This window comes from Massilia sp. LXY-6, assembly GCF_051233485.1.
Lineage (GTDB): Bacteria > Pseudomonadota > Gammaproteobacteria > Burkholderiales > Burkholderiaceae_D > Telluria.
Genome location: NZ_JBKFGF010000002.1, coordinates 1 through 57,671, shown reverse-complemented (window position 1 = coordinate 57,671; position 57,671 = coordinate 1). Strand labels below are relative to the sequence as shown.

46 protein-coding genes and 1 tRNA gene (1 of these 47 running past the window's edge) are annotated in these 57,671 nt (G+C 64.6%); 30 read left to right on the top strand and 17 right to left on the bottom strand.

Going from position 1 to position 57,671, the window contains the following annotated elements:
* On the bottom strand, positions 1 to 86 hold the 5' portion of the coding sequence (locus ACI48D_RS01255; RefSeq protein ID WP_435569392.1) for a ShlB/FhaC/HecB family hemolysin secretion/activation protein. The gene continues 1,564 nt to the left of window position 1, outside the view; only the first 86 of its 1,650 coding nucleotides appear in the window; the start codon lies at positions 84 to 86; its stop codon lies off the left edge, out of view.
* Between the two features lie 25 nt (positions 87 to 111).
* Entirely contained in the window at positions 112 to 8,190 is an 8,079-nt protein-coding gene (locus ACI48D_RS01250; RefSeq protein WP_435569391.1) for a YDG domain-containing protein, read from the bottom strand.
* A gap of 302 nt (positions 8,191 to 8,492) precedes the next feature.
* On the opposite strand from ACI48D_RS01250, the gene ACI48D_RS01245 reads away from it, so the two are divergent.
* Both ACI48D_RS01245 and ACI48D_RS01240 read left to right on the top strand, forming a co-directional pair.
* On the top strand, positions 8,493 to 9,692 hold the full coding sequence (locus tag ACI48D_RS01245) for an MFS transporter (RefSeq protein WP_435569390.1): 1,200 nt from the start codon (positions 8,493 to 8,495) through the stop codon (positions 9,690 to 9,692).
* Between the two features lie 65 nt (positions 9,693 to 9,757).
* Positions 9,758 to 10,492, top strand: coding sequence for an ABC transporter substrate-binding protein (locus ACI48D_RS01240; RefSeq protein ID WP_435569389.1), 735 nt, complete (start codon positions 9,758 to 9,760; stop codon positions 10,490 to 10,492).
* 35 nt (positions 10,493 to 10,527) lie between these two features.
* Here the strand turns inward: ACI48D_RS01240 and ACI48D_RS01235 are convergent, their stop codons facing one another.
* The gene (locus ACI48D_RS01235) at positions 10,528 to 10,785 is read right to left on the bottom strand and encodes a hypothetical protein (RefSeq protein ID WP_435569388.1); all 258 of its coding nucleotides are present in this window, start codon (positions 10,783 to 10,785) and stop codon (positions 10,528 to 10,530) included.
* A gap of 129 nt (positions 10,786 to 10,914) precedes the next feature.
* Positions 10,915 to 11,427 carry a MarR family winged helix-turn-helix transcriptional regulator gene (locus ACI48D_RS01230; protein WP_435569387.1) on the bottom strand — a complete coding sequence of 171 codons (513 nt, stop codon included), beginning with the start codon at positions 11,425 to 11,427 and terminating at the stop codon, positions 10,915 to 10,917.
* 194 nt (positions 11,428 to 11,621) lie between these two features.
* Between ACI48D_RS01230 and badH the strand changes: the two genes are divergently transcribed.
* From badH to ACI48D_RS01170, 12 genes are all read left to right on the top strand, one after another.
* The gene (badH, locus tag ACI48D_RS01225; protein WP_435569386.1) at positions 11,622 to 12,389 is read left to right on the top strand and encodes a 2-hydroxycyclohexanecarboxyl-CoA dehydrogenase; all 768 of its coding nucleotides are present in this window, start codon (positions 11,622 to 11,624) and stop codon (positions 12,387 to 12,389) included.
* Between the two features lie 47 nt (positions 12,390 to 12,436).
* Positions 12,437 to 13,219: a 2-ketocyclohexanecarboxyl-CoA hydrolase gene (gene badI / locus ACI48D_RS01220; protein ID WP_435569385.1), complete on the top strand. Its 783-nt coding sequence runs from the start codon at positions 12,437 to 12,439 to the stop codon at positions 13,217 to 13,219.
* A gap of 56 nt (positions 13,220 to 13,275) precedes the next feature.
* Positions 13,276 to 14,427 carry a cyclohexanecarboxyl-CoA dehydrogenase gene (gene aliB / locus ACI48D_RS01215; protein WP_435569384.1) on the top strand — a complete coding sequence of 384 codons (1,152 nt, stop codon included), beginning with the start codon at positions 13,276 to 13,278 and terminating at the stop codon, positions 14,425 to 14,427.
* Positions 14,428 to 14,480: 53 nt separating this feature from the next.
* Positions 14,481 to 16,124: a cyclohexanecarboxylate-CoA ligase gene (gene aliA, locus ACI48D_RS01210; RefSeq protein ID WP_435569383.1), complete on the top strand. Its 1,644-nt coding sequence runs from the start codon at positions 14,481 to 14,483 to the stop codon at positions 16,122 to 16,124.
* Between the two features lie 46 nt (positions 16,125 to 16,170).
* Positions 16,171 to 16,947 carry an enoyl-CoA hydratase gene (locus tag ACI48D_RS01205; RefSeq protein WP_435569382.1) on the top strand — a complete coding sequence of 259 codons (777 nt, stop codon included), beginning with the start codon at positions 16,171 to 16,173 and terminating at the stop codon, positions 16,945 to 16,947.
* A 33-nt stretch (positions 16,948 to 16,980) separates the two neighbouring features.
* Positions 16,981 to 18,141, top strand: a complete 1,161-nt coding sequence (locus tag ACI48D_RS01200; protein ID WP_435569381.1) for an acyl-CoA dehydrogenase family protein — start codon at positions 16,981 to 16,983, stop codon at positions 18,139 to 18,141.
* A gap of 32 nt (positions 18,142 to 18,173) precedes the next feature.
* The gene (locus tag ACI48D_RS01195; RefSeq protein WP_435569380.1) at positions 18,174 to 19,361 is read left to right on the top strand and encodes an acyl-CoA dehydrogenase; all 1,188 of its coding nucleotides are present in this window, start codon (positions 18,174 to 18,176) and stop codon (positions 19,359 to 19,361) included.
* A gap of 42 nt (positions 19,362 to 19,403) precedes the next feature.
* On the top strand, positions 19,404 to 20,441 hold the full coding sequence (locus tag ACI48D_RS01190; protein ID WP_435569379.1) for a zinc-binding dehydrogenase: 1,038 nt from the start codon (positions 19,404 to 19,406) through the stop codon (positions 20,439 to 20,441).
* A 43-nt stretch (positions 20,442 to 20,484) separates the two neighbouring features.
* Positions 20,485 to 21,234 (top strand): electron transfer flavoprotein subunit beta/FixA family protein, encoded by a 750-nt coding sequence (locus tag ACI48D_RS01185; protein WP_435569378.1) that lies wholly within the window; start codon positions 20,485 to 20,487, stop codon positions 21,232 to 21,234.
* A gap of 12 nt (positions 21,235 to 21,246) precedes the next feature.
* On the top strand, positions 21,247 to 22,179 hold the full coding sequence (locus tag ACI48D_RS01180; protein ID WP_435569377.1) for an electron transfer flavoprotein subunit alpha/FixB family protein: 933 nt from the start codon (positions 21,247 to 21,249) through the stop codon (positions 22,177 to 22,179).
* Positions 22,180 to 22,380: 201 nt separating this feature from the next.
* A complete protein-coding gene (locus ACI48D_RS01175; protein WP_435569376.1) occupies positions 22,381 to 23,637 on the top strand; it encodes an ABC transporter substrate-binding protein in 1,257 nt (418 codons plus the stop codon).
* Between the two features lie 99 nt (positions 23,638 to 23,736).
* The gene (locus ACI48D_RS01170; RefSeq protein WP_435569375.1) at positions 23,737 to 24,612 is read left to right on the top strand and encodes a MaoC/PaaZ C-terminal domain-containing protein; all 876 of its coding nucleotides are present in this window, start codon (positions 23,737 to 23,739) and stop codon (positions 24,610 to 24,612) included.
* 67 nt (positions 24,613 to 24,679) lie between these two features.
* Here the strand turns inward: ACI48D_RS01170 and ACI48D_RS01165 are convergent, their stop codons facing one another.
* A complete protein-coding gene (locus ACI48D_RS01165; RefSeq protein ID WP_435569374.1) occupies positions 24,680 to 26,035 on the bottom strand; it encodes a porin in 1,356 nt (451 codons plus the stop codon).
* A gap of 529 nt (positions 26,036 to 26,564) precedes the next feature.
* Here ACI48D_RS01165 and ACI48D_RS01160 point away from each other — a divergent pair.
* The 7 genes from ACI48D_RS01160 (at position 26,565) to ACI48D_RS01130 (ending at position 34,377) form a co-directional block, all read left to right on the top strand.
* Positions 26,565 to 27,335 (top strand): ABC transporter ATP-binding protein, encoded by a 771-nt coding sequence (locus ACI48D_RS01160; protein WP_435569455.1) that lies wholly within the window; start codon positions 26,565 to 26,567, stop codon positions 27,333 to 27,335.
* Positions 27,335 to 28,042, top strand: a complete 708-nt coding sequence (locus tag ACI48D_RS01155; RefSeq protein ID WP_435569373.1) for an ABC transporter ATP-binding protein — start codon at positions 27,335 to 27,337, stop codon at positions 28,040 to 28,042. Before ACI48D_RS01160 ends, ACI48D_RS01155 begins: the two co-directional genes overlap by 1 nt.
* 132 nt (positions 28,043 to 28,174) lie before the next feature.
* Positions 28,175 to 29,059, top strand: a complete 885-nt coding sequence (locus ACI48D_RS01150; RefSeq protein ID WP_435569372.1) for a branched-chain amino acid ABC transporter permease — start codon at positions 28,175 to 28,177, stop codon at positions 29,057 to 29,059.
* A 20-nt stretch (positions 29,060 to 29,079) separates the two neighbouring features.
* Positions 29,080 to 30,072: a branched-chain amino acid ABC transporter permease gene (locus ACI48D_RS01145; RefSeq protein WP_435569371.1), complete on the top strand. Its 993-nt coding sequence runs from the start codon at positions 29,080 to 29,082 to the stop codon at positions 30,070 to 30,072.
* A gap of 112 nt (positions 30,073 to 30,184) precedes the next feature.
* Positions 30,185 to 30,973: a substrate-binding domain-containing protein gene (locus ACI48D_RS01140; protein ID WP_435569370.1), complete on the top strand. Its 789-nt coding sequence runs from the start codon at positions 30,185 to 30,187 to the stop codon at positions 30,971 to 30,973.
* A gap of 257 nt (positions 30,974 to 31,230) precedes the next feature.
* A complete protein-coding gene (locus ACI48D_RS01135; RefSeq protein WP_435569369.1) occupies positions 31,231 to 33,243 on the top strand; it encodes a DUF4214 domain-containing protein in 2,013 nt (670 codons plus the stop codon).
* Between the two features lie 465 nt (positions 33,244 to 33,708).
* Positions 33,709 to 34,377, top strand: coding sequence for an aspartate/glutamate racemase family protein (locus ACI48D_RS01130; protein WP_435569368.1), 669 nt, complete (start codon positions 33,709 to 33,711; stop codon positions 34,375 to 34,377).
* Between the two features lie 93 nt (positions 34,378 to 34,470).
* On the opposite strand, the gene ACI48D_RS01125 is transcribed toward ACI48D_RS01130, so the two are convergent.
* The 10 genes from ACI48D_RS01125 to ACI48D_RS01080 form a co-directional block, all read right to left on the bottom strand.
* On the bottom strand, positions 34,471 to 36,171 hold the full coding sequence (locus ACI48D_RS01125; RefSeq protein ID WP_435569367.1) for a methyl-accepting chemotaxis protein: 1,701 nt from the start codon (positions 36,169 to 36,171) through the stop codon (positions 34,471 to 34,473).
* 277 nt (positions 36,172 to 36,448) lie between these two features.
* Positions 36,449 to 36,775: a hypothetical protein gene (locus ACI48D_RS01120; RefSeq protein ID WP_435569366.1), complete on the bottom strand. Its 327-nt coding sequence runs from the start codon at positions 36,773 to 36,775 to the stop codon at positions 36,449 to 36,451.
* Between the two features lie 266 nt (positions 36,776 to 37,041).
* Positions 37,042 to 37,118 (bottom strand) — tRNA-Pro (locus ACI48D_RS01115).
* 48 nt (positions 37,119 to 37,166) lie between these two features.
* Entirely contained in the window at positions 37,167 to 39,062 is a 1,896-nt protein-coding gene (locus ACI48D_RS01110; protein ID WP_435569365.1) for an MFS transporter, read from the bottom strand.
* Positions 39,063 to 39,125: 63 nt separating this feature from the next.
* On the bottom strand, positions 39,126 to 40,178 hold the full coding sequence (locus tag ACI48D_RS01105) for an AbrB family transcriptional regulator (protein ID WP_435569364.1): 1,053 nt from the start codon (positions 40,176 to 40,178) through the stop codon (positions 39,126 to 39,128).
* On the bottom strand, positions 40,166 to 41,242 hold the full coding sequence (locus ACI48D_RS01100; protein ID WP_435569363.1) for an ABC transporter ATP-binding protein: 1,077 nt from the start codon (positions 41,240 to 41,242) through the stop codon (positions 40,166 to 40,168). The genes ACI48D_RS01105 and ACI48D_RS01100 overlap by 13 nt, the downstream gene beginning before the upstream one ends.
* Positions 41,243 to 41,284: 42 nt before the next feature.
* On the bottom strand, positions 41,285 to 43,099 hold the full coding sequence (locus ACI48D_RS01095) for an ABC transporter permease (protein ID WP_435569362.1): 1,815 nt from the start codon (positions 43,097 to 43,099) through the stop codon (positions 41,285 to 41,287).
* A 90-nt stretch (positions 43,100 to 43,189) separates the two neighbouring features.
* Positions 43,190 to 44,290, bottom strand: a complete 1,101-nt coding sequence (locus tag ACI48D_RS01090; protein ID WP_435569361.1) for an ABC transporter substrate-binding protein — start codon at positions 44,288 to 44,290, stop codon at positions 43,190 to 43,192.
* Positions 44,291 to 44,316: 26 nt separating this feature from the next.
* Positions 44,317 to 45,288: a tripartite tricarboxylate transporter substrate binding protein gene (locus tag ACI48D_RS01085; protein WP_435569360.1), complete on the bottom strand. Its 972-nt coding sequence runs from the start codon at positions 45,286 to 45,288 to the stop codon at positions 44,317 to 44,319.
* A 36-nt stretch (positions 45,289 to 45,324) separates the two neighbouring features.
* Positions 45,325 to 46,386 carry a porin gene (locus ACI48D_RS01080; RefSeq protein WP_435569359.1) on the bottom strand — a complete coding sequence of 354 codons (1,062 nt, stop codon included), beginning with the start codon at positions 46,384 to 46,386 and terminating at the stop codon, positions 45,325 to 45,327.
* 169 nt (positions 46,387 to 46,555) lie between these two features.
* On the opposite strand from ACI48D_RS01080, the gene ACI48D_RS01075 reads away from it, so the two are divergent.
* From ACI48D_RS01075 to ACI48D_RS01065, 3 genes are all read left to right on the top strand, one after another.
* The gene (locus ACI48D_RS01075; RefSeq protein ID WP_435569358.1) at positions 46,556 to 47,287 is read left to right on the top strand and encodes a response regulator; all 732 of its coding nucleotides are present in this window, start codon (positions 46,556 to 46,558) and stop codon (positions 47,285 to 47,287) included.
* Positions 47,288 to 47,289: 2 nt separating this feature from the next.
* Positions 47,290 to 48,840, top strand: a complete 1,551-nt coding sequence (locus ACI48D_RS01070; RefSeq protein ID WP_435569357.1) for a sensor histidine kinase N-terminal domain-containing protein — start codon at positions 47,290 to 47,292, stop codon at positions 48,838 to 48,840.
* 194 nt (positions 48,841 to 49,034) lie between these two features.
* Positions 49,035 to 49,265, top strand: a complete 231-nt coding sequence (locus tag ACI48D_RS01065) for a hypothetical protein (RefSeq protein ID WP_435569356.1) — start codon at positions 49,035 to 49,037, stop codon at positions 49,263 to 49,265.
* Between the two features lie 31 nt (positions 49,266 to 49,296).
* On the opposite strand, the gene ACI48D_RS01060 is transcribed toward ACI48D_RS01065, so the two are convergent.
* Both ACI48D_RS01060 and ACI48D_RS01055 read right to left on the bottom strand, forming a co-directional pair.
* A complete protein-coding gene (locus ACI48D_RS01060) occupies positions 49,297 to 50,616 on the bottom strand; it encodes a homoserine dehydrogenase (protein ID WP_435569355.1) in 1,320 nt (439 codons plus the stop codon).
* A 24-nt stretch (positions 50,617 to 50,640) separates the two neighbouring features.
* A complete protein-coding gene (locus ACI48D_RS01055) occupies positions 50,641 to 51,867 on the bottom strand; it encodes a pyridoxal phosphate-dependent aminotransferase (RefSeq protein WP_435569354.1) in 1,227 nt (408 codons plus the stop codon).
* Between the two features lie 169 nt (positions 51,868 to 52,036).
* Here ACI48D_RS01055 and ACI48D_RS01050 point away from each other — a divergent pair, with 169 nt between their 5' ends.
* From ACI48D_RS01050 to ACI48D_RS01025, 6 genes are all read left to right on the top strand, one after another.
* Positions 52,037 to 52,408 (top strand): Mth938-like domain-containing protein, encoded by a 372-nt coding sequence (locus ACI48D_RS01050; protein WP_435569353.1) that lies wholly within the window; start codon positions 52,037 to 52,039, stop codon positions 52,406 to 52,408.
* A complete protein-coding gene (locus tag ACI48D_RS01045; RefSeq protein WP_435569352.1) occupies positions 52,405 to 54,072 on the top strand; it encodes a glycosyltransferase family 39 protein in 1,668 nt (555 codons plus the stop codon). Before ACI48D_RS01050 ends, ACI48D_RS01045 begins: the two co-directional genes overlap by 4 nt.
* Before the next feature lie 3 nt (positions 54,073 to 54,075).
* Entirely contained in the window at positions 54,076 to 54,450 is a 375-nt protein-coding gene (locus ACI48D_RS01040) for an EamA family transporter (protein WP_435569351.1), read from the top strand.
* A gap of 85 nt (positions 54,451 to 54,535) precedes the next feature.
* Positions 54,536 to 55,690 (top strand): DegT/DnrJ/EryC1/StrS family aminotransferase, encoded by a 1,155-nt coding sequence (locus ACI48D_RS01035; protein WP_435569350.1) that lies wholly within the window; start codon positions 54,536 to 54,538, stop codon positions 55,688 to 55,690.
* A gap of 11 nt (positions 55,691 to 55,701) precedes the next feature.
* Positions 55,702 to 56,685, top strand: coding sequence for a glycosyltransferase (locus tag ACI48D_RS01030; RefSeq protein ID WP_435569454.1), 984 nt, complete (start codon positions 55,702 to 55,704; stop codon positions 56,683 to 56,685).
* A gap of 48 nt (positions 56,686 to 56,733) precedes the next feature.
* Entirely contained in the window at positions 56,734 to 57,654 is a 921-nt protein-coding gene (locus ACI48D_RS01025) for a formyltransferase (RefSeq protein ID WP_435569349.1), read from the top strand.
* Positions 57,655 to 57,671 lie beyond the last annotated feature (17 nt).

Genomic DNA, 57,671 nt, shown 5'->3' with positions numbered 1-57,671 from the left:
CCGCTGTCGGGCAGCTGCTGGGCCAGGACCGGCAGGCAGGCCGATACGCACAGGGCCATCGGCAGGAGGGAAAAATGTCGTTTCATGCTTCGCTTCATATTCGTTGGTGGCTTATTGCTCGCCAGCGTCCTTGCCCGCGGCCGGCATCCGGATGCCGCCGGAGACCACCAGCACATCGAGGAATTTCACATCGCGGCCGGCGCCCGGTGCCTGGGTCGACGACTGGCGGCGCTCGGTCGCGCTGACGCCAGTGGTCGGCTCCGCGGCGGGGGCGGCACCCTGCTCGGGGACCGCCAGGTAGCTCATGCCGCCCATCGCCGGCGCCTGCAGGACCGAGACGATGCCCTGGTTCTGAGGAGGAGCGATGGCGGCGGCGACGGCCGACGAGGTGGCCGCTGCCGGTGCCGGCGCCGGGACAGGCGCCGGAGTCGGAGTCGGCACCGGCGTCGGGGTCACGATTGACGCCGGGCGAATCGTGCCGCTGGCCGCCGCCATGCCCGGGAAGGCGTAATTGCCGGCATCGGTGCCGGACAGCGCCAGTCCGCTGACGTTCACGGCGATGCCCGTGCCGGGCGCCGCCTGGACGAACTGGGCGCTGGCGGTGCTGCCGTTCAGGCCGACGTTGTCGCTGACGAGGACGCCGACCAGGATACCCGGCGCGCTCAGGGTTGCGCCGGTGGTGCCGTCGGCGGTCTTGTCGGCGACCGTCGTGCCGCTCACCGCCAGCGCCTTGGGCGTGATGGTGGCGGTGGCGCTGCCCTGCCCCGCGATCGCATAGTTGGCGGCATCGCGGCCGGCATAGCTGCTGCTCAGGGCCACGGTCTTGCCGCTGCCGGCATTCTTGTCCGCGAAGCTGCCGCTGGCGCTGACGCGCACGTCGTCGCCTTGCACGAGGCCTTGCAGGCTCGCGCCGGCGGTCGATACGGCCGCCGTGGTGGAGCCGTCATAGATCTTGTCAAGGGCCGTGATGCCGGACACGCTCATGGCCTTCGGCTTGATGGAAGCGGTGGTGCTGGCCTGGCCGGTGATGCTGTAGTTGGCCGCGTCGGCACCGCCGACGCTGCTGTGCAGGGCCACGGTCTTGCCGCTGCCGGCGTTCTTGTCGGCGAAGGTGCCGGTCGCGCTCACGCGCACGTCATCGCCTTGCACGAGGCCTTGCAGGCTCGCGCCCGATGCCGACACGCTGGCCGAGGTGCTGCCGTCGTAGACCTTGTCCGCAGCGGCAATGCCCGACACGGTCAGGGCCTTCTGGCCGATCGAGCCAATCACACTGGCCGGCAGGGTCAGGCTGTAGTTGGACGCCAGGCCGCTGCCGTTGGACAGCGCGCCGCCGCTGACGGTCACGGTCTTGCCGGTGCCTGCGTTCTTGTCGGCGAAACTGCCGCTCAAGCCGCCGAGGGTCAGGGTTTCGTCGCCGACCAGGCCGGTCAGCGTGCCGCCCGTCAGCGTGGCCGCGGTGCTGCCGTCATAGGTCTTCGAAGCGGCGCCCAGGCCGGTGACGCTCAAGGCCTTCGGCGTGATGGAAGCGGTCGCGCTGGCCTGGCCCGTGATGGCGTAGTTGGGCGCATCGAGGCCGCCGAAGCTGCTGTTCAGCGTCACGGTCTTGCCCTTGCCCGCGTTCTGGTCGGCGAAGGCGCCGGTCGCGCTCACGCGCACGTCGTCGCCTTGCACGAGTCCTTGCAGGCTCGCGCCCGACGCCGACACGCTGGCCGAGGTGCTGCCGTCGTAGACCCTGTCCGCAGCGGTGATGCCCGATACAGTCAAGGCTTTCTGGCCGATCGACGCCACCACGCTCCCCGGCAGGGTCAGGCTGTAGTTCGAGGCCAGGCCGCTGCCGTTGGACAGCGTGCCGCCGCTGACGGCCACCGCCTTGTCGGTGCCCACGTTCTTGTCGGCGAAGGTACCGCTCAAGCCGCCGAGGGTCAGCGTTTCGTCGCCGACCAGGCCGGCGAGCGTACCGCCCGTCAGCGTGGCCGCGGTGCTGCCGTCATAGGTCTTCGATGCCGCGCCCAGGCCGCTAATGCTCAAGGCCTTCGGCGTGATGCCGGCGTTGGTGCCGGCCTGGCCCGTGATGGCATAGTTGGCCGCATCGAGGCCGCCGAAGCGGCTGCTCAGCGTCACGGTCTTGCCCTTGCCCGCGTTCTGGTCGGCGAAGGCGCCGCTGACGCTCACGCTCACGTCGTCGCCCGCGACCAGGCCATTGAGGACGGCCTTGGCCGCGTTCACGGTCGCTGCCGTCGTGCCGTCGTAGACCTTGTCGGAGGCCGTGATGCCGGACACACCCAAGGCCTTCGGCATGATGGCGCCGCTCAGGCCCGTCGGTTGGGAGAGGCTGTAGTTCGAGGCCAGGCCGGTGCCGTCGCTCAGCCCGATGCCGGTGACCGTCACGTTCTTCCCGCTGCCGGCGTTCTTGTCGGCGAAAGTCCCTACCGCGCCGAAGAAGCCGAGGGTTTCGCCGCCGACCAGGCCGCTGAGGCTGCCGCCGCTCAGGGGCGCCGACGTCGTGCCGTCATACATCTTGTCTGACACGCTCATGCCGGTGATGCTTAAAGCCTTCGGCGTGATGCTGGCCGTGGCGCTGGTCTGGCCGACGATGGCGTAGTTGGCCGCGTCAAGGCCGCCGGTGCTGCTGGTCAGGGCCACCGTCTTGCCGCTGCCCGCGTTCTGGTCGGCGAAGGCGCCGGTGGCGCTCACGCTCACGTCGTCGCCATGCACGAGACCGGTGAGGGTCGCGCCGGCGGTCGACACGGTGGCCGAGGTGGAGCCGTCATAGACTTTGTCGGCAGCCGTGATGCCAGACACTGCCAGGGTCTTCGGCGTGATGGAAGCGGTGGTGCTGGCCTGCCCGGTAATGCTGTAGTTGGCCGCATCAAGGCCGCCGATGCTGCTGTTCAGCGCCACGGTCTTGCCGCTGCCGGCGTTCTTGTCGGCGAAGGCGCCGGTCGCACGGACGCTCACGTCGTCGCCCGTGATCAGGCCTTGCAGGGTCACGCCGGACGCCAACACAGTGGCCGAGGTAGTGCCGTCGTAGACCTTGTCCGAGGCCGTGATGCCGGACACGCTCAATGCCTTCGGCGTGATGGACGCGGTGGTGCTGGCCTGGGCGGTGATGCTGTAGTTGGCCGCGTCAAGGCCGCCGGTGCTGCTGGTCAGGGCCACCGTCTTGCCGCTGCCCGCGTTCTTGTCGGCGAAGGCGCCGGTGGCGCCCACGCGCACGTCGTCGCCTTGCACGAGGCCTTGCAGGTTCGCGCCGGATGCCGACACGCTGGCCGAGGTGCTGCCGTCGTAGACCTTGTCCGACGCGGTGATGCCGGCCACGCTCAGCTTCTTCTGGTAAATCGAAGCGACCACGCTGCCCGGCAGGGTCAGGCTGTAATTGGACGCCAGGCCGGTACCGTCGGCCAGCGCGCCGCCGCTGACGGTCACGGTCTTGTTGGCGCCCGCGTTCTTGTCGGCGAAGCTGCCGCTCAAGCCGCCCAGGTTCAGGCTCTCGCCCTCGACCAGGCCGGCGAGCGTGCCGCCGGTCAGCGTGGCCGAGGCGGTCCCGTCATAAGTCTTCGAAGCGGCACCCAGGCCGCTAATGCTCAAGGCCTTCGGCGTGATGCTGGCCGTGGTGCTGGTCTGGCCGGCGATGCTGTAGTTGGCCGCGTCGAGGCCGCCGGTGCTGCTGGTGAGCGCCACGGTCTTGCCGCTGCCGGCGTTCTTGTCGGCGAAGGCACCGGTCGCACTCAAGTTCACCTTGTCGCCTTGCACGAGGCCCACGAGGCTCGCGCTGGCGGTCGACACGCTGGCCGAGGTGCTGCCGTCGTAGACCTTGTCGGAGGCTGTAATGCCCGACACGGTCAAGCCCTTCTGCCCGATCGAGCCCGTCACACTGGCCGGCAGGCTCAGACTGTAGTTGGACGCCAGGCCGGTACCGTCGGACAGCGCGCCGCCGCTGACGGTCACGGTCTTGTTGGCGCCCGCGTTCTTGTCGGCGAAGCTGCCGCTCAAGCCGCCCAGGTTCAGGCTCTCGCCCTCGACCAGGCCGGCGAGCGTGCCGCCGGTCAGCGTGGCCGAGGCGGTCCCGTCATAAGTCTTCGAAGCGGCGCCCAGGCCGCTAATGCTCAAGGCCTTCGGCGTGATGCTGGCCGTGGTGCTGGTCTGGCCGGTGATGCTGTAGTTGGCCGCGTCGAGGCCGCCGGTGCTGCTGGTGAGCGCCACGGTCTTGCCGCTGCCGGCGTTCTTGTCGGCGAAGCTGCCGCTGGCGCTCACGCTCACGGCGTCGCCGTGCACGAGGCCCGTGAAGGTCGCGCCGGCGGTCGACACGGTAGCCGAGGTAGTGCCGTCGTAGACCTTGTCGGCAGCCGTGATGCCGGACACGCTCAATGCCTTCGGCGTGATGGAAGCAGTGGTGCTGGCCTGCCCGGTGATGCTGTAGTTGGCCGCGTCGGCACCGCCGATGCTGCTGTTCAGCGCCACGGTCTTGCCGCTGCCGGCGTTCTTGTCGGCGAAGGCGCCGCTGGCGCTCACGCGCACGTCGTCGCCTTGCACGAGGCCCACGAGGCTCGCGCTGGAGGTCGACACGCTGGCCGAGGTGCTGCCGTCGTAGACCTTGTCGGAGGCTGTGATGCCCGACACGGTCAAGCCCTTCTGCCCGATCGAGCCCGTCACACTGGCCGGCAGGCTCAGGCTGTAGTTGGACGCCAGGCCGGTACCGTCGGACAGCGCGCCGCCGCTGACGGTCACGGTCTTGTTGACGCCCGCGTTCTTGTCGGCGAAGCTGCCGCTCAAGCCGCCCAGGTTCAGGCTCTCGCCCTCGACCAGGCCGGCGAGCGTGCCGCCGGTCAGCGTGGCCGAGGCGGTCCCGTCATAAGTCTTCGAAGCGGCACCCAGGCCGCTAATGCTCAAGGCCTTCGGCGTGATGCTGGCCGTGGTGCTGGTCTGGCCGGTGACGCTGTAGTTGCCCGCATCGAGGCCGCCGGTGCTGCTGGTGAGCGCCACGGTCTTGCCGTTGCCGGCATTCTTGTCGGCGAAGCTGCCGCTGGCGCTCACGCTCACGGCGTCGCCTTGCACGAGGCCCGTGAAGATCGCGCTGGCGGTCGACACGCTGGCCGAGGTGCTGCCGTCGTAGACCTTGTCGGAGGCGGTGATGCCGGACACGCTCAATGCCTTCGGCGTGATGGTGCCGGTCAGGCCGGTCGGCTGGGAGAAGGTGTAGTTCGAGGCCAGGCCGGTGCCGTCGCGCAGGCTGACGGCCGACAGCGTCACACCCTTGCCGGTGCCGGCGTTCTTGTCGGCGAAGGCGCCCGCCAGCGCGGAGATCCCGAGACTCTCGTTGCCGACCAGGCCGCTGAGGATGCCACCGCTCACGGTCGCCGCCAGCGTGCCGTCGTAGACCTTGTCGGCCACCGCCAGCCCGCCGATGCTCAGGGCTTTCGGCACGATCGACGCCGTATTGCCGCTGCTGGCCGCGTCCAGTCCAGGCAGGCGGTAGTTGCTGGCCAGGCCATTCGCACCGTCGGCGAGTGTGATCGCGTCGATGTACAGGGCCGAGGCGACGTTCGCGCTGTTGGCCGTCGCGCCGTTCACGCTCAGCTTTTCGCCGCTCACCAGGTTGCCGACCGTGACACCGCCCAGGCTCGTGTTGCCGTCATAGGTCTTGCTGGCGCTGAGGGTGACGGTGCGCGGGGTGATGCTCGCGGTGGCGCTGGCCGAATTCCCGGACAGCGTGTAGTTGCCCGCATCGAGGCCGCCCAGGGCGATGTTGCCGATGCTGACCGCATAGGTGCCGACGTCCTTGCCGGCGAAGTTGCCGCTGCCGCTGGCGGTGACGGCATCGCCGGCCACCAGGCCGGACAGGGTCACCGCCGCCGTCGTATTGCCGTCGTAGATCTTGTTCGCGGCGTTCGGTGTCAGCGTCTTCGGCGTGATCGTGTAGCTGCCAGTGCTGAAATAGCCGACCGCGTAGGTCGTCCCGCCGGACGTATAGCTGGACGCGTTGGCCGCGTTCGGGGTCAGGCTGTCATAGGCGCCGACGTTCTTGCCGGCGGTGTAGAAAATCGGCGCCGGGGCCAGGCTCGCGGCCGAAAAGCCGGTGGGCGCACCAAGGGTGGTGTAGGCGAGGCCGGTTGCCGTCGTGCTTCCGTCGTAGACCTTGGTGCCGCTGCCGCTCTGGATCATGTAGATCGGCTGGGTGGACGCGCTCACGGCCTGGTAGGTTGCGTACAGGTAGCTGTTGTTCGAGCCCGGCACCACCATCGTGCCGCAGTTCGCATACGGCGCCGAGCACTGGACCTGGGGAGACTGCGTGTACGCGGACAGCCGCGGTGCCCCGTTGATGTAGATGAGCCAGTTGCCGACCGACGGTCCCTGGAGCAGGATGCGGTTGCTGTTGCCGTTGGTGGCCAGGCCGACCGCGCCCACTTCCAGGTTGCCGGCCGTACTGCCGGGCGTGGCATTGACCGCGTTGATCAGCATCGTACCGCCGGTAGGCGAGCTGCCAACGGTCGTCACGGTGTTCGACAGTCCCTCGAACGACATGGCGAAGACGTGGTCGCTGCCATCGCTCCGGGCATTCACCAGCAGGTTGCCGGAACTGGACAGGATGACCGCGCTCGACTTGACGTAGACGCCGCCCATGACACCGGTGTAGCTGCCGCCTTTCGACGCTTGCGTGGAGCGGCCGCTGATGGTGATATTGCCGCCGTTCGACAGGATCGACTTGCCCGTGTCGACGGTGACGGCCGGGGCACCGTCGACGGTGTTGAGCGCGAAGCCGATGCCGCCGACCACATTGCCGCCGCCGATCACGATATTGCCGCCGTTCGACTTCAGGTTGCCGCTGACGACGACACCGCCGACGGTGGCCCCGGGAGCATTGGCCGAGGACAGGTTCAGGTTCAGCTTGCCGCTGGCGGAGGTGATGTCGCTGTTGACGAAGATGTTGCGGTCGGCCTGCAGGGTCAGGGTCGCATCGGCGCCGGCGGTTTTCGCGATCCGGCTGGCGACCGTGATGTCGCCGCTGCCGGTGGCGGTGGCGCCGCCCTTGGCCGGCTCGCTCACCTGGGTGCTCACCGTCACGCTGGTGCCCTGGTTGAGGGAATTCACGATGGTCGATGCCGAGGCGGCATCGATCGTGTAGTCGTACGGGTCGATCAGCCATGCGCCGCCAGTCCCATGCGCGGCGCCGGCGTTGACGACCAGGCCCGCGGCGGTGTCGACGTGGGCGGCCGAGGTCTCGATGGCGCCGCCGTTGCCGCCCTTCGGCGCGCTGGCGTCGAGCGTGCCGCCGGCGTGCAGGGTGCCGGACTGCATGTCGCCGAGCAGCAGGATCTTGCCCTGCTCGCCGCTCGCCAGCGTGCGCGCCTGGACGATGCCGCTGTTGTTGATGACCGAGCCGCTCAATTCGCTCGCGGATTTCGCCGTCATCAGTACGGTGCCGCCGTCGGCGCGGATCGCACCGCCGTTCTCGACCAGCGCGTCGAGCGCGCCCTTTTGCACCTGCAGCTTGACCGCGCCGCCGAAGTCGACCAGCACCTCGCTGCCGGCGCCCAGCAGCACATTGCCGCTGTCGGCGGCGAGCTGGCCGGTGTTGGAGACCTTTGCCGCGACCAGGGCGATGTTGCCGCCGGCGGCCGCGTTGATGCTGCCCTGGTTCTCGACCGCCTTGGCGCTGCTGCCCGCCAGATGGTAGCGCCCGGCGAGGAAGTCGTCATTACTCATCGACAGGGTCGAGGCCAGCAGGCCGCCGACGTTGACCTGGGCTGTCGGCGCGAACAGGACGCCGTTCGGATTGATCAGGAATACGTGGCCGTTGGCCTTGAGCGCGCCCTGGATCAGGGACGGATCGGCGCCGAGCACCCGGTTCAGCGCCACCGAGGTGCTCGACGGCTGCACGAAGTTGACGGTATGGCTTTGTCCGACCGAGAAGCCGGTCCAGTCGAGCGCCGCCTTGGCGCTGGTCTGGTTCACCGTCATGCCCTGGCCGGCATACTGGATCGAGGCCTGGCCGGCCACCACACGGCCGCCGGTCGGCAGCGGATCGGCGGCGAGCGCCGCGCCGCCGGCCGCAGCCAGCGCCAGCACGGCGGCCTGGCGGCGCTTGCGCGAACGGGTGGAGGACGCTTTCGTCCTTCCCGACGCACATTCCGAAACAACCTGCCACATGCCCATGCATGCGTTCCAGACAATCCTGTAAATGTGATTCATGCCGACCCTGCTCATATCCGTTTCAAATGGGTAGGCAGTGTAGGATATTTCCTACGCGAATTAAAAATACTTTAAGGAAAAAACAAGGATTAGTCTGATATCCGCAACGAAAAATGACAGGACGTTAAGTACATTTCAGTACATGAATTTCTCCGCTTCGACCACAGCCATATGCCGTCACGCCGGGCAACCCGGTCCGCCCGTCTGCAGCGGATAGATCATGGCTACGGTAGTCGAGCGCGCTCTCGACGCATTCTCATTTAACATCGACAATGGTTGCCCTTGGTGCCAACGCGATCTCCATGACAGCACGACGATTCTCGACCTTGCGCCGGATTCCCCGCCCGATCTGGGTACTCGGCTTCGTCAGCATGCTGATGGATATCTCGTCCGAGATCGTCCACAGCCTGCTGCCGATGTTCCTGGTCACCACCCTCGGGGCCAGCGTGGCGACGGTCGGGCTGATCGAGGGCATCGCCGAAGCGGCGGCGCCGATCGTCAAGGTGTTTTCGGGAAGCCTCAGCGATTACCTGGGAAACCGCAAATGGCTCGCCGTGGCCGGCTACGCCCTTGGCGCGGCCAGCAAGCCCTTCTTCGCCATCGCCGCGACGGCGAACGTCGTGCTGGCGGCGCGCTTCGTCGACCGCATCGGCAAGGGGATCCGTGGCGCGCCGCGCGATGCGCTGGTCGCCGATATCGCGTCGCCCGGCAGCCGCGGCGCCGCGTTCGGCCTGCGCCAGTCGCTGGACACGATCGGCGCGTTCACCGGTCCCCTGATCGCGGTCGGACTGATGTTGTCATGGGCTGGCGACTACCGGCGGATCTTCTGGATCGCCGTGATCCCGGGCGCCCTCGCCGTACTGCTGCTGGCGCTGGGTGTGCAGGAACCGCCGCACGCCGCCGCATCCAAGGGCATCAACCCGATCCGCCGGGAGAGCCTGCGCAAGCTGTCCGCCGCCTACTGGTGGGTGGTCGCGATCGGCGCCGTGTTCACGCTGGCGCGCTTCAGCGAAGCCTTCCTGGTCCTGCGCGCCATGCAGGGTGGCCTGCGGCCCGCCCTGGTGCCGCTGGTAATGGTCGCGATGAATATCGTCTACACGCTGTCCGCCTACCCGTTCGGAAAGCTGGCCGATTCCATGAGCCACCTGCGCCTGCTCGTGATCGGCCTGGGCTTCCTGGTGCTGGCCGACCTCGTGCTCGCCCAAAGCAATGCCTGGCCCGCGATGCTGCTCGGGGTGGGTCTGTGGGGCCTGCACATGGGGATGACCCAGGGCCTGCTGGCCGTGATGGTGGCGCAGGCCGCACCGCCGGAGCTGAAGGGAACGGCGTTCGGCTTCTTCAACCTGGTGTCCGGCATCGCCATGCTGTTCGCCAGCACGGTGGCCGGCGTGCTGTGGGAGCGCAGCGGTGCCGCGTCGACCTTCTATGCGGGCGCGGCGTTCAGCGTGCTGGCCGCCGTGCTGATCGTGGCGCGCGGCAAGCGGCTGAAGGAAGCGGCGTAGCCGTCCGCGCCAAGCGGAGCACTCTTGATACACTGGAAGCGTCCGCCTTCACTCATCCGCCCACCATGACGCCGACCTCCTCCCTCCTCGCCACTTTCACGCCCACCGGCAGGCTGCGCGCCTCCATCAACCTCGGCAATCCGATTCTGGCCTACCAGGGCGATGATGGCCGCGCGCGCGGCGTGTCGGTCGACCTCGCCGGCGAGGTCGCGCGGCTGCTGGGTGTGGAACTGGAACTGGTGGTGGTGGATGCGGCCGGCAAATCGGTCGACGTGGTCGCCTCGGACCAGGCGGACATCGGCTTCTTCGCCATCGATCCGGTGCGCGGCGCGAACATCGCATTCAGCGCGGCGTATGTGCTGATCGAGGGCTGCTACCTGGTGAAGGAACACTCCCCGATCCGCGCCAACGAGGAAGTCGACCAGGCGGTCAACCGGGTCGTGGTCGGCAAGGGCAGCGCCTACGACCTGTTCCTGACTCGCACCCTGCAGCAGGCGCAGATCCTGCGTTCGCCGACCTCGCCCACCGTGGTCGACACCTTCCTGCAGCTGAGCGCGGAAGTCGCGGCCGGCGTCAAGCAGCAGCTGGAGGCGGGTGCACGGCGCCTGGGCGGTCTACGCCTGCTCGACGGGCACTTCATGGTCATCCAGCAGGCGATGGGCACGCCGAAGAGCCGCGGCGAGGAAGCCGCCGCCTTCCTCGGCAGTTTTGTCGAGCGCATGAAGGCGAGCGGCTTCGTGGCCGATGCGCTTGCGCGCCATCGCATCGAGGGCGCATCGGTGGCGCCGGCCGCGGCCTGACGCCGGCCCGGCCGCCGCTGCTCCGCGGAACGGCCCTATTCGACCGGCTTGTCCAGCCGCGCATCGATCCAGGCGTGCGCCAGCTTCATTGCCGCTTCCGTGGCTTCGTCTTCCGTACCGTAGGTCTTGACCTGGTCATGGGGATGTTCGTACAGCGTTCGCGTGAACATCGGATTGGTGGTCGGCTCCAGGATCATGAAGGCATCCGTGAGGGCGTCTTCAGGCTTGCCGGACGGGTGGATCGCGATGTCGTGCTCGCGATACACGGCGGTGGTGACACCTTGCGTTCCCATGGCGGCTCCTTTGTGGAAAAGGCAATCCTAGCATGCTGCCCGCTATTTGCAGGGGTGGCCGAAAAGAAAAAGGCCAGCGCGACAGCCGGCCTTTTTCGGTATGGCGCGTATTCGCTCGCCTGAGCGCTGTTACCCCCCCTCTTCCGGATCGACGGCCGAAACTTCGCCATCCAGGCGTTTCATATTGTCCAACAATTGGAGCATGTAATGCAGAGAGTGCGTGATATCGCCGATCGAAAAGTCCGCGAGAACTTGCTCGTAATAATCATTGATTCTCGGTAGCGCGTGATTGTTCCAGACATCCTGGCCCGATTTTGTCACTGTGATCAGCCGCGACCGCCGGTCACGCCCGTCCGGGTCACTGCTGAGATGGCCGTCGCGCTCCATCCGGCTGAGCAAGCCCGACAAATTCTGCCGGCTCACCAGCAGGTAGCGCGCCAAATCGCCCACGCTCATCCCGCCAGACGCTTCCGGGCGGGACAGCGCGCCAAGCACAGCCCACTGTTGCGTGGTCAGGCCGAGATCCTCGACCGCCCGGGTGCCGGTTTTGTGCAACATATTTGCACATTGGTACAACCGGAAGAATAAGCGGTTGGCCAACTCCATGCGGGTGATGTGGGCTGGGTCATAGGGGTACTTCATAGTGTCTCCAGTGTTCTATCCTGAAAAAATTGCGACAAGCTAAAAACGTCAATATATTTACCGTATTTTTCGAACAGCTGCTTGCGTAATGCGGACAATCGCAATAATATACGTAAAGATGTTGACGCACATGCACTTTGGCTAATGCGTAGTGCGTAAGCATACCAACCCCGATAACTTTGGTGGAGAAAACTATGCAACGACTCGATGGAAAAACCGTAATCGTCACCGGCGGCGGCGGCGGTATTGGCAGCGCCACGTGCCGGCGCTGCGCACGAGAAGGCGCACGCGTGGCAGTGTTTGACATAAATCTGGAGGCTGCGCAGCGTGTGGCCGCCGGCATCATCGAGGCTGGCGGCGCGGCCGCCGCCTTCAAATGCGACATTACCGACCGCGCCGCGGTGGATGCCGCGATCGCCGCCGCGGAGGCCGAGCTCGGGCCGATCGACGTGCTGGTCAACAACGCCGGATGGGACGTGTTCAAACCGTTCACCAAAACCGCGCCGGCTGAATGGGACAAGCTGATCGCCATCAATCTTACCGGCGCGCTGCACATGCACCACGCCGTCCTGCCCGGCATGGCCGCGCGTAAGACGGGACGCATCGTCAACATCGCATCGGACGCGGCCCGGGTCGGCTCGTCGGGCGAAGCGGTGTACGCCGCCTGCAAGGGCGGGCTGGTGGCGTTCTCCAAGACCATCGCGCGCGAACATGCGCGCCATGGGATCACCGTCAACGTCGTGTGCCCGGGTCCGACCGACACCGCGCTGTTTGCCGACTACAAAGAAGGCGCCGGCAACCCCGACAAGCTGATGGAAGCCTTCACCCGCGCCATTCCGCTGGGCCGCATCGGCCAGCCCGACGACCTTCCAGGCGCGATCGTCTTTTTCGCCAGCGACGACGCTGCCTTTGTCACAGGTCAAGTGCTGAGCGTATCCGGCGGCCTGACCATGAACGGCTGAGCCAGCCAATCACCTTTCGCCAACGTTAGCCAACACTGGAGCACAGCATGGAATTCGAAGACATCCTTTACGAAGTACGCAACGGCGTCGCCTGGATCACGATCAACCGGCCCGACAAGATGAACTCCTTCCGCGGCCAGACCTGCGACGAGATCATCAAGGCCCTGAACCGCGCCGGCTATGACAGGGGCGTCGGCGCGATCGTGCTGGCCGGCGCCGGCGACAAGGCATTCTGCACCGGCGGCGACCAATCTGCCCATAACGGCAATTACGACGGCCGCGGCACCATTGGTCTGCCGATGGAAGAGTTGCACACCGCCATCCGCGATGTGCCCAAGCCGGTCATTGCGCGCGTGCAGGGTTACGCGATCGGCGGCGGCAACGTGTTGTGCACGATTTGCGATTTGACCATCTGCTCCGACAAGGCGCAGTTCGGCCAGGTCGGCCCCAAGATGGGCTCGGTCGACCCAGGCTACGGCACGGCATTTCTGGCCCGCGTGGTCGGCGAGAAAAAAGCGCGCGAGATCTGGTACCTGAACCGCCGCTACTCCGGCGCCGAAGCCGTGGCCATGGGCCTGGCCAACGTCTGCGTGCCGCATGATGAGCTGGATGCCGAGGTGCAGAAGTGGGCTGAAGAGATTTGCGAGCGCAGCCCCACCGCGCTGGCCATCGCCAAGCGCAGCTTCAATGCGGACACCGCGCACCAAAGCGGCATCGCCGGCTTGGGCATGTATGCGCTCAAGCTCTATTACGACACGGAAGAGTCGCGCGAAGGCGTGAATGCGTTGAAAGAAAAGCGTAAACCCGACTTCCGCAAATACGCCAAGTAAGCCGCGCCGGCAAAGCTGACGCAGTGCCCGCTTTTGGAATCGCCACAGGAGACATGATGAATCCCTATATTGACGACGACCTTGCCGCGCTTTCGGAGCATGCGCGTCGCTTTGCTGCCGGGCGGGTGGCGCCGGGTTTTCTTGAACGTGACAAGACCCGCGTACTGGAACGCTCGCTGATGCGGGAGATGGGCGAGATGGGGTTCATCGCGCCTGAGTTGCCCGAACAGTATGGCGGCCAGGGCATGGGCTGCCTGGCGGCCGGCGTGATCCATGAGGAGATCGCGCGTGCCGACCTCAGCATTTCCTATATCAATTTGCTGGCGTCGCTGAACGGCCAGATTCTGGCGCAGCACGGCAGACCGGAAGTGGTTGCGCCCTGGCTGGCCAGGCTCACGCGTGGCGAGGCATTGCTGGCGATCGCCTTGACCGAGCCGCGCGGCGGTTCGGATGCCGGCAACCTGCGCTTGAAGATGGAACGTGTCGGCGACCACTACGTGCTCAACGGCGAGAAAACTTCCATCTCCGCCGCCGACCAGGCCGATGCTGCTGTCGTGTTCGCCCGCACCGGACCGGTGGCGTCGGGCGCCCATGGTGTGTCCGCCATCCTGGTGCCGATGGATTTGCCGGGTATTACCCGCAACCGCTTCGACTGCCACGGCCAGCGCGCAATCGGCCGTGGTTCGCTGTTTTTCGAGAACGTCAGGGTGCCTGCAGACCACCTGCTGGGCGAGGAGGGCAAGGGCTTCGTGCAGGTGATGCAGGGATTCGATTTTTCCCGTGCCCTGATTGGCCTGCAGGTGCTGGCGGTGGCGCGTGTCGCGCTGGAAGAAACCTGGGAGTACGTGGCGCAGCGCGAAGCCTTCGGCAAGCCCTTGTCGGCATTCCAGGGCGTCTCACACCCGCTGGCCGACTTTGACACGCAGGTGGCCGCGGCGCGGCTGCTGTGTCTGCAGGCGCTTTGGCTCAAGGATAAGGGCCTGCCGCATACCGCCGAAGCCGCCATGTGCAAGTGGTGGGCCCCCAAGCTGGCCTACGACGCCATCCACCAGTGTTTGCTGAGTTTCGGCCATGGCGGCTACGACCACGGCCCAATGGAGCAGCGTCTGCGCGATGTGCTGGGCTTCCAGATCGGCGACGGCACAGCCCAGATCATGAAGACCATCGTTGCCCGTACGCGCGCCGGGCGTACGGCGGTTCCGCTGTAGGCATCGGCCGCCCGTGCGGCAGCCGTTCAAATAAAAAACCTAGGAGACAAACCATGAACTTCGATCCAATCCTGATCCCGCAGCGGCGTGCGGCCTGCATTGCCCAAGGCCTGTGGCACGACCGGACCATCAACGACTACCTGGACGACTGCGTCGCAAGCATGCCGGACAAGGTCGCCCTGACGGCAGTCCAGGTGGACGGATCAGCGCCCACCCGTTTTACTTACCGCGAGATGGCGGCGATGGCCGATCGGATCGCCGTCGGCTTGACGCGCCTCGGGGTCGGCTCGAACGATGTGGTGTCGTGCCAACTTCCCAACTCCTGGCAGGTCACGCTGACCTACCTTGCCTGTTCGCGCATCGGTGCGGTGCTGAATCCGCTGATGCACATCTTCCGCGAGCGTGAGCTGTCCTTCATGCTCAAGCATGCGGGGACCAAGGTCATGATCATTCCCAAGATCTTTCGCGGTTTCGACTTCGAGGCGATGCTGACCGGCTTGCAGCCGTCCTTGCCGGACCTGCAGCATGTGGTGGTCGTGGGCGGCAGCGGCGCCAACAGCTTCGAGGCGCTGCTCAGCAAACCGGCGTGGGAAAGTGCACCTGACGCCCAGGAGATCCTGCGCCGTCATCGACCGGGGCCGGACGACGTCACGCAACTGATCTACACGTCGGGCACGACCGGTGAACCGAAGGGTGTGATGCACACGTCGAACACCACCATGTCCAACATCAGCGCCTATGCGGCGCGGGTGCAGCTGGGCTCCGATGACGTGGTGCTGATGGCCTCGCCGATGGCGCATCAGACCGGGTTCATGTACGGGCTGATGATGCCCATCATGCTCAAGGCCAGCGCCGTGCTGCAGGATATCTGGGATCCCGTCAAGGCCGTCCAGGTGATCCGGGAATATGGCGCCACCTTCACCATGGCATCGACGCCCTTCCTCACCGACCTCGCCAGGACGGTGGCGGAAACGGGCGACAGTATTCCGACCCTGCGTACCTTTGTTTGTTCCGGCGCGCCGATTCCAGGTCCGCTGGTCGAAAAGGCGCGCAAGACCTTGGGCACCAAGATTATCTCCGCATGGGGCATGAGCGAAAACGGCGCGGTCACCATGACCGCCCTCGACGACGACGACGAGCGCTCGGTCAACAGTGACGGCTTCCCGCTGCCTGGCGTTGAGCTGAAGGTGGTCGACGGCAACGGCCACGCGCTGCCGTCCGGTGTGTCCGGCCAGTTGATGCTGCGCACCTGCTCGAATTTTGGCGGCTACCTGCATCGTCCGCAATTCAACGCCACCGATGCCGATGGTTGGTTCGACACCGGCGACAAGGCCAGTATCGACGCCAAGGGCTATGTCCGCATCACCGGGCGCAGCAAGGATGTGATCATCCGCGGCGGCGAGAACATCCCGGTCATCGAAATCGAAACGATGCTGTACCGGCATCCGGCGGTGGCGACGGTCGTTATCGTCGCGTATCCCGACGAGCGGCTGGGCGAAAGAGCTTGCGCCATCGTGATCCCCAAGCCGGGCCAAAGCGTCGACCACGCATCGATCGTGGCGTTCCTGAAAGAACAGAAGGTCGCCATCCAATATATCCCCGAGCGCCTGATCGTGCGTGATGCCTTGCCGACCACGCCGACCGGAAAGATTCAGAAATTCCGGCTGCGCGACATGATAGCCAACGGCGAGATTTGAGCTTTCCATGCCACCTCCTCCCCATCCCGCCCTGAAAGGAAACGCCATGGACGAGTCCCCCGTTTTGCTCGAGACCATCGGCCGCGTCGGCGTGATCACGCTGAACCGGCCCAGGCAAATGAATGCCCTCAACGATGCCTTGATGGAGGCCCTGGGCTGCGCGCTGCTGGCGTTCGATGCCGACGAGGCCATCGGCGCGATCGTCATCACCGGCAACGAGAAGGCCTTTGCAGCCGGGGCCGACATCGCGGCGATGGCGCACTGGACCTATATGGATGTCTACCGCAGCGACTTCATTACCCGCAATTGGGAGACCCTGCGCCAGATACGCAAGCCGGTGATCGCTGCCGTGGCGGGCTTCGCCTTCGGCGGCGGCTGCGAACTGGCGCTGGCCTGCGACATCGTGATCGCCGCCGACAGCGCGAGGTTTTCCTTGCCCGAGATTACGCTTGCCATGATGCCCGGCGCCGGTGGCACCCAGCGCCTGCCGCTGTCGATCGGCAAGGCCAAGGCGATGGACATGTGCCTCTCCGCCCGCACACTCGATGCGGCCGAGGCCGACCGCTACGGCCTGGTATCGCGCGTGGTGCCGGCGTCCGCCTTGCGCAGCGAAAGCATCGCCCTCGCCACCAAGATCGCCAGCTTCTCCTTGCCTGCACTGATGGCGATCAAGGAATCGATTAGCCGCGCCTTCGAGGGCTCGCTGGCGGAAGGCATCGCATTCGAACGGCGCCAGATGCATGCGCGTTTTGCCAGCCTCGACGCGCACGAGGGCATGGCCGCCTTCCTCGACAAACGCAAGCCGACGGTACAACACCGTTAAGCACCTCCCCTTTTTACGAACGGACCAGCCACCATGTCATTAGATACCGAATCGTTCGAGCTCCTGCTTGCCGCGGTCCAGCGCTTCATCCGCGAGCGCCTGGTACCGGCCGAAAACATCGTGGAGGAACTCGACGAGGTGCCGTCGGCCATCGTCGAGGAAATGAAAGAGATGGGCCTGTTCGGCCTGTCCATCCCCGAGGAATATGGCGGCATCGGCCTGTCGATGCAGCAAGAGTGCCAGGTCGCCTTTGCACTGGGGCAGACGGCGCTGGCCTTTCGTTCCGTGTTCGGCACCAATGTTGGCATCGGCTCGCAGGGCATCCTGATGGACGGTACCGAGGCACAGAAACAGGCCTTCCTGCCGCGCGTGGCCAGCGGCGAATTGATCATGTCGTTCGCGTTGACAGAACCGGACGCCGGATCCGATGCAGCCGCCTTGAAGACCCGGGCCGAGCTGGACGGCGACCATTACGTCCTCAATGGCGTCAAACGCTACATCACCAACGCCCCGCGCGCCGGCGCCTTCACGCTGATGGCGCGCACCGGCGACGCGGGAGCGGGCGGGATCTCGTCGTTCATCGTGCCGTCCGACCTGCCGGGCATCAGCCTGGGCAAGCCCGACAAGAAGATGGGCCAGCGCGGCACCAAGACCTGCGACGTCATCCTGGAAAACGTTCGCGTGCCGGCCGCTAACATCATCGGGGGCGTCCCCGGCAAAGGCTTCAAGACGGCCATGAAAGTGCTCGACCGTGGACGCTTGCATGTGTCCGCGCTGTCGTGCGGCGTCGCGCAACGGGTGCTCGACGAGTCGGTAGGCTATGCCCGTGAGCGCAAGCAATTCGGCAAGCGCATTGGCGACTTCCAGCTGGTCCAAGCCATGCTGGCCGACAGCCAGGCGGAGCTGTATGCGGGCTGGTCGATGGTCCAGGACTGCGCCAGGCGCTATGACGCAAAGCCGGCCGGCCAATTCGATCCCGATGTCGGCATGCGCGCCTCCTGCGCCAAGATGTTTTGCACCGAAATGGCCGGGCGCGTGGCCGACCGCGGCGTCCAGGTGCACGGCGGCGCGGGCTACATCAACGAATACAAGGTGGAACGTTTCTACCGCGACGTACGGCTGCTGCGCTTGTATGAAGGCACCACCCAAATCCAGCAATTGATCATCGGCCGCCACCTGATGCGCGACGACTGACCGCCCTTCGATCCTATTTTTGAAAGACCGCCATGACCTTACACCACCAACGCACCGCCTTCCAGTGGAGTGACCCGCTGCTGCTCGAGCACCAGCTCAGCGGCGATGAACGCCAGGTGCGCGATGCGGCGCGCGCGTACAGCCAGCAAGCCCTGGCCCCGCGTGTGCTCGAGTCGTTTCGCCAAGAGCACACCGACCCGGCGATCTTTCGCGAGATGGGCGAACTTGGCTTGCTCGGCGTCACCATCCCCGAAGCCTACGGCGGCTCCGGTCTCAATTACGTCTGCTACGGCCTGGCCGCACGCGAGGTGGAAGCGGTCGACTCCGGCTACCGTTCGATGATGAGCGTGCAGTCGTCGCTGGTCATGGTGCCGATCAACGAGTTCGGCACCGAGGCGCAAAAGCAGAAGTACCTGCCCAAGCTTGCTACGGGCGAATACATCGGCTGTTTCGGCCTGACCGAACCGAACCATGGCTCCGATCCCGGCGGCATGGTCACCCGCGCCAAGACAGTGCCGGGCGGCTACAGCATCAGCGGCGCCAAAATGTGGATTACCAACAGCCCGATTGCCGACGTGTTCGTGGTGTGGGCCAAGGACGACGCAGGCGCCATTCGCGGCTTCGTGCTGGAGAAGGGCTGGAAAGGGCTGTCCGCACCGGCAATTCACGGCAAGGTGGGCCTGCGTACCAGCATTACCGGCGAAATTGTCATGGACGAGGTGTTCTGCCCCGAGGAGAACGCCTTCCCGGAAGTGCGTGGCTTGAAAGGCCCCTTTACCTGCCTTAATTCGGCCCGCTACGGCATCGCCTGGGGCGCGCTGGGCGCCGCGGAAGACTGCTTCCACCGTGCGCGCCAGTACGTGCTCGACCGTCAGCAGTTCGGCAAGCCACTGGCGGCCAACCAGCTGATCCAGAAAAAACTGGCCGACATGCTGACTGACATTACGCTCGGGCTGCAAGGCTGCCTGCGCCTCGGGCGTATGAAAGACGAAGGCACGGCGGCGGTCGAGATCACCTCGATCCTGAAGCGCAACTCATGTGGCAAGGCCCTGGAGATTTCGCGTATCGCCCGCGACATGATGGGTGGCAACGGCATCAGCGACGAGTTCGGCGTGATCCGTCACTTGGTCAACCTGGAAGTGGTCAACACCTATGAGGGCACGCACGACGTGCATGCGCTGATTCTCGGCCGGGCGATCACGGGAATTGCGGCTTTTTAAAAAAACACGACGACACATTCGGACATTGGCGGAGGAGACAGCATGAAAGCAGTATTCATTACCGGCCACGGTGGCAATGAAGTCGTGCGGGTCGGCGAGCGACCCAGGCCGCTGCGTGGCCGCGGCGAAGTCCTGGTGCGCATGGTGGCGGCCACCCTGAACCGGGTCGACCTCTACATGCGCGACAGTGGCGCAGGCATCACGCACGGCTTGCCGCACATTATGGGACTCGATGGCGCCGGGATCGTCGAAGAGACCGACCCGGACGAGACGCTGCTGGAACCGGGCCAGCGCGTGGTGCTACACCCTGGTATCGGGTGCGCTCGCTGTGAATTCTGCCAGCGTGGCGAAGGCGTGCTGTGCACCAGTATCAAGTATCTCGGAGAGCACCGTGACGGCACCCTTGCCGAATATGTCTGCCTGCCCGCGCGCAATGTTTTTCCGATGCCCGCGTCGCTGGACTTTGCCCAGGCTGCGGCGCTGGGCGTGAACCACCTGACGGCCTGGCGCATGCTGTTCACCAAAGCGCAGATCAAGCCGTGGGAGACCGTGCTCATCTTCGGCATCGGCGGTGGCGTGTCGCTGGCCGCGCTGCAGCTTGCCAGACTGGCGGGAAACCGTGTCATCGTCACCTCGCGCGACGCTGCCAAACTGGAGCGGGCATTGGCGATGGGAGCGACCTACGCGATCAATGGGACGAAGCAGGACATCGCGAAACAGGTGATGGCTTTGACCGGCGGACGCGGCGTCGATGTCGTCATCGAAAACGTCGGCCAGGCGGTATGGTCGAGTGCGCTCAAATCGCTGGTTCGGGGTGGCCGCATCGTCACTTGTGGCGCCACCAGCGGCGACCAGCCGGCAGCCGACCTGCGCCGCATTTTCATCCGCCAGCTACAGATTTTCGGCTCGACCCTGGGCGACCTCGATGAATTCCAGAATTTGCTGGCGTTCACCGAACGGACCGGACTGCGCCCGGTGATCTCGTCGAGCTACCCGATGGACGAGGTCCATGCGGCACTCAACGAACTGGAAGCCGCCCGTCAATTCGGCAAGATCGCCATCACCATCGGCGAACCATGATGGGGCGTCGATTCAACTCACTTTTCCTAGCAAGGGAGCAGCCATGAAAATACTAGTGCCGGTCAAACGCGTGGTCGACTACAACGTCAAAGTCCGGGTCAAGGCGGACGGCAGCGGCGTCGACATCGCCAACGTCAAGATGAGCATGAACCCGTTCGACGAAATCGCCGTCGAAGAAGCGGTGCGCCTGAAGGAAGCCGGCCTGGCCAGCGAAGTCGTGGCGGTGTCCTGCGGCGTCAGCCAGTGCCAGGAAACGCTGCGCACGGCCATGGCCATCGGCGCCGATCGCGGCATCCTGGTCGAGACCAGCGCGGCGCTGGAGCCGCTGGGCGTGGCCAAGCTGCTCAAGGCCCTGCAGGACCGCGAGCACGCCGGCCTCATCATCCTGGGCAAGCAGGCCATCGACGACGACTGCAACCAGACCGGCCAGATGCTGGCCGCCCTCGCCGGCCTGCCCCAGGCCACCTTTGCCTCCAGGCTTGAGCTGGCCGACGGCAGGGTCAGGGTCACGCGCGAAATCGACGGCGGACTGGAAATCCTGTCGCTGTCGCTGCCAGCGATCATCACCACCGACTTGCGCCTCAACGAGCCGCGCTACGTGACCCTGCCCAACATCATGAAGGCCAAGAAAAAGCCGCTGGAAACCATCACGCCGGCCGAACTGGGTGTGGACGTGGCGCCGCGCCTGACGACCCTCGGCGTGCGCGAGCCAGCCGGGCGCGGCGCCGGCGTCATGGTGCCCGACGTCGCGACCCTGGTCGCCAAACTTCGACTCGAAGCCAAAGTCATCTAAGGAGCGATTCACATGACCGTACTTGTCGTGGCCGAACACGAACACCATTCGATCAAGGGGGCGACCCTCAACACCGTCACCGCCGCTGCGGCCTGCGGCGGCGAAGTCCACGTGCTGGTCGCCGGCAGCGATGCCGGCGGTGCTGCCGGCGCGGCAAGCCGGATCGCCGGAGTCAGCAAGGTACTGCATGCCGACAGCCCGGCGTTTGCGCATGGGCTGGCAGAAAACATCGCGGACCAGGTGCTGGCGATTGCGGGCAATTACAGCCACATACTCTTTCCCGCCACCGCCAGCGGCAAGAACATCGCGCCGAGGGTAGCGGCCAGGCTTGACGTCGCGCAGATCAGCGAAATCACCCATGTCGTCAGCGCAGACAGCTTCGAGCGCCCGATTTACGCCGGAAACGCTATTGCTACCGTCCGGAGCGCTGACGCCATCAAGGTCATCACGGTCCGCACGACCGCGTTCGACGCGGCGGCAGCCACCGGCGGCGCAGCGGCGGTGGCAGCGATCGGTGCCGTCGCCGGCAGCGAAAAGCTGAATTTCGTCAGCAGCGAGATTGCCCGCAGCGACCGCCCCGAACTTACCGCCGCCGGCATCGTCGTCTCCGGCGGGCGCGGCCTGGGCAGCGCCGAAAAATTCGATGAGGTGGTGACACCGCTGGCCGACAAGCTGGGCGCGGCCATTGGTGCCAGCCGTGCGGCGGTCGATGCGGGCTACGCCCGGAACGACTTGCAGGTCGGGCAGACCGGCAAGATCGTCGCGCCGCAGCTGTACATCGCGGTCGGGATTTCCGGCGCCATCCAGCACTTGGCCGGGATGAAGGATGCGAAAGTGATCGTGGCGATCAACAAGGACCCGGAGTCGCCCATCTTCAGCGTGGCCGACTATGGACTGGTAGCGGATCTGTTCGTCGCGGTGCCGGAACTGGTCAGCGCCTTATGAGCCCGCGCGAGACCGCATGACACCATGGCGCGCGGCCTGCAAACGGGCCTCGGCGAATGGCCGCCGCCAGCGGTAGCAGCCTTGTACGGCCGGCGGGCGGACCTGTCTTTCTCACGGCCGCCGCATCAGTGCTTTTTTCGAATCACCGATGGACCTTCCCTTATACAAGCGCCGGGAAAACGGCAAATCATGGAGACAAGCATGAAAAAATTACAACGACAAGATAAAAGACCCGCCCTTGCCCGGGCGAGCCTGGCGGGTATTGCCGGCGGTATCGGCGCGATGTTGTTGAGCTTACCCGTGGCGGCACAGGAAAAGATCAGCGACGGCGTGGTGAAGATCGGCGTCCTGACCGACATGACCGGAGGCTACAGCGAATTCGGCGGTGCCGGTGCCGTGACGGCCGCCAAGATGGCGGTCGCGGATTTTTCAAGAGACGGTACGGTGCAGGGCAAGAAGATCGAAGTCGTCAGCGCCGATCATCAGAACAAGCCTGACATCGGGGCCACGCGTGCACGCGAATGGTTCGACAAGGAGAAGGTGGACGTCATCGTCGAATTGGTGACCACCAGCGTGGCGCTCGCGGTCATGGACGTCGCGGAGCAAAAGGGAAAAATGGTGTTGGTCTCCGGCGCCGCGTCGCTGCCAATTACCAACGAGCGCTGCAACGCAAATACCGTGCACTGGGTCTACGACAGCTACGGACTCGCTGCTGGCACCTCCAAGGCGATCGTACAAACGGGCAAGAAAAACTGGTATTTCATCGCCGCCGACTACGCCGCCGGCGCCGCGATGACCAACAGCGCCAGCCAAGTGATCCTTGCGAGCGGTGGCAAGGTGCTGGGCGTGGCGAAGCATCCCTTCCCTGCCTCCGATTTCTCTTCGTTCCTGCTGACGGCCCAGGCATCCAAGGCCGATGTGATTGCCCTGGCCAACGGCGGCCAGGATACGATCCTGGCGATCCGGCAGGCCGCCGAATATGGTGTCAACAAAACCCAGACCATCGTGCCTATCGTGCTGTTCATCAACGATGTCCATACCTTGGGTTTGAAAACCGCTCAGGGCTTGACGCTGACCGAAGGCTTCTACTGGAATCGCGACGACAAGACCCGGGCCTGGTCGCGCCGTTTCTTCGAAAAGACGAAAAAAATGCCGAGCATGGCGCAGGCCGGCGTGTATTCGTCCGTATTGAACTATCTCCAGGCGATCAACAAGACCGGCACCGACGACATGGCGACGGTCATGAAGTACTTGAAATCGACCCCGATTGACGATGGCCTATTCAAGGGAAACATTCGTGCCGATGGCAAGTTCGCGCATGAGATGCTGCTGCTGGAAGTGAAAAAGCCAGGCGAGTCGAAGGAGCCATGGGACTATTACCACGTACGAAAAGTCATCTCGGCCGCTGACTCCTCCCTGCCACTAGCCGAGTCAAAGTGCAAGCTGGTACGGCACTAGGCCGGACCCTGGAACGGCGGACCGCATGCCAGGCGAGGCGCTGCGGGCCGCCTCCTCGACATTTTCTCTGGCAGTTCAGCACCGGAAGGCTTGCGGCACATGGAACTCGATTATCACAAGATCTTGAATTGGCCCTTCCCGGAGGTTCGGCATACGTACACCGAAAAAGACGCGATGCTCTACGCGCTCAGCCTCGGGTTCGGCATGGACCCGCTTCACCCTTCCCAGCTCCGGTTCGTCTATGAGAAAGACCTGCATGCCGTGCCGACCATGGCCGTGGTGTTGGCAACGCCCGGCTTGTGGATCCGGCATCCCGCGACCGGGATCGACTGGGTTCGGACCCTGCACGCCGAGCAGAGCCTCACCCTGCACCGGCCTTTGCCGGCCGCAGCGAGCGTCGTCGGACGTACGCGCGTAACCGGCATCAGCGACAAGGGCGCCGGCAAGGGCGCACTGGTGACATTCGAAACCCTGGTATCGGACCAGCTGTCGGATGAGATACTGGCGACGGTACGCCAGAGCTATTTCTGCCGCGGCAATGGCGGCTACAGCGCGCAAGGCCAGCCCAGCGACCAGATCGCCTCAGTGCCGGCGGCAATCCCGCCGGTCCCGCCCGATCTCATCTGCGACCTGCCGACACGGGCCGACATGGCGTTGTTGTATCGACTATCGGGCGATTCGAACGCTTTGCACGCCGACCCGGCAGTTGCGCAGGCAGCCGGCTTTGCCCGTCCGATCCTGCATGGGCTGGCGACGTTCGGAGTAGCCGGTCATGCGATTTTGCGAACCTGCTGCAATTATGAGGCTGCGCGGCTTGAAGTGATCAATGCCCGTTTTTCCGCGCCGGTGTTCCCCGGGGAGACTCTCCGGGCTGAAATCTGGCGCCGCGGCGTGGAGGTGTTTTTCCGGGTCCGCGTGCTGGAGCGCAACTTGGTAGTACTCGACAATGGCTATGCGCGCTGCAGGCGCACTTAGCACCAGCCGGTGCCGATTGCGGCCATGACCGAACAAGTCATGGCCGCGAAGCGCTTCGTCAAATGGATCAGAACACCTGATTCAGGCCGACCATGAATCCGGATGGATTAAACCCTGGAACGGCAACACCGACGAGGTCGCCGCCGTTGGACAGGCTGTAAGCAGCATTGCTCTTGTTGCGCATCTGGCCCCAGCTCCCATACAAGGTGGTGGCGTCGAGCACCTTGTAGATATAGGCCACGCCGGCCAGGTTGGCATCCTTGTTCGGTATCAGCGACTTGTCGTCCACCCGCGTATAGCTCGCGAGGATCGTGCCGCCGGCAACAGGTACCCCGGCGCTGACGCTCCAGCCGGACGCATCCGACAGCGACTTCGTGCCCTTTTCATACCCTCCGCCGGTAATCTTGCCATGGACATAGGTTGCATAAATCCGCGCCACGCGGAAGTCGACATTCGCCCCGACCTGGAAACCCTTGCGGGTCGCCAGACCGGTTTCGCCAAGCGAGGGATTGAAGCTGGCATTGCGCACACGCCAGGTCGTCAATGCTGCCTTGACGGGCCCGGCAGCATAAAACACGGCCAGATCGCCGCCTCGGCCGGCCCGGTCCGTAGTCGAGTTGGTCGCTGTGCCCGTAACCGTGTCGACATTGTTCCCCACACCCGAGGTCAGGGTGAGCTGCCCGGTGACGCCGCCAATTTTCGGCGAGACGTAGACCAGCGAGTTGTTCAGCCTGGTCGGCATGCTGGCGATCACCGGCAGGAAAGTGGCCGACGATCCATACAGGCCCGCCCCCATCGCCGTGCTTTCGGAAACGGAAGCGAGGTAGGATCCGGCATATTGGCGGCCGGCGGTAATGGTGCCGATCGGAAGCTTCAGGCCGGCGTAAATCTGGCGGGAGAAGAACTGCGTCCCCCCACTGGTCAGCCCGCCGGTGGAAGCGACCGTGTTATTGACGCCCAGGGCCGGGGTTCCGGTGCCGACCGTGCCCGTACTCACCGATAGTCCCGCCTCCATCAAATAGACCGCCTTGATATCGTCGCTGAGATTTTTTTCGCCCTTGATGCCCAGGCGCGGTGCCGTATAGCCGCCGGAACCGATATTGGTCTTGTGGCCGAACCCGCTGTCGGCGTGCGACACATCGACGTCGAGGACGCCATAGATCGTCAAGACAGGAACGGCCGGCCCAGTAGGTACGCCCGCCTGCAGGCCCGTCCCTCGGCTGGGACCGCCCGTCTGGATATCCTGTCCTTTTTGCGCTTCCTGTGCCGCCAAAATCTTCTGGATCAGCAGCCTTTGTTCCGCCACCTCGCGACGCAAGGCTTCGATCTCCGTTTCAGCGAAGGCCGGGATGGACATCGTCAATGCCAGTATGCCAACTGCCAGGGGTGTCAATTTGGGCAGATATTGATTGCTAAACGTCATGCTTGTCTCCTTGATTATTAGTTGCAAAATGGCATTGGGTGAATCAATTCAGCTGTCGCATGCGCGCTGAATCGGGTGCTACTCGACATACGAACGGAGGATATGAATGGCGCTTTCAGTTCTGGCCAGGCAATGGAAGAATCATAAGAAGCCCTTCCCAGTAATGTCAACATATTTACCTAAATTACTGATTAAAACTATGTAAGTACGCAACAACAGCCAAGGGCCCTCCCCGTCAAAGACCCATCAACGTCGAAAAACTGGCTTGAAAGCCACGCCCTCAGGCGCATGCCGGCGTTTTTAACGAAGAAAATGAAGAGACTCGCACCTGCGAATTTACTTGCAAGCTTCTAAATATAACAATATATTGTCTCAAAAAGCTGGGACCGTTGAGGCGTAACGAGGCCGATTTCAAGACCAGGCGCCTCAGCAATCCTTCGTCTCAAGCAGGATTTGGCGTGGACAGGGAAGCTTGACGCATCGCTGCTTAATGAAGAAATTGAACGCTCATCACATCGAAAGGGAATCCATGCCGGACACGATTCTGGAGGCGCGCAAGCTGAGCAAGGAGTTCAAGGGGTTCGCCGCAGTAAGCCAGGTCGACCTCAAGGTGCAGCGCGGCCATATCCATGCCCTGATCGGCCCCAACGGCGCCGGCAAGACCACCTGTTTCAACCTGCTGACAAAATTCCTTTCCCCCACGTCGGGCCAGATCCTGTTCAACGGCCGCGATATCACGGCAGCCAGGCCGGCCCAGATCGCCCGCATGGGCATCATTCGTTCGTTCCAGATCTCGGCCGTTTTTCCTAACCTGACGGTGCTGCAGAACGTGCGCATCGGTTTGCAGCGCCGGATCGGCACCTCGTTCAATTTTTGGGCGAGCGGGAAGCCGCTGGGCCGGCTCAACGAACGCGCCATGCAGCTGCTCGACGAAGTCGACCTGGCATGCTTTGCCGATACCATCACGGCCGACATGCCGTACGGACGCAAACGCGCGCTCGAAATCGCCGCAACCCTTGCAATGGAACCCGAGCTGATGCTGCTCGACGAACCGACCCAGGGCATGGGACACGAGGACGTGCATCGCGTCACCGCACTGATCAAGAAGGTATCCGCAGGCAGGACGATCCTCATGGTCGAACACAATATGAGCGTGGTCGCAGGCATTTGCGACCGTATCTCGGTGCTGCAGCGCGGCGCCATGCTGGCCGAGGGAAGCTACGCCGAGGTATCGGACGATCCTCGTGTAATGGAGGCGTACATGGGCACCACGAGCGCCGAGCAGGCAGGAGCGCACTGATGGCCGCGGCGCTCCAGATAAGCAAGCTGCACGCATGGTATGGCGAATCCCACATCCTGCATGACGTTAATTTGACGGTGGCGCAGGGCGAAGTCGTCACCCTGCTGGGGCGCAACGGGGCCGGTCGCACGACCACGCTGCGCGCGATCATGGGCCTTACCGGCAAACGCACCGGCTCGGTCAAGGTGGGCGGCGCCGAGTCGATCGGCCTGCCGACCTACCGGATCGCCCACCTCGGCATCGGCTATTGCCCGGAAGAGCGCGGCATCTTCTCCTCGCTGTCGACCGAGGAAAACCTGATGCTGCCGCCGGCGCTGGCCGGCGCCGGGAAAGGTATGTCGGTGCAGGAAATCTACCAGATGTTCCCGAACCTGTATGAGCGCCGCCATAGCCAGGGCACCCGGCTGTCGGGCGGCGAGCAGCAGATGCTCGCCGTGGCGCGCATCCTGCGCACCGGCGCGCGCCTGCTGCTGCTCGACGAAATCTCGGAAGGCCTGGCGCCGGTCATCGTGCAGGGCCTGGCCCGCATGATCACCACGCTCAAGGCCAAGGGCTACACCATCGTGATGGTGGAACAGAATTTCCGCTTCGCCGCCCCCCTTGCCGACCGGTTTTATGTGATGGAGCATGGCCAGATCGTCGCGGACTTCGCTGCGGCCGAATTGGACGCCAGGATGCCGGTCCTCACCGAACTGTTGGGCGTTTAGCAGCCGGCACCCAACCGCGAATGATGCTTGACCAAGGCAATTAGCCGGGTCATGCGGGCTTGCGCCGGCTGACCCACTTTTGCACCACTTAATCCGCACTGGCGCACGCAGTGCTTTTTGTACTGTTCTCCCATGGAAATCTTCGGCGTCCCGCACCAGGCAATGATGGGCCAGCTCCTGCTGGGCCTTGTCAACGGCTCGTTCTATGCCACGCTCTCGCTCGGCCTGGCCGTCATTTTCGGCCTGCTGAACGTGATCAACTTCGCGCATGGCGCCCTGTATATGATGGGGGCCTTTATCGCCTTCATCGGCGTGACGACGTTCGGATTGAATTATTGGGCAATGCTGGTCATCGCGCCCTTGCTGGTTGGCGCGTTCGGCATCATTCTCGAAAAGACCTTGCTGTGCCGGCTCTACAAGCTCGACCATTTGTACGGCTTGCTGCTCACCTTCGGCATCGCCCTGCTGCTGGAAGGCCTGTTCCGCTCCTACTTCGGTGTATCGGGCCAGACCCTGGAAGTGCCGGAACTGCTGGCGGGCGCCACCAACCTCGGCTTCATGATGCTGCCGAACTACCGCGCCTGGGTCGTGCTCGCCTCCCTCTGCATCTGCCTGGCGACCTGGTTCGTCATCGAAAAGACCAAAGTCGGCGCCTACCTGCGGGCCGGCACCGAAAACCCCAGACTGGTTGAAGCGTTCGGCGTCAACGTGCCGCTGATGGTCACGCTGACCTACGGATTCGGCGTGGCCCTGGCCGGCTTTGCCGGAGTGCTGGCGGCTCCGGTCATCAACGTCACGCCGCTGATGGGCTCGAACTTGATCATCATCGTCTTCGCCGTCGTAGTGATCGGCGGCATGGGTTCGATCACGGGTTCGGTCCTGACCGGCCTTGGCCTGGGCGTCATCGAAGGCTTCACCCGGCTGTTCTACCCGGAGGGGTCGGAAGTGGTGGTGTTCGTCGTGATGGTGGTCGTCCTGATGACCCGTCCTGCCGGCTTGTTCGGCAAAGAGAAATAACAATCGAAACGGAGCTTTGCATGAACAAAAACATCGGCTATCTCATCGGGTTTGCCATCGCGCTGGCCGCGCCCTTCATCGGCTACCCCGTGTTCCTGATGAAGCTGCTGTGCTTCGGCTTGTTCGCCTGCGCCTTCAACCTGCTGATCGGCTATACCGGGCTGCTGTCGTTCGGCCACGCAGCCTTCTTCGGTACCGCCGGCTACGTCACCGGCCACGCGCTCGGCGCGCTCGGTTTGCCGTCCGAGCTGGGCATCCTGCTGGGCGTTGCCGCTGCGGCGCTGACCGGCCTGGTCATGGGCTTGCTGGCGATTCGCCGCCAGGGCATCTACTTTTCGATGATCACCCTGGCGCTGGCCCAGATGGTGTATTTCGGCTGCTTGCGTGCGCCGTTCACCCACGGCGAAGATGGCCTGCAAGGCGTACCGCGCGGCAAGCTGCTGGGCGTGATCGACCTGTCGAATGACATCACTTTATACTACCTGGTGCTGGCGATCGCCCTCGCCGGCTTCGTGCTGATCGTGCGCATCGTCCAGTCGCCATTCGGGCAGGTGCTCAAGGCGATCAAGGACAACGAGCCGCGTGCCGTTTCGCTCGGGTTCGACGTCGGCCGCTACAAGCTGATGGCGTTCGTGCTGTCGGCCGCGCTGGCAGGGCTCGCCGGCGCAACCAAGACGCTGGTGCTGGGATTCGAGACGCTGACCGACGTGCATTGGAGCATGTCCGGCCTCGTGATCCTGATGACCCTGGTTGGGGGAATGGGGGTGCTGGGCGGCCCGCTCGTCGGCGCCTTCATCATCGTCGCACTGGAAAATAAGTTGGGCGACATCGGCGTCTTCCTGGCGCACACAACCGGCATCGAATGGTTTGCGCCGCTGGGCGAATCGGTGGGGATGGTGACCGGCCTGATCTTCATTGCCTGCGTGCTGCTGTTCCGCCGCGGAATCGTAGGCGAGATCAGCGCTGCGCTGAAGCGCAGGGCGATCTCGATGCCTCATACCCGAGCCGGCTGACGGGACGACTGGCATCCATCAGGACTACGCGAAGGAAAAACGAGACACATGGCGCTAAGGCTTGGATACGAAATCATGGCCTGCCGTCATTTGCTCGACAATAGGAGGGAGCATGAAGAAGGAGATCGCCATTGCTGCGCTCGGGCTGGCTGACGCTTCGTTGGTTTTCGCCGAACCAGCGGACATGCCCCAAATCACGGTGCTTGCCGCTGGCAGCCTGCGCGAAGCGATGACCGAACTGGGCGAGGCCTACCGCACGGAGTCCGGCGTCGGCATGTCGGCGCTATACGGTCCCTCCAGCAAGCTGCGTGAGACCATCGAGCAGGGCCGCCAAGTGGACGTGTTCGCGTCCGCAGACGTCAAGCACACCGACACGCTCGCCGCGAAGCTGCTGCTGTCGCGTTCCGTCACCTTCGCCTACAACGACCTGTGCGTGGTGTCGTCACCGAGGCTAGGCCTGACGGAGGCGAACTTGGTCGCGACCCTGTTGAAACCGGCCGTGCGGCTGGCCACCTCGACACCGGTGTCCGATCCGATGGGCGACTACACCTGGCAGTTCTTCCGCAATGCCGACAAGGAGCAGCCCGGGGCCTTCGCCCGCTTCGACGCCAAGGCTCTGAAGCTGTCGGGAGCGAGTGCGCCCGCACCCGGCCAGAAACCGCCTTACGTGACCACCTTCGAGGACGACAAAGCGGACGCCTACGTCATGTATTGTACGAACGCCGCGAGCACCCTGCGCGCCCTACCTGCCCTGAACGTGCTGCGCATTCCTGACGCGCTGAACGTGCGCAGCGCTTACGGAATCGGCGCTGCGCCATCCTCGGCCGCGGGTGAGCGCTTTGTCGCCTTCGTGCTGAGTCCGGCCGGCAAGGAAATCCTGCGTCGGCACGGCTTTAACTGAGCGCCGTTGTAGGGATGACTGCTGCTCGGTTCAGGAAGACGCGGCCTTGTAGCCATCGGTGGCGCCGGCAACGATGATCATGGTCTTCAGTTCGCCGCGACCGGCGACCTTCGCCCGGTGTTTAGGCGAGCTGATCTATTCGATCAACTGTGTCGCCCCTGTTACATTTTATTTCATTTCTTCTTGGAAATTAGTTTCCACAGGGATATATTTACGGTTCCCCGGCAGTGTGCCGCTGCCCAGCCATAGGAGAACCCATGAGCACCACCTACGATTCGACCGTCAACGCATTTTACGTTGCCTTCTACGGCCGCCCGGCTGACCCTGCTGGCCTGGCGTACTGGTCGCAGCAGCTCGCCCAGGCGGGCGGTGACTTCAGCGTCATCAAGGAACCGTTCGCTAATTCGCAGGAAGCCACCGTCCGCTTCAGCTCGACCACTGCGGCCGATCGCGTCACTGAAATCTACCAACAGCTGTTCAACCGTGCCCCGGATGCCGCCGGCCTGTCGTACTGGGTTGACGCCGTGAGCAAGGGCCACGCGAGCATGGCCGACGTGGCGATCAACGTACTGCAGGGCGCGCTCGACAGCGACGCATCCCTGGTCAACCTGCGCCAGAAGGCGGCGGCGCAATTCACCGCGCATGTGGCAGCGACAGGCAGTTCGTACGACGGCTATGAGGCCATCCAGGCCGGCCAGCTGCTGGTCAAGTCAGTCAACTCGACCACCACCAGCACGGACATCGATAACATGGTCACCGCCGCCAGCAGCCTGGCAAGCACGGCCAAGGACGCGCCAAGCGTGATCGATTCGCTGGCAGGCAGCGGCACTTCGCTTGCCGACCTGGCCGACGCGCCGCAGGGCAAGACCGATCCGGTCACACTACTGCAGGCGCTGGCCGAGGCGGCCAAGCAGGGTGCAACCGACCCGGCCAGCATGGCGCAGCTGCTGCGTGGCGGCGGCATGGGTCAAGTGCTCAAGACCATGCCGCCGGGGACCAGCCTGCCTGACCTGATCAAGGCGCTGGCCAGCGGCGGCATGCCGGCCGCCACCGACCTGGTCTACCGTGGCCATGGGCCGCAGGGCGGTGATGCCATCGCGCCGACGGTCAAGTCGATTGCGTATGGCAACAACGACGGCAGCCTTGCGGTTGGCGACAAGGTAAGCTTCAACGTGAAGTTCAGCGAAGCGGTCCAGGTCAAGGGCGAGCCGCATCTGCTGTTGAATAACGAAGGCGTGGCGCATTACGTCAGCGGCAGTGGCACCGACACGCTGGTGTTCAGCTACACAGTGGGTGCCGGCGACCAGAGCACCACCGACCTGGCAACCGCTGCCTCGCACGCGCTGGGCGGCTCGATCCGCGACCTGGCTGGCAACGCGCTGGTTGCCACCGGAGCCGATAAGATCAACCCGGACGGCACGCTGGCCGTGGTGGCCCAGCCGGCCACGACCGGCGGCGGCACGTCAGGCAGCACGCTGAAGATTGTCGCTGACGCCGCAGGCCTGCATATCTCCGGCATGACCGCCGGCGACATCAGCCTGGTCGATCCGGTCACCAAAACCGCGACGCACGTCGGCACCATCAGCGCTGGTCAGGCGACGCTGGGCGAACAGGCCCAAGTGGCGAGTGGCGCCGTGTCCGTGACCACCTCCACCGGCACGACCAGCACCGGCGCCACCGTGACCGACAGCAGCGGCGCCGTCTACACGCTGGGCACGGCATCAGGCGATACCGTCGGCGGTACCCACGTCTGGGGCTTCGGCGGCAATGACACCATCACTGGCACCACCGGCGCTGACACGATTTCGGGCGGCGCGGGCGCAGACCACATCAACCTGGGCGTTGACCAGGTGGTCGACGTGCTCCTGTACGGCAAGGGCGACACAGGTACACATGTCTTCACCGACGGTGGTTCCATCTCGGCAATGGACGTGATCGTCAACATGGGCCTGAACGACGTGATCCAGGTGGCCGCAGGCACTTTCAGCGGCACCGTGACCGGTCACACGACCTACCTGGCGGACGCCACCGCCAACAACTACGCCATCGTCCAGGGTTCGGACGTTGGCGGCGTGTTCAAGGCTGGCACGGGAACGACCAACGACGACTACATGATCCAGTGGTCGGATGGCACCTCCGTCAGCAGCATCGTGGTGGAGAATTTTGGCACGACCGCGCCGACGCTGCATGTCGATCCGGCCACCGGCACGATCACGCTGGTGGCTGCTACCGTCGTAGTGGTGGGTAGCGTTGCTCCTGTGCACGGCTAAACCTGAAGCCGCGTCCCGCGGCCACTGCCGGATGACCCCGAACCCCGGTGCCACAATGGCCCGGGGTTTTTTGCGCTCCAGCGTGCCCCCAAGTAGACCTCGCAGGCAAGCGTCCGCTCTTAAAGCCGAGCATGCCAAGGCTACTGGACGGGAATGCAAAATTTCCATTAAAAACAGTTCTGGATGATCGTAACCAGATGTAGAGGCCTTACCGAAGCAGCAAAAGCTGCCGGGCAGGCAGCCCGTTCATGCCGCCAGGAGGCCTAACAGGGTGTGGACGAAATCAAACCCGATAAGTCAGTCTATTGAGTAGCATACGCGCCTCGGCGAGCCATACCCAGGCGGCCGAGATAGTTAGAGCCTAATAAACCTGTTCTTGTCGTCAAAGCAACGGGGGCGTACACTGAGCCGTTCCAGACGTCTGCAATCGGGGCCACAAGCAGACAATTGAAAACAGGAGAAATAATGCATATTGGCTTGATTGGCGGTATTGGACCGGCAGCGACCGAATTCTATTACCGTGCTTTGGTAAGCCTCTACGCCAAAGCGAATCGGAGGCTGGAGCTCACGATTGCCAATGCAGACGCAAGGGAAATGATCAGTAACTTGGAAGCCGGAGACAAAAAAGCCCAGGCAGTGGTCTTCGCCAAGTATATTGATCAGCTCAAGGCAGCAGGTTGTGAAGCTGTCGCGGTGACATCGATGGGTGGACACTTCTGCATGGATGCGCTGAAACCGATATCGAGCCTTCCGCTCATCAGCGCGCTGCCCGCGCTCCAGGCTCATTTCGCCACAAGAAACATAAAAAAAGTCGGTGTCCTGGGTGCACGGGCTGTCATGGAATCAAGCTTATATGGACTCGCGGGCGTGGATGTAGTCACTGTTCCGGATGAAGAGTTAGGAACGGCGCACGCACACTACGTTGCCATGGCAGTTGCTGGGAAAGCGACCGATGACCAGCGTGCATACTTCGAAGATGCTGCAATGCGTCTCCTTAACAAACAGGGCGCACAGGCCATCGTATTGGGCGGCACCGATCTCTTTCTCGCGTTCGACAAACCTCACTATTCGTATCCGGTCGTAGATTGTGCCTTAGTTCATGCAGAAGAAATTGCGCGATTGGGAATGAGCTAAACGTCAGAATCCCGTGCTTTCGCTGACCGATGGGCACGGGACAAATCAAGGACAGACCCGCTACCGTGGGGCCGTTTTCATTTATTTATTACATTAAAACGTTTCCCACTCAGCCCTAGATGTTGCGGCCGCGGCAGCGCTACCGCTCGTCGATACCGCGCTCCGGCTAGTCGGCAGGGCTTGTCTAGCAGACTTCGCGATGATCGGCTTCGCCGGCGTTTGCGGACGGTCAGGGGTTTGTTGCGCGAACTGGCGGTCGAGCTTGAACACGCTGACCACTTCCGCCAGTTGCGACGCCTGTTCCTGCATCGACTCAGAGGCGGCCGCGGCTTCTTCGACCAGTGCTGCATTTTGCTGCGTGACGTGGTCCATCTGGGTAACAGCCTCGTTGATTTCAGCGATTCCGGCTGTTTGCTCCTGGGTGGCATTCATGATCTCGCCGATGATGGTTGTGACCCGCTCGACGCTCTCGACGATGCTGCCCATCGTTGTACCTGCCTGGTCAACCAGCTGTGCACCGGTATTTACCTTTTCAACGGAGTCGCCGATCAGATCTTTAATTTCCTTGGCCGCGGCGCCGGAGCGCTGGGCCAAGTTGCGCACTTCACTCGCGACCACCGCAAAGCCCCTACCCTGTTCCCCAGCGCGAGCGGCCTCTACCGCAGCGTTCAGTGCGAGGATGTTGGTCTGGAAGGCGATACCGTCGATCACGCTGATGATGTCGACTATCTTTTTCGATGACTCGTTAATTGCCGTCATCGTATCGATGACTCGGCCGACGACAATCCCACCGTCTTGCGCGATGCGAGAAGCAGATACGGCCAGCTCGTTGGCGTGGCGAGCATTGTCGGCGGTTTGCTTGACGGTGGAAGTGAGTTCTTCCATTGACGCGGCAGTCTCTTCCAGCGAGCTCGCCTGCTGTTCCGTTCGTGACGACAGGTCGAGATTACCTGCAGCGATTTCGCTCGAGGCGGTGGCGATCGTATCGGTGCTTGTCCGTACCCTGCTGACAATGCCAGCCAAGTTGCCGCGCATGTTCTTCATCGCATACAACAGGCTGGACTGGTCGCCCGGTCGCGTGACCACGTCGACGTCCAGGTTGCCGTCTGCGATTTGGCGGGCGATCTCAGCCGCCAACACGGGCTCGCCTCCGATTGACCGCTCAATGTTGCGTACGATGAGAAGAATGCCCAGCGTCAGGCCGATCCCGATCACACCCAGCAGTGCGCCAGCCACGGCCAAATCATGGTGAAACGCTGCATCCAGGTCGTCAACGTAGAGTCCCGTCATGAAGGTCCAGCCCCACGGCTTGTAGCTGTTGTCGTAGGCCAGCTTGGGCACCGGCTTGTCATCGCCCGGTTTTGCCCACCTGTAGGTGGTGAATCCGGCAGCGCCGTCGCGCGAGACGTTCAGGGCGTCGATATAGACCTGCACGCCATCCGTATCCTTCATCGCCGCTGGGTCGGTACCGACGAGTGCCGGCTTCATAGGGTGCATCAGAACCTTATGGGGGTCCACGATCGTGAAATATCCCGCCTCCCCGTAGCGCAAGCTCTTGATCCGCAAAAGAGCCTGCTTTTTCGCTTCGTCTTCGGGCATGGCCCCAGATTGCGCCAGATCGCCGTATTCCTTCGTGATCGACAAGGCCATGTCGCCGGCGTTGCGCAGTTGCGCCTTGCGCTCGTCGAGCCGCAGCGTCTTGGTTTGTGCAAGATTGAACATCATCACGACCATAAGACAGACCCAGCTGATGATCAGTGGAAGGAACAGCTTTGCGCGAAAAGAGAGTTTCATAGGCGTAGAGGATGGGAGGCGATCATTCGTAGGAGCTTTCCTACAGCCCGTCAACTTTAAACTCTTATCTATTTCACAGTCCACCGATACTTACAATCCGACATGCATATGTCGAGGTTGAAGGGAGAGTGGTTGTGCACAAGCAACAGGAGGCGCAGAACGGGTCGTTGGATTGCCACGGCTGAAGCGCCACGACGATCGTAAACGTGCGTACGGCAACTGTCGACCCGAAGCAGCCTCTCAGGCGTTTCGGAAGCGGACGCTCATACATCGGACTTTACGATGTTGTCGGTAACAGCACGGTTGGCTTGAGATCCGGGTGTCCCTGCAGTTGCAGGGCCATCTGCTCGAACATCAACTGTCCGGCTACCGGGTGCGAAAAAGTCCTGACACCGCCTTCCCGTGTCATCACTTCCTGTGCATTCCAGAGGTGCAGAAAGTCGCTGCTCTGCGTTCGCAACATGGTCACCATGTCGTTGATCGGCGGTTCATCCATTCCCTTACCGCATTCGGCCCGAAACTCTGCTACCAAGCGCCTGGCGCGTTCTGCCCAATCAGTGATGAATTCTTTGGCTGAACGCTCCAGGAACATGAACCGGAGCAAGTTCGGTACTTGGAACGATGGTGTATCGGTACCGCGCCGTTCATCCCAAAGTGTAAGGCGCTGGAAACGCCTGCAGGCTTACCAAGCTCTAACGGAACCGCAAACGGTAGCAGCGGACGCTGCGCGATGCCCATATCAACCAACAGCCCTATGTCAGCGCAGTGTCCGTCAACCGCTCCCTGGGCCTCGACGGTAGCTGGTGTACCCATAGGGCACAGCGGCCACAAATGAAAAAGGGCTAGCTTCCGCTAACCCTTTGAATTATTTGGTCGGGGCGAGAGGATTCGAACCTCCGACCCCCTGCACCCCATGCAGGTACGCTACCAGGCTGCGCTACGCCCCGACTCAGCCTGCAATTATATCAGAGGCGGACGAAATGATAAGACTTTTGTTACTTCCACTCACCGCGCAAGGCCAGCACCTCCTCGTACAGCCCCTCCGGCGTGACCTCCTGCGGCGGCACCGGCCGGCCCACCGCCAGCGCCAGGCGTGAGCGCCAGCCGCACGCGAACGAACGTTCGAACAGGTTCGACGGGTCGCGCGAGAACAGGCTGCCCCACAGCCCGCGCAGCGCCATCGGGATCACCGGCACCTTGCTGCGCTCGACGATCCTGGCGATGCCGCCGCGGAATTCGTTCATGTCGCCGGTGTGGGTCAGCTTGCCTTCCGGGAAGATGCAGACCAGCTCGCCTTCATGCAGGGCCTGGGCGATGTCGATGAAGGCTTTTTCCATCAGCCAGGGATCTTCCTTGGCCGGCGCGATCGGGATCGCTTTCGCCGTGCGGAAGATGAAGCCCAGCAGCGGGGTCTTGAAAATGCGGTGGTCCATCACGAAGCGGATCGGGCGCGGGCTGGCCGCCATGATCACGATCGCGTCGACGTAGCTGACGTGGTTGCAAACCAGTACCGCCGCGCCCTCTTCCGGAATCCGGTCGGTATCCACGGTCGAGACGCGGTGGATGGTGTGGATCAGCAGCCAGGCCAGGAAGCGCATCAGGAATTCCGGCACCAGCGAGAAGATGTAGACGGCGACGACCGCATTCAGCAGCGCCGTGGTCAGGAACATCTCGGGGATCGTGAAGCCCCGCTTGATCAGGAATACGGCCAGGCCGGCCGCCGCCACCATGAACAGCGCGTTCAAGATGTTGGTGCCGGCGATCGTGCGCGACATGTGCCTGGGGTCGCAGCGGGTCTGGATCAGGGCGAACAGCGGCACGATGAAGAAGCCGCCGAACACGCCCAGCAGCAGCAGGTCGGCCAGGATCCGCAGCGTCCCCGCCTGGTGCAGCAGCTTGACGAAGTCGACCGGCGCGGTATTCGTGTAGCCCTGGCTGGCGAAGTACAGGTCGATACCGAATAAGGAGAGGCCGATCGCGCCGAAAGGCACCAGGCCGATCTCGACCTTGCGGCCGGACAGCTTCTCGCACAGCAGCGAGCCGGCGCCGATGCCGAGCGAGAAAATGGTCAGCAGCAGCACGAACACGCTATGGTCGCCGTGCAGGTAGTCTTTGGCGTACAGCGGAAATTGCGACAGCACCAGCGCGCCATAGAACCAGAACCAGGAATTGCCGAGCATCGACAGGAATACGGTGCGGTTCTGGCGCGAGTACGCCAGGTTGCGCAGCGACTCGGCGACCGGGTTGCGGCTGATGGCGAGGTCGGGCGCCGGCGCCGGCGAATGCGGAATGCGCCAGCTGGTGAGCAGCCCCAGCACGGCGACGCAGAGGGTGCCGCCGGCCACCAGGCGGATGCCCCAGGCGCCCTGCCCGGCCAGCACCGCGCCCATCACCTCGCCCAGCAGGATGCCGACGAAGGTCCCCATCTCGATCACGCCGTTGCCGCCGACCAGCTCTTCCGGCCGCAGGTGCTGCGGCAGGTAAGCGTACTTGACCGGGCCGAACAGGGTCGAGTGCACGCCCATGCCGGCCACCGCCGCCACCAGCAGCCACAGCGTGTGGGTCATCCAGCCCAGCGCCGCCACCGCCATGATGCCGATCTCGAGCAGCTTGACCCAGCGTGCCAGCCGGCCCTTCTCGACCTTGTCGGCGATCTGGCCGGCGGTCGCCGAGAACACCACGTAGGGCAGGATGAACAGTCCGGGGATCAGGTTGTTCAGCAGCGCCGGCGCCATGCTGGTCCAGGACAGCGCGTCGTAGGTGAGCACGACCATCAGCGCGGTCTTGAACAGGTTGTCGTTGAAGGCGCCGAGGAACTGGGTCCAGAAGAAGGGACCGAAGCGGCGTTGCGCCAGCAGGGCGAACTGGCTGGTATGGTTCGGATGGCTCATGCGGTCAAGTCGCAGCGTTGTGGAGATGTGTAATCTACCGCACAACACGCACTTGAACAAACCTCAGCGCATCCTGGCCCAGGCGCGGAACAAAGGGCCGATCGTCAGCACCACGACCACCATGCGCGACACGTGAAAGGCCGTCACCACCGGCACGCCCAGGTGCAGCACGCGCGCCGTCAGCGACATCTCGGCGATGCCGCCGGGCGAGGTCGCCAGCAGCATGGTGCCCGGATGCAGGCCCGTGACGTAGGCCAGGCACAGGGCGAATCCGGCCGCCAGCAGCATGGTGACGGCGGTGCACGCGGCCACGCTGGCCAGGTAGCGCGGCGCGGTGTGCACGAAGCGCGGCGTGAAGCGCGTGCCGAGCGAAACGCCGATGAACAGCTGGCCGGCGCGGATCATCCACTCGGGCAGGCGCGAGAGCTCGATGCCGGCCGCGGTCAGCGCCAGCGCCACCAGCAGCGGTCCGATCACCCAGGCGTTCGGCAACTGCAGGCGCTTGAGCAGCAGCGCGGCGCTGGCGGTCAATGCGATCAGGATCAGCAGGCCGCCCGGATGCACGGTGGCGGCCAGCGGCACGAACAGGTCGATCCCGGCACCCCAGCCGTGGCTGCTCCACCAGCGCACCGCGAACGGGATCGTGCCGACCACCATCATGATGCGCAGGCTGTGGGCGGCGGCCACGCGCTCGACCACGGCGCCGTGGCGCTCGCCCTGCACCGCCATCTCGGAGGCACCGCCGACCGCCATCGCGAAGAAGGCGGTGGCTTCGTCGGTGCCGGACAGGCGGCGCAGCATGGCGCCGGCCACCATGCCTAGGCAGATCGCCACCGCCACCGCCAGCACGATCCACGGCAGGTTGCGCGCCAGCGCGGCCAGCACCGGGGCGCTGAAGTACAGGCCGAGCGCGGTGCCGATCGCCCATTGGCCGGCCTCGCGCGCCTGCACCGGCGCACCCAGGCGGGCGCCCAGCATGCAGGCCAGCGCGGTCGAGAACAGCGGCCCGATCATCCACGGCAGCGGGGTGTCGAGCGCGATGCAGGCCTCGGCCGCGGCAAACGCCAGGACCACGGCCGGCAGGAAAGCGCGCAGCGTTCCTCTTAGAACACCCACAGCTTCTCGGCCGGCATCTCGAGCCAGTACTGGCCCGGATCGATGCGGTACTTCGAATAGGCGCGCACGCTGGCCTCGCCCTGCTTGAACAGGCATTCCCAGCGGTCGCCCAGGTACATGCAGGTCGACAGCGGCAACTGGATGCCGTTGTCCACCTGCTGGCGGCCGATGCGCACTTCTTCGACGCGGATCAGGGCGGCAGGTTCGCCTGCACCCGCGGCGCTGTCGCCGGTGCCGCGCGTGGTGGCGTTCAGCGCCATGCCCTCGACCTGCAGACGCGCGGTGCCGCCGTTGCGGGCGACCACGCGCGCCGGCAGGCGGTTGTTGCTGCCCATGAACTCGGCGGTGAACAGGGTGTCGGGCGACTCGTACATCGATTGCGGCGTGCCCTGCTGCTCGATCTTGCCGTTATTCAGCAGCAGGATGCGGTCCGAGATCGCCATCGCCTCGGCCTGGTCGTGGGTCACCATCAGGGCCGACAGGCCCAGGCGCACGATCAGCTCGCGCAGGAAGGCGCGCGCTTCCTCGCGCAGCTTGGCGTCCAGGTTCGACAGCGGCTCGTCGAGCAGGATCACGGGCGGGTTGTAGACCAGGGCGCGGGCGATCGCCACGCGCTGCTGCTGGCCGCCGGACAGCTGGTGCGGGAAGCGCTGGCCCAGGTGGCCCAGGCCGAGCTGGGACAGCACTTCGTTCACCTTGCCTTCGATCTCGCGGGCCGCCATCTTGCGCAGCTTGAGGCCGTAGGCGACGTTGTCGAACACGGTCTTGTGCGGCCACAGCGCGTAGGACTGGAACACCAGGCCGAGGTTGCGCGACTCGGCCGGCAGCTCCAGCTTCTGGCTGCCGTCGAACACGCGGCGCTCGCCGATGTCGATGCTGCCCGCCTTCGGGCTTTCCAGGCCGGCCACGGCGCGCAGCAGCGTGGTCTTGCCGCTGCCCGAGGGGCCCAGCAGGGCCACTACTTCGCCGCGCTGAAGGTGCATCGACACGCCTTTCAGGATCGGGTTGGCGGTGGCGCCGCTGCCGTAGTCGAGGTGCAGGTCGTTGACGGTCAAAACGTTCATTGTGGTGTCTCGCAATTCGTTGGTCATGATGCTTGATGACGATTAGTTATGCAGCTTGACGCCGAAGCGCAGCGCGATGCCCAGGCCGATGGCCACGAGCGTGATGTTGATGAAGGACAGCGCCGCCACCAGGTCGGTCGAGCCGCCGGCCCACAGCGACACCAGCATCGCGCCGATCACTTCGGTGCCCGGCGAGAGCAGGTACACGCCGGTCGAGTATTCGCGCTCGAAGATCAGGAACACCATCAGCCAAGCGCCCAGCATGCCGAACTTGATCAGCGGGATGGTGACGTCGCGGGTCACGCGGCCGCGGCTGGCGCCGACCGCGCGCGCCGCTTCTTCCAGCTCCGGACCGACCTGCAGCAGCGAGGTCGAGACCAGGCGCATGCCGTAGGCCAGCCACACCACCGAATAGGCCAGCCACAGCGCGAAGATGGTCGAGCGCACCTGGCGCAGCGCCGGGATGAAATGCTCGGACAGCCAGCGGGCCACGTCGTTGTCGAAGTTGTGCAGCAGGCCGTCCAGCCAGCTCGGCACGAACAGGAATACCCACAGGAAGGACAGGCCGGCCAGCAGGCCCGGCACCGCGCGCGGTACCAGCACGCTGTAGTCGAGCAGGCGGGTGACGCCGTCCGGCTTGCGGTGCATGGCCAGCGCGATCGCGGTGTAGCACACGACAGCGACGCCGCCGCCGATCACGCCGATCAGGATGGTGTTGACGATGCCGCGCACCAGCGAAGGCTGTTCCCAGATGTCGCGGAAGTGCTGCAGGGTCAGCACGTCGGCCAGGTTCACTCCCTCGCCCCAGTACTGGACGAACGAGCGCAGCACGATGCCGGACAGCGGCAGCACGACGGTGACCAGGATCCAGGCGCCCAGCAGGGCCATGGCGACCCACTTCCACTTGCCCAGCGGGAGCGGCTTCTGGCGCGCACCCTTGCCCTTGATCGACACATATTTGTTGGCCGACTTCAGCAGCCAGCGCTGCATCATCACCAGCGGCATGGTCACCGCCACCAGGCACACGGCCACCGCGGCCATCAGGTGGTAGGACGGGGTGCCCAGCTTGTTGGTCAGCTTGTACAGGTAGGTCGCCAGCACCAGGTGGCCTTCCGGATCGCCCAGCACCAGCACCAGGCCGAACACCTCGAAGCCGAGGAAGAACACCAGCACGCCGGCGTAGGCCAGCGCCGGCATGATCATCGGCAGCGACACGTTGAACATCACCTGCCACGGCGAAGCGCCGGACACGCGCGCCGCTTCTTCGACGTCCGAGCCCAGGCTCTTCAGCGCCGACGAGGCATACAGGTACACGTGCGGCACGTGGGTCAGGCCGGCGATCACGACGATGCTGGTGAACGAGTACACGTTCCACGGGACGATGCCGAGCAGCTGGTGCACCCAGGTCGTGTAGAAGCCCACCGGGCCCATCGACACCACATAGCCGAAGCCCATCACCATCGGCGACACGAAGATCGGCACCAGCAGGACCGGCGCGATCCAGCCGCGGCCCGGCAGGTCGGTGCGCACCATCAGGAAGGCCAGCATGCCGCCCAGCGGCACGGCGATCGCGGCCAGGCCCGATGCCAGCAGCATGCCGTTCTTGAACGCCAGCCAGAAGTCGGCGTCGTCGAAGATGAAGCGGAAAGCGTCCAGCCCGAGATGCTTGTCGGGCATGAAGAAAGGCGCCGTCAGGAAGCTCTGGTAGAACACCAGGAACAGCGGCAGGAAGATCGCCAGGCAGGTGAGCAGGACGACGATGGCGCGCGTCCAGTTCAGGCGCGGCTTGCGCGCGGCCGCAGCGTCATGCGCGGCGCCGGATTTGAGGCGTGCGCCCGGCAGGGAAAAGGTAGGCATGGGGAGATCCGATCAGACAGCGAAAACGGGAACGGCAGGCGGGCGGGCCGATGGCCGGAAGGCTGGCCCGCCCCGGGTGCTACGTGATGCTTACTTCTTGCCGGCGGTGGCTTTCCATTCCTTCAGGAAGGCCATGCGGATCGCCGGATCCAGGTATTCCGCCACGGACGGGTTGACCGGCAGCGGCTTGATGTTCTTCTCACCGATCATCTTGATCAGGTCGCTCGACGTGGTTTCGCCGGTGACGTCGGTACGGATCGCAAACAGCTTGGCGCCGTTGGCGACGACGGTCTGGCCGCGGTGCGACAGCAGGTAGTCGGTCCACAGCTTGGCGGCGTTCGGGTGCTTGGCCGACTTGTTGATGAACTGGACGCGCGAGATGATCAGCGTGTAGTCCTTCGGCAGCACCACGCCCAGCGACGGGTCGGTCTTGGCGCGCACCAGGGCGTAGGAGCCGAGCACGTTGTAGCCGATCAGGTTCTCGCCCGAGGAGATACGCTCCAGCATGGTGCCGGTCGAGGACTGTACGCGCACCTTGGCGGCGCCGAAGGCCTGTTCGAGCTGCTTGAACTGCGGGAAGTCTTTCTCGTCCTGGGCCATGAACATGAAGCCGACGCCGGATTTCTCGATGTCGTAGGTGGTGACCTTGTCCTGGAACTTCGGCTGGCTGATGAGGCGCACGAAATCGGCGTGGGTCTGCGGAATCTCGGCACCGGTCACCAGGCGCTTGTTGTACACGAAGGCGGCCGGTTCGAAGGTGGTGCCGTAGGCGGTGTCCTTCCACACGGCCCAGCCCGGGATCTTGGACGCTTCGACCGACTTGTACGGCATCGCGTAGCCGCCGGCGGCCAGCTTCATCTGCAGGTCCATCGCCGAAGACCACAGCACGTCGGCGGTGTCGCCGCCGGCCGCGGATTCGGAGATGAAGCGGTTGTACACTTCGGTCGAGTTCATGTCGTTGTACTCGACCGAGATGCCCGGGTAGAGGGCGTTGAAGTCCTTGATCAGCGGCGCCGCGGCCTTGCTGTCGGTGGCGCCGTAGATCACCAGCTTGGCTTCCTTCTTGGCGCCGTCGATCAGTTGCTGGTAGTTGGCGGGATAGCCGGCGGGCACCTGGGCCAGGGCCAGCGGGCTTGCGAGCGCGGCTACGGAAGCAACGGCGGCGGCGATGATGGTTTTAGTGAAATGCATGTCGTCTCCTTGATTTATTGGTATGGTCAGCGGACCAGGTTGAACTGCCTGGCCTGCCGGTTGTAGTCGGCCACGGCCTGTTTGATATAGGTGGTCAGCGCGTCGCCGGTGAGCGAGAACGGGAACAGGCCGGCCTCGCTGCGCATCTGCGCAAAGCCGGGCGCGGCCTCCACGCGGTCGAAGGCCTGGACCCAGCGCTTGTAGTCGGCGTCGGATACGCCCGGGCCCACCCACACGCCGCGGATCACCGGCCACACCACGTCGTAGCCCTGCTCGCGCGCGGTCGGGACCTTGGACAGCACCCCCGCCAACCGGTGTTCGGCCAGCACCGCCAGCACCCGCACCTTGCCGGCATCGGCGTACAGCGCGGCCTCGGAGGTGTCGCCCGAGATCACCTGGACGAAATTGGCCTGCATCGCGGTGAATTCCTCGCCGCCCCCTTCCAGGGCGACGAAGCGCAGCTGTTTCGGATCGACCCCGGCGCGGCGGGCCAGCAGCGCCATCTTGATCCAGTCCTGGCTGCCGATGGTGCCGGACATGCCGATCAGGACCTTTTGCGGATCGCTGCGCAGCGCCTCGACCAGGTCGGCCAGGCTGTGGTACGGCGAATCGGCGCGCACCGCGATCATGCCGAAGTCGGCGCCGAGCGCGGCCACCCAGCGCACATCGCCGGCGGTCGCCTTGCCGAACTTGCCCTGGGCCAGGTTAAGCAGCGAACCGCTGGAGAACGCGACCAGCGTGTTCGGGTCGGCGCGGCGCTGCGAGATCATGGTATGCCAGGCAACCGCGCCGATCCCGCCCGGCAGATAGCTCAGCTTCAGGCGCGGCGCGTCGGGCTTGGCCTGCAGGGCCTTGCGGGCCAGCTTGCAGGTCAGGTCCATGGCGCCGCCCGGCTTGGACGGCACCACGCATTCGGCATCGGCGGCGATTGCCGGGATGGCGGCCGCGGCCAGGGATGAGACCAGGGCAGCGGCGGACAGGGATCGAAGTGGTTTCATGGCTAGCATGATACTGGCGCGGCAGGCCGGCGACGATCAGAACCGGTGCTGGATGCCGGCGGTGAAGCCGTTCTGGGTCGAGCCGAAGCCCGGATCGTCGCGCGACAGGCCCACCAGCTGGCCGTGGTCGGCCTTGGCGTGGGCGGCGACCATGTACAGGTCGGTGCGCTTGGACAGCGCGTACATGGCGCGTGCGACGAACATGGTCGGATCGGCATCCTTGGCGGCCGGCAGGTTCTTGGTGTTGACGTGGTAGACCGCGCCGGTCAGGGTCCAGGCCTGCACGTTGTAGGTCAGGCCGCCCCAGTAGGTGTCGGCGCGCACGTCCGGGGTCGCGGCCTTGCCCGACTCCAGCTTGTAGCCGCGCATGCCGAGGGTGGCGCGCCACGGGCCGGTCTTGTAGTCGGCGCCCAGGTGGTAGGCCCTGGTCTCGTCGCGGTTGCCGGTGGCGGCCAGGGTGTTGCCGTTGACCTGCTCGTAGGCCGCCATCACGCCGAAGCCGTCGGCGAACCAGGAACCGCCGACCGCGTACTTGCGGCTGTCGGCCTGGCTGCCGGGCTGCTCGCCGAAGCCGATCGTTGCGCCGTAGGTGAAGTTGCCGGTGTGGCCGGTGTACTTGATCAGGTTGTCGAACGCGGTGGTCATGCCGTACTTGGACGGGCCGGAGGCGTTGGTGCTGGTGGCCCAGGAGTAGTTCGGCGCGAAACCGAGCGGATCGAACTTGATCACCAGGTCGTAGGTCGTGGTGAACGAACGGCCGATCACCACGGTGCCGAAGTTGCCTGCCAGGCCGACGTTGGCCTGGCGCTTGAACAGCGCGCCGTCCTGGGCGCCGGTATCCAGCAGGATGCCGCCTTCCAGGTTGAACACCGCTTTCAGCCCGCCGCCCAGGTCCTCGGTGCCGCGGAAGCCCCAGCGCGAGGTGTTCTTGCCGCCCGAGATCACGCGGGTCATGCTGCCGCCGTTCGGGCCGGCGTTGGTCAGCTGTTCGACGCCGGCGTCCATCAGGCCATAGACCTGGACGTTGGTTTGAGCGTGGGCGGTGGTGTTCAGGGAAAGCGCTGCCAGGACGGCGAGCGCGAGGGCCGACTTCTTCATGGTGTCTCCGGTTGTAAAAAATCTTTTTTGTACTACTTGTTGGGCCAACTATATGCGGGCCAAGCTTTCAATCAGCTTTCAGTCGGCTGTCAATTGGCTATCACTCGGCTATTACGTGGCTTTCAATGGGCACTATCCGGCACCGGGCGTTTGCGCGTACACTAAAAAAATGCGAATCCTGTTAGTCGAAGACCACGTCGAGCTGTCCCATTGGGTCTCCAAGGCGCTGCGTGACGCCAAGCTCAGCGTCGAATGCGCCGCCACCGGCACCGATGCCGATGCCCTGCTCCATACCCAGGACTACGCCCTGGTGATCCTGGACCTGACCCTGCCGAAGATGGACGGCCTGGAGGTGCTGCGCCGCCTGCGCACGCGCGGCGGCCCGCGTGCGCGCACGCCGGTGCTGATCCTGACCGCGCGCGGCGGCCTCGAAGAAAGGGTGCAGGGCCTGAACCTGGGCGCCGACGACTACCTGGCCAAGCCGTTCGAGCTGGCCGAGCTGGAGGCGCGGGTCAAGGCCCTGTTGCGGCGCAGCGTCGGCAACGAAGCGCTGGTGCACCGCTGCGGACAGCTCAGCTTCGATACCGTGGCGCGCATGTTCAGCTACTGCGGCGAAGCGCTGCCGCTGACGCCGCGCGAGCACGCGCTGCTGGAGACGCTGATCGCGCGCACCGGCTGCGCGCTGTCCAAGGAAAAGCTGTTCGACGCCGTGTTCGCGCTCGACGACGACGCCAACCTCGACGCCATCGAGCTGTACATCCACCGCATCCGCAAGAAGCTCGACCGGCACCCGGACGGCGGCGCCGCCATCGTCACCTTGCGCGGGATCGGCTACCTGCTGCAGGAGCGCCCTCCGCAGGCGGATGAGCCGGCAAACAAGACGGCCAGCAAGCCGGCCTAGCAATGACGGTCGCGCGGCTCGCCTCCTTCCTGCGCCGCCGCCCCGGCGCGGCCGCGCATCCCACCCATTCCACGCATTCCGCACACTCCGCGCCGGCGGCGCCGCTGGGCAGCCTGCGCGGCCAGCTGCTGCGCTGGCTGATCGTGCCGCTGGTGGTGCTGGTCGCGCTGAACGCGGTCTCGCTGTACCGCGACGCGCTCGACGCCGCCGACCTTGCCTATGACCGCTCGCTGCTGGCCTCGACGCGCGCGCTGGCGGAACGGGTCTCGGTCCGCGACGGCAAGGTGGTGGCCGACGTGCCCTACGTGGCGCTGGACAGCTTCGAGACCGATACCCTGGGCCGCATCTTCTACCGGGTCGGCGGGCTGCACGGCGAGACGGTGTCCGGCTACGACGACCTGCCGCCGGTGCCGGTCAATGTGAAGCGCTCGGAACTCTACCCGGCCCTGGTGCGCTTCTACCATGCCGACTACAACGGCGAGCCGGTGCGCATCGCCGCCCTGCTGCAGCCGGTGTACGACGATTCGATGCGCGGCATCGCCCTGATCCAGGTCGGCGAGACGCTGGACGCACGGCGCGCGCTGTCGCGCCGCATCCTCGTGAACACCCTGCTGCGCCAGGCGCTGCTGGTGCTGGCGGTCGCCAGCCTGGTGTGGTTCGCGGTGCGCCTGGTGCTGCAGCCGCTGATGCGCCTGAAACACGTGGTCGAAACGCGCGCGGTGTCCGACCTGTCGGACGTCGACGCGTCCATGGTGCACCGCGAGGTGCGGCCCCTAGTGGCGGCGATGAACGGCACCATGACCCGCATGCAGGGCCTGATCGCCAGCCAGCGCCGCTTCATCGCCGATGCCTCGCACCAGCTGCGCACGCCGCTCACGGTGCTGAAGACCCAGGCCGAGCTGGCGCTGCGCGAAAACGATCCAGCCGCGATGCAGGCCATCGTGCGTTCGATCGCGGCAACCACCGATTCGACCGTCCACCTGGCCAACCGGCTGCTGACGCTGGCGCGCATCGAGCATGGCAACGGCAGCGCGGCGGCCTTTCCGGTCTCGCTGGCGGCACTGGCGCAGCAGGTGGGCCTGGAACTGGCCCTGCCGGCGGTGCAGAAGAACATCGACCTGGCGCTGGAGGCGGAGGACGGTGACGACACCACGGTGCTGGGCCAGGAACTGCTGCTGCACGAGCTGCTGACCAACCTGGTCGACAATGCGATCCGCTACACCCCGCCCGGCGGCGGCGTGCTGCTGAGCGTGCGCCGCGTACCGGCCGGCGTGCTGCTGCAAGTGCAGGACAGCGGCCCCGGCATCGACGAGGCGGAGTACGACAAGGTGTTCATGCCCTTCTACCGTTCCCAGGCGGCGCTGGAAACGAATCCCGGCGGGACCGGGCTGGGCCTGGCGATCGTGCGCGACATCGCCACCCTGCACGGCGCCACGCTGAGCATGGGCCGCGCAGACGGCGGCCATGGCCTGAAGGTCGGCGTACTGTTTCCCGTCGAGACGACGGCAACAGCGATGGACGATCTTGCATCTTCTCAAACGAAACCGGATTGAAGACCCGGTGAATGGCAGGGACTGTCGGAAGAGACGCGTGGTATCGCTAAATGCCGCCAGACACGAGCTGTTCAGCAACTCACATTGCGCATCACCAAGCATGCGAAGCGGCAAAACTTTCCGCGTTTGAGCGAGCACAAGTCCTCATGCCGGACGGGCTTCTTGTGCAGTGCAGCGCCGGTAGAATTGCGCCCATGAACACGACCCGCCACACCTTCAGCATGGTCGAGTGCAGCGCCACCGATGCGCTGTTCGACCAGATCGAGCAGGAGCTGCTCGCCCTCACCACGGCCCCGCTCGAGGGCCGGGCGACGGAGCCGCCCCAGTGCGTCGACGAGTTCGCCGACGACTTTTTCAGTTACTGGAGCATGCCATCCAGTATGGCGCCCGATGCCGCTGCCGAGCGGCCCGGGCTGGCCAACTGAACGGACCTCGGGAAACCGTAGCGCGCTTCCGTCAGCCCAGGGACTCGAGGCGGATGCGTACCACCTTGCTCACCACCGTCGACAAAGCTTCGATCTTCGCGATCGCCGCGTTGACGTATTTCTCGCGGGTCTGGTGGGTGATGATGACGATGTCGGTGCGGGCCTTCTCGCCGGGCTCCTTCTGCAGCACGGCATCGATCGAGATGCCGGCTTCGGCCAGGATGCGGGTCAGGTCGGCCATCACGCCTAGCTGGTCCTGCACGTGCACGCGCAGGTAGTAGGCGGTGCGGATCTCTTCCATCGGCAGGATCGGCAGGTCCGCCAGCTCGGCCGGCTGGAAGGCCAGGTGCGGCACCCGCGAATACGGGTCGACGGTGGCCAGGCGGGTGACGTCGATCAGGTCGGCAATCACGGCCGAGGCAGTCGGCTCGGCGCCGGCGCCCTTGCCGTAGTAGAGCGTAGTGCCGACCGCGTCGGCCTTCACCAGTACCGCGTTCATCGCGCCTTCGACGTTGGCGATCAGGCGGGCCGACGGAATCAGGGTCGGGTGCACGCGCAGCTCGATGCCTTCGGCGCCGTCGACCACGGTGCGGCGGGTGATGCCGAGCAGCTTGATGCGGTAGCCCAGCTGTTCGGCGTAGCGGATATCGACCGCCTGCAGCTGGCTGATGCCCTCGACGTAGCTGCTGGCGAACTGCATCGGGATGCCGAACGCGATCGCGGCCATGATGGTCAGCTTGTGGGCGGCATCGACGCCTTCGATGTCGAAGGTCGGATCGGCTTCTGCATAGCCCAGTTCCTGCGCCTGCTTGAGCACGGTGCCGAAGTCCAGGCCCTTGTCGCGCATTTCGGACAGGATGAAGTTGGTGGTGCCGTTGATGATGCCGGCCACGGATTCGATACGGTTGGCGGACAGGCCTTCGCGCAGCGCCTTGATGATCGGCACGCCGCCGGCGACGGCCGCCTCGAAGGCCACCATCACGCCCTTGGCCTGGGCCGCTTCGAAGATTTCGTTGCCGTGCAGGGCCAGCAGCGCCTTGTTGGCGGTGACCACGTGCTTGCCGTTGGCGATCGCCTGCAGCACCAGTTCGCGCGACAGCTCGTAGCCGCCGATCAGTTCGACGACGATGTCGATCTCGGGGTGGTTCACGACCGCGAACGGGTCGCTGACCACTTCGACTTCGGTGCCGACGATACGACGGGCGCGCTCGAGGTTGCGCGCGGCCACCATCGTCACTTCGATGCCGCGGCCGGCGCGGCGGCGGATTTCTTCCTGGTTACGCTGGAGCACGTGATAGGTACCGGCGCCGACGGTGCCGATGCCTAACAAGCCTGCTTTGATGGGTTTCATATATAAGATTCTACTCTGTCGTTCTCAGCGCGCGTAGCGGCGCCGGTAACCGTCGAGGAAGCGCGCAAGGCGGCCGCACGCGTCGGTCAGGTCGTCGGAATTGGGCAGGAACACCAACCGGAAATGGTCCGGGGCGATCCAGTTGAAGCCGGTGCCTTGCACCAGCAGGACTTTTTCCTCGGACAGCAGCTCGCAGATAAATTGCTGGTCGTCAGCGATCGGGTAGATCTTGGGGTCGAGGCGGGGAAACATGTACAGCGCCGCTTTTGGCTTGACGCAGGACACTCCCGGAATTTCAGTCAGTAATTTGTGCGCGAGGTCGCGCTGGCGCGCCAGGCGGCCGCCGGGCGCCACCAGGTCGGCGATGCTCTGGTAGCCACCGAGCGCGGTCTGGATCGCGTACTGGCCTGGCGCGTTGGCGCACAGGCGCATCGAGGCCAGCATGTTCAGGCCTTCGATATAGTCCTTGGCATGGCGTTTTTCGCCGGACACCACCATCCAGCCGGCACGGTAGCCGCAGGAGCGGTAGTTCTTGGACAGGCCGTTCAGGGTCACGAACAGCACGTCGTCGGCCAGCGAGGCCAGCGAAACGTGTTCTTCGCCGTCGTACAGCGTCTTGTCGTAGATTTCGTCGGCGTAGATGATCAGGCTGTGCTGGCGGGCCAGTTCGACGATCTCCAGCAGCACCTCGCGCGAATACAGCGCGCCGGTCGGGTTGTTCGGATTGATGACGACGATCGCGCGCGTGTTCGGCGTGATCTTCTTGCGCATGTCGGCAATGTCAGGCATCCAGCCGGCCTGCTCGTCGCAGATGTAGTGGACCGGACTGCCGCCCGCCAGGCTGACCGCCGCCGTCCACAATGGGTAGTCCGGGGCCGGCACCAGCACCTCATCGCCGCTGTTCAGCAAGCCCTGCATCGCCATCACGATCAGTTCGGAGGCGCCGTTGCCGAGGTAGATGTCGTCGATCTTGACCCCGGAAATATTTTTTTCCTGGGTATAGTGCATGACCGCCTTACGCGGCGCAAACATGCCTTTCGAATCGGTATAACCGGCTGCGCCAGGCATGTTGCGGATCATGTCCTGCACGATCTCGTCCGGCGGATCGAAGCCGAACACGGCCAGGTTGCCGATGTTCAGCTTGATGATCTTGTGACCATCATCCTCCATCTGGCGCGCCTTCTCCAGCGCGGGACCGCGGATCTCGTAGCATACGTCATCCAGCTTGTTCGATTTCAGAATCGGTCGCAAAATATCACCCTGCCAATGTAGTTTGTTGCAATGCGAAAAATCCCATTCTGCCCAAAGCGCCGCGATTAAGCAACCCGACCGCTGGCCTTGTGGAAAAACCCATTACAATACGCGGCTCATGCGCTCTCGCGCACATATATTTACGCCACGCACAACCACGGCTTTCGACATGAAGCTCCATTCCAGCAATACCGAAAAGTACCAGACCGTCACCGGCTATGACCAGTCCGGCGTCGAGATCAATGCCAAGCGCTTCGACTACAGCGTGCTGGTGATGCCCGAGACGCCGCCGCGCCCCTGGGATGTGGCCCGCTTCGAAGACCTCACCGCCACGCATTTTGAACAGATCGCCGCCGACAAGCCCGACGTGGTCGTGCTCGGCACCGGCGAGCGCCAGCGCTTCGTGCACCCGCGCCTGATCGCCAGCCTGTCCGACCTGCGCATTGGCGTGGAAAGCATGGACAGCCATGCGGCCTGCCGCACCTACAACATCCTGATGGGCGAAGGCCGCAAGGTGACGCTGGCACTGATCATCGAATGAGAGAACTGCACAAGAACAAGACCCTCGTCTGGACCCTGTTTTTCGCCTTCGCCGCCATCCTGCTGGGCGTGCTGAGGATGCGGACGCTGGTGCCGCCGGACGAAGGGCGCTATGCCGAGATGGCGCGCGAAATGTTCGCCAGCGGCGACTGGATCACCACCCGCCTGAACGGCATCAAGTACTTCGAGAAGCCGCCGCTCCAGACCTGGATGAACGCCCTGACCTTCGAGGTTTTCGGGCTCGGCGACTGGCAGGCGCGCCTGTGGACCGGCCTGTGCGGCCTGATGGGCGTGGTGCTGACCGGCCATGCGGGCAAGCGCGTGTTCGGCGAACGGATCGGCTTCTACGCCGCGCTGGTGCTGGCCTCTTCGCTCTACTGGGTGATCTGCAGCCAGGTCAACTCGGTCGACATGAGCCTCTCAAGCATGATGACGATCGCCCTGTGTGCGCTCCTGATCGCCCAGCGCGACGACGCCACGCCATCCGAACAGCGCAACTGGATGCTGGTGTGCTGGGCCGGCATGGCGCTGTCGGTGCTGGCGAAAGGCCTGATCGGGCTGGTGCTGCCGGGCGGCGTGCTGGTGCTGTACACCCTGTTTGCGCGCGACTGGAAAATCTGGACCCGCCTGCATTTGGTGAAGGGCCTGCTGCTGTTCTTCCTGATCGCCGCGCCATGGTTCGTGCTGGTCGGCCTGAAGAATCCCGAGCAGCCGCACTTCTTCTTCATCCATGAGCACTTCGACCGCTTCCTGAAGAAGGAACACCACCGCGAAGCCGCCTGGTGGGTGTTCTTCGCCCTGCTGGCCATCGGCAGCGTGCCATGGATCGGCGTGCTGGTGCAGAGCCTGGTCCTGGGCGCAAAACCCGAGCAAGGCGCGCTGCGCTTCAAGCCACGCCTGCTGCTGCTGGTGTGGGTCGCCTTCATCATCCTGTTCTTCACCAAGTCGAATTCCAAGCTGCCCGGCTACATCGTGCCGGTGTTCCCGGCGGCGGCCTTGCTGATCGCAATCTACCTGGATGGCGGGACCCGCCGCAGCCGCATGCTGACCGCCGGCCTGACTGCCCTGCTGGGCGCGGGCCTGCTCGGCTTCGTGCCCTTCATGCTGCGCCTGGCCCACCGTCCCGGCGAGGACGCGCTGTACGCGGCCTACCAGCCGTGGGTGCTGGCGGCCGGCCTGGTACTGCTGATCGGCGGGCTGCTTTCCATGCTGTATGCGCGCCAGATGCAGCGCGACCTGACCGTGCTGATACTGGCGATCGCCGGTTTCGCCGGCACCGAACTGCTGCTGACCGGCTTCGAGCCGATCGGCCAGGTGCGCGCCGGCACCAGGCTGCTGCCGGCCCTGGAGGCCGCCGGCGCCACCAATCCGGCCACCCACGTGTACTCGGTCGGCATCTACGAACAGTCGCTGACCTTCTACCTGGGCCGCACCGTGACCCTGGTCGACTACCTGGACGAATTCAGCTTCGGCCTCGAACAGCAGCCGGAGCTCGCGATCCCGACCATCCCGGCCTTCGTCGAACGCTGGCGCCTTGATGCGGCGGCCGGCGTGAAGAGCGTCGCCATCACCCGTCCCGATATCGCGGCCGACCTGAAACGCCAGGGCGTGCCGCTGCGCGTCGTCGCCGACGATGGGCGCCGCACCGTAATCGCCAATTTCTAAGCCATGAACCTCAGCACCTTCGCTTTCATCATTTCCGGCGTGCTCCTGAACGCCTGCGCCCAAGTGCTGCTCAAGGCAGGCACCAACGCCCTGGGCGGCGCCATCCACCTCACCATGAGCAACTGGTTCGAGACCTTCGTCCGGGTCATCACCCAGCTGCCGATCCTCGGCGGCCTGGCCTGCTACGCCCTCTCGCTGGTGGTGTGGATCATGGGCCTGTCGCGTACCGACGTGACGATCGCCTACCCGATGCTGTCGCTGGGCTACGTGGTGGCGGCCGTCGGCGCCTGGATGTTCCTGGGCGAGACCGTGTCGCCGCAGCGCCTGCTGGCGATCTGCGTGATCATGGTCGGCGTGGCCTTGCTGGCGCGCTCCTGAAAGTCCGTCAAGAATGCGGACCGTTCCAGCGGACTGATAAAATCCCACATGCATTTCCACCAATAACAAATCGATCGACCACCCAATGACTGCCGAGCTGCCCTTCCTGCCCTTTTCCCGGCCCACCATCGACGAAGAAACCATTACCGCCGTCGGCGAGGTGCTGCGCTCCGGCTGGATCACCACCGGTCCGAAGAACCAGGCCTTCGAGGCCCTGCTGTCCGAGTATTTCGGCGGCCGCCCGGTGCGCACCTTCAATTCCGGCACCTGCACCATGGAGATCGCGCTGCGCGTCGCCGGCATCGGGCCGGGCGACGAGGTGATCACCACCCCGATCTCGTGGCCGGCCACCGCCAACGTCATCATCGAAGTCGGCGCCACCCCGGTGTTCGCCGACATCGATCCGGTCACCCGCAACATCGACCTCGACAAGCTGGAAGCCGCGATCACCCCGCGCACCAGGGCCATTCTTCCGGTCTACCTGTCCGGCCTGCCGGTCGACATGGACCGCCTGTACGCGATCGCCGACAAGCACAAGCTGCGCGTGGTCGAGGACGCGGCCCAGGCCCTCGGCTCGCAGTGGAACGGCAAGCGCATCGGCTCGTTCGGCGACTTCGTCTCGTTCAGCTTCCAGGCCAACAAGAACATCACCACCGGCGAAGGCGGCTGCCTGGTCCTGAACAACCTCGACGAGGCGCGCCTGGCCGAGAAATACCGCCTGCAGGGCGTGACCCGCAGCGGCGTGGACGGCATCGACGTCGACGTCCTCGGCGGCAAGTACAACATGAGCGACATCATGGCCACGATCGGCCTGGGCCAGATGAAGCACCTGGAAAAGCTGACCGCGCACAGAGCGAAGCTGGCGCAGCACTACTTCGACTGCTTCGGCCCCGACTTCGAACAGGAGTACGGCGCCCAGCTGCCGGTGAAGGCCTTCGGTTCCAGCAACTGGCACCTGTTCCAGATCATCCTGCCGGACAGGGGCCCGGGCACCCGCGCCGACTTCATGACCCGCATGCAGAAGGAACACAATGTCGGCACCGGCTACCACTACGCGCCGATCCACCTGTTCACGCTGTACCGCGAGCGCGGCTTCAAGGAAGGCATGTTCCCGGTCGCCGAGAAGATCGGCCGCCTGACCGTGACCTTGCCGATGTTCAATGCCATGACGCTCGCCGACGTCGAGCGCGCCGTCGCTGCCGTCAAGTCGGTTCTGGATTCGGCGGTGCTGGCCAAATGACACTGCATGCACTGAAACCGGAGCTGTCGATCGTCATCCCGGTCTATAACGAAGAAGCCGGCCTGGCCAACCTGTTCGCGCGCCTGTATCCGGCGATGGACAAGCTGGGCCTGCCGTACGAGGTCATTTTCGTCAACGATGGCAGCCGCGACAACTCGGTCTCGATCCTGGCCGAGCAGTACCGCAAGCGCCCGGACGTGACCCGCGTCGTGCTCTTCAACGGCAACTACGGCCAGCACATGGCGATCCTGGCCGGCTTCGAGCAGACCCGCGGCGAGATCGTGATCACCCTCGACGCCGACCTGCAGAACCCGCCGGAAGAAATCCACAAGCTGGTCGCCAAGATGCGCGAGGGCTACGACTACGTGGGCTCGATCCGCCGCAAGCGCCAGGATTCGGCATGGCGCACGGTCGCCTCGAAGATGATGAACCGCCTGCGCGAGCGCATCACCAACATCCACATCACCGACCAGGGCAACATGCTGCGCGCCTACGGCCGCAACGTGATCGACCTGGTCAACCAGTGCGGCGAGGTGAACACCTTCGTGCCGGCGCTGGCCTATAAATTCTCGCGCAAGCCGACCGAGATCGTGGTCGAGCACGAGGAGCGCGCGGCCGGCGAATCGAAGTACTCGCTGTACAGCCTGATCCGCCTGAACTTCGACCTGATGACCGGCTTCTCGCTGGTGCCGCTGCAATTCTTTTCGTTGCTGGGCATGACGCTGGCGATCTTCTCCGCCCTGCTGGTGCTGCTGCTGCTGATCCGCCGCTTCATCCTGGGCGCCGAAGCCGAGGGCGTATTCACCCTGTTCGCGATCGCCTTCTTCTTCATGGGCGTGATCCTGTTCGGCATCGGCCTGGTGGGCGAGTACGTCGGCCGGATCTACCAGCAGGTGCGCGCGCGGCCGCGCTATGTGGTGCAGACCGTGCTGCAGGGTGTGCCGCCCAGCGAGGCCGAACTGGAAGCGGCGGAGAAACGCAAGGTCGGGCGCTGACCTGAGTCCCGTCGGTGCATCTGTTATCGACGATTTGATACGAACAATATGATCCAACAACCCAAACGCGCCGTCGTCTTTGCCTACCATAACGTTGGCGTACGCTGCCTGAAAGTCCTGCTCGCAGGCGGCGTCGACGTCGCCCTGGTCATCACCCACCAGGACAGCGCCACCGAGAACATCTGGTTCGAGTCCGTGCAATCGCTGTGCGAGATCGAGGGCATTCCCTTCGTCACGCCGGACGACGCGAAAGCACCGGAGCTGCTCGCTAGAATCCGGGCCGCGCAGCCGGACCTGATGTTCAGCTTCTACTTCCGCCACATGCTGCCGCAGGCGATCCTCGACGTGGCACCGGCCTACAACATGCACGGCTCGCTGCTGCCGGAGTACCGCGGCCGCGCGCCCACCAACTGGGCGGTGCTGCACGGCGCGACGCAGACCGGCGCCTCGCTGCACGAGATGACGATCAAGCCGGACGCCGGCGCCATCCTGTCCCAGCAGGCGGTGCCCATCCTGCCCGACGATACCGCCTTCGAGGTGTTCGGCAAGGTGACGGTGGCGGCCGAGCTGGCGCTGTATGAGGTCCTGCCGCAACTGCTGGCCGGGACCGCGCCGCGCACGCCGAACGACCTGAGCAAAGGCGGCTACTTCGGCGGCCGCAAGCCGGAAGACGGCCGCATCGACTGGTCGAAGCCGGCCCAGGAGGTGTACAACCTGCACCGCGCGGTCGCCCCACCCTACCCCGGCGCCTTCACCGACATCGGTCCACGGCGCTACGTGATCGAGCGCGCGCGCCTGGTCCGCGGCACCGTTCCCGATTTGCCGCCAGGACTGGCGGTGGTGGATAATGCCATTTTCGGCGTCTGCGGCGATGGCCGCGCGCTCGCCATCCACAGCCTGCTGGCCGACGGCCTGCGGGTTTCCGCGGCCGAACTCAAGGCCCAACTGACCGAACATCGCGTCGAGTAACAAACACCCCAACACAT

Bases quoted from the DNA above. Each gene is read 5' to 3' on its own strand.
- ACI48D_RS01045 (WP_435569352.1), top strand. From the start codon at position 52,405: ATGAGAGAACTGCACAAGAACAAGACCCTCGTCTGGACCCTGTTTTTC.
- ACI48D_RS01080 (WP_435569359.1), bottom strand. From the start codon at position 46,386: ATGAAGAAGTCGGCCCTCGCGCTCGCCGTCCTGGCAGCGCTTTCCCTG.
- ACI48D_RS01135 (WP_435569369.1), top strand. From the start codon at position 31,231: ATGAGCACCACCTACGATTCGACCGTCAACGCATTTTACGTTGCCTTC.
- ACI48D_RS01180 (WP_435569377.1), top strand. From the start codon at position 21,247: ATGACCGTACTTGTCGTGGCCGAACACGAACACCATTCGATCAAGGGG.
- ACI48D_RS01090 (WP_435569361.1), bottom strand. From the start codon at position 44,290: ATGCATTTCACTAAAACCATCATCGCCGCCGCCGTTGCTTCCGTAGCC.
- ACI48D_RS01110 (WP_435569365.1), bottom strand. From the start codon at position 39,062: ATGAGCCATCCGAACCATACCAGCCAGTTCGCCCTGCTGGCGCAACGC.
- ACI48D_RS01095 (WP_435569362.1), bottom strand. From the start codon at position 43,099: ATGCCTACCTTTTCCCTGCCGGGCGCACGCCTCAAATCCGGCGCCGCG.
- ACI48D_RS01145 (WP_435569371.1), top strand. From the start codon at position 29,080: ATGAACAAAAACATCGGCTATCTCATCGGGTTTGCCATCGCGCTGGCC.
- ACI48D_RS01025 (WP_435569349.1), top strand. From the start codon at position 56,734: ATGATCCAACAACCCAAACGCGCCGTCGTCTTTGCCTACCATAACGTT.
- ACI48D_RS01040 (WP_435569351.1), top strand. From the start codon at position 54,076: ATGAACCTCAGCACCTTCGCTTTCATCATTTCCGGCGTGCTCCTGAAC.
- ACI48D_RS01130 (WP_435569368.1), top strand. From the start codon at position 33,709: ATGCATATTGGCTTGATTGGCGGTATTGGACCGGCAGCGACCGAATTC.
- ACI48D_RS01160 (WP_435569455.1), top strand. From the start codon at position 26,565: ATGCCGGACACGATTCTGGAGGCGCGCAAGCTGAGCAAGGAGTTCAAG.
- ACI48D_RS01075 (WP_435569358.1), top strand. From the start codon at position 46,556: ATGCGAATCCTGTTAGTCGAAGACCACGTCGAGCTGTCCCATTGGGTC.
- ACI48D_RS01165 (WP_435569374.1), bottom strand. From the start codon at position 26,035: ATGACGTTTAGCAATCAATATCTGCCCAAATTGACACCCCTGGCAGTT.
- badI (WP_435569385.1), top strand. From the start codon at position 12,437: ATGGAATTCGAAGACATCCTTTACGAAGTACGCAACGGCGTCGCCTGG.
- badH (WP_435569386.1), top strand. From the start codon at position 11,622: ATGCAACGACTCGATGGAAAAACCGTAATCGTCACCGGCGGCGGCGGC.
- ACI48D_RS01250 (WP_435569391.1), bottom strand. From the start codon at position 8,190: ATGAATCACATTTACAGGATTGTCTGGAACGCATGCATGGGCATGTGG.
- ACI48D_RS01195 (WP_435569380.1), top strand. From the start codon at position 18,174: ATGACCTTACACCACCAACGCACCGCCTTCCAGTGGAGTGACCCGCTG.
- ACI48D_RS01200 (WP_435569381.1), top strand. From the start codon at position 16,981: ATGTCATTAGATACCGAATCGTTCGAGCTCCTGCTTGCCGCGGTCCAG.
- ACI48D_RS01100 (WP_435569363.1), bottom strand. From the start codon at position 41,242: ATGAACGTTTTGACCGTCAACGACCTGCACCTCGACTACGGCAGCGGC.
- ACI48D_RS01070 (WP_435569357.1), top strand. From the start codon at position 47,290: ATGACGGTCGCGCGGCTCGCCTCCTTCCTGCGCCGCCGCCCCGGCGCG.
- ACI48D_RS01205 (WP_435569382.1), top strand. From the start codon at position 16,171: ATGGACGAGTCCCCCGTTTTGCTCGAGACCATCGGCCGCGTCGGCGTG.
- ACI48D_RS01060 (WP_435569355.1), bottom strand. From the start codon at position 50,616: ATGAAACCCATCAAAGCAGGCTTGTTAGGCATCGGCACCGTCGGCGCC.
- ACI48D_RS01235 (WP_435569388.1), bottom strand. From the start codon at position 10,785: ATGGGAACGCAAGGTGTCACCACCGCCGTGTATCGCGAGCACGACATC.
- ACI48D_RS01155 (WP_435569373.1), top strand. From the start codon at position 27,335: ATGGCCGCGGCGCTCCAGATAAGCAAGCTGCACGCATGGTATGGCGAA.
- ACI48D_RS01190 (WP_435569379.1), top strand. From the start codon at position 19,404: ATGAAAGCAGTATTCATTACCGGCCACGGTGGCAATGAAGTCGTGCGG.
- ACI48D_RS01170 (WP_435569375.1), top strand. From the start codon at position 23,737: ATGGAACTCGATTATCACAAGATCTTGAATTGGCCCTTCCCGGAGGTT.
- ACI48D_RS01065 (WP_435569356.1), top strand. From the start codon at position 49,035: ATGAACACGACCCGCCACACCTTCAGCATGGTCGAGTGCAGCGCCACC.
- ACI48D_RS01140 (WP_435569370.1), top strand. From the start codon at position 30,185: ATGAAGAAGGAGATCGCCATTGCTGCGCTCGGGCTGGCTGACGCTTCG.
- ACI48D_RS01185 (WP_435569378.1), top strand. From the start codon at position 20,485: ATGAAAATACTAGTGCCGGTCAAACGCGTGGTCGACTACAACGTCAAA.
- ACI48D_RS01085 (WP_435569360.1), bottom strand. From the start codon at position 45,288: ATGAAACCACTTCGATCCCTGTCCGCCGCTGCCCTGGTCTCATCCCTG.
- ACI48D_RS01230 (WP_435569387.1), bottom strand. From the start codon at position 11,427: ATGAAGTACCCCTATGACCCAGCCCACATCACCCGCATGGAGTTGGCC.
- aliB (WP_435569384.1), top strand. From the start codon at position 13,276: ATGAATCCCTATATTGACGACGACCTTGCCGCGCTTTCGGAGCATGCG.
- ACI48D_RS01050 (WP_435569353.1), top strand. From the start codon at position 52,037: ATGAAGCTCCATTCCAGCAATACCGAAAAGTACCAGACCGTCACCGGC.
- ACI48D_RS01125 (WP_435569367.1), bottom strand. From the start codon at position 36,171: ATGAAACTCTCTTTTCGCGCAAAGCTGTTCCTTCCACTGATCATCAGC.
- ACI48D_RS01150 (WP_435569372.1), top strand. From the start codon at position 28,175: ATGGAAATCTTCGGCGTCCCGCACCAGGCAATGATGGGCCAGCTCCTG.
- aliA (WP_435569383.1), top strand. From the start codon at position 14,481: ATGAACTTCGATCCAATCCTGATCCCGCAGCGGCGTGCGGCCTGCATT.
- ACI48D_RS01175 (WP_435569376.1), top strand. From the start codon at position 22,381: ATGAAAAAATTACAACGACAAGATAAAAGACCCGCCCTTGCCCGGGCG.
- ACI48D_RS01035 (WP_435569350.1), top strand. From the start codon at position 54,536: ATGACTGCCGAGCTGCCCTTCCTGCCCTTTTCCCGGCCCACCATCGAC.
- ACI48D_RS01240 (WP_435569389.1), top strand. From the start codon at position 9,758: ATGACGCCGACCTCCTCCCTCCTCGCCACTTTCACGCCCACCGGCAGG.
- ACI48D_RS01245 (WP_435569390.1), top strand. From the start codon at position 8,493: ATGACAGCACGACGATTCTCGACCTTGCGCCGGATTCCCCGCCCGATC.